We start from the raw sequence: 54860 nt of genomic DNA on the forward strand, positions 1-54860 counted from the left end.
AAGCGCCACCCCGGCCGCATCGAGAGCGCGCCTGAGCTTGCTGGTTTCCTGCAAGAACGGGCGGTCGGGAAGTGCCGTTTCACGGTTCGCGGACCCAGGGCGTTTCGTGGGTCGAGGCCGCGGTTCAAGGGGATAGCCACCTGGCGTCGGCATATCGGGAATCTCCTGGGCTGGCTGCCACTATAGGATCGGCTCACTAGCCCTTCTTGATCACCGTCAACGCTGATGGGTATGGTGGCGTCCGGCGCATGCGTCGGATCAGCGCAGCGCCCGCATGGCGTTGAGGATCACGGCAACATCGATCGCTTCCTGTACCAGCGCGCCCTGGACAGGAGGCAAAAAGCCGAAGGCAGCGGCAGTCATCGCCAGCACCGAAAGGCTAAGCCCGACCGTAACGCTTTGCAGGGCAATGACCCGCGAGCGCTGGGCAATGCCGATGGCTTCGGCCAGGGGGGCGAGCTGGTCCACCAGCACCACGACCCCCGCCGCTTCCGAGGACGCGGCCGCACCCCGCGCGCCCATGGCAACGCCCACATCGGCGGCGGCGAGCGCTGGGGCATCATTGACCCCGTCCCCCACCATCATCGTATAGCCCGCCCCATGTTCGGAGCGGACGGCTGCCACCTTGTCGCCCGGCTTCAGATCCCCCCGCACAGCGTCAACGCCGAGGCGGTCGCCCACTGCCTGGGCAACCGCAGTCCGGTCGCCTGAAGCCAGTACGATCCGGTCCACTCCGGCGGCACGGAGTGCCCGCAGGACCTGGCCGGCGTCCTCGCGCAGCCGATCGGCAAGGACGATGAACCCCGCAAGCTCGTCGTTGATGGCGACGGCCACGGCCATGGCCTCTTCGGGGGTGGCAAGCTGGGCTGGCGGCACGGTCGGCGGAGGTATTTGCGCCAGCACCCAATCGGGTGCGCCAACCACGACGCGCTGCCCTTCCACCGTGCCGACAAGGCCGGTGCCCGGCGTTTCCGTGACGTGGCTGGGGGCGGAAAGTTGCAGCTTGCGCTCGGCGGCGGCATCAATCAGCGCTTCGGCCACAACATGGTTGGAAGCTTGTTCGAGGCTGGCAGCGGGTCCGAGCACATCGGTTTCGGTGTGGCCCGCCATGGTGGTGATCTGCGTTACCGCGGCGCGCCCATAGGTGAGCGTACCCGTCTTGTCGAGGATCACCACCTTGATCCGTGCCATGGTTTCGAACACGCCGCCATTCTTGATCATCACGCCGATCCTGGCGGCGCGCGACATGCCCGAAATCAGGGCCACCGGCACGGCCAGAATCAGCGGGCAGGGGGTTGCCGCCACCAGCACGGCCAGGGCGCGCACCGGTTCGTGGCTCAGGCCCCAGGCGAGGCCGGCCATTGCGAGCGTCAGCACCAGAAACCAGATCGCGTATCGATCGGCCATGCGCACCATGGGCGGCTTGCTGCGCTGGGCCGCTTCCACCATCCGGACAATGCCGGCATAGGTGCTGTTTCGCGCGAGGTTAGTGGCAAGCAGGGTGAAGGCCGGGCCCAGCGAGGTCGAGCCGCTCATCACCTCGCCGCCGGCGGCCACGCGGGCGGGATTGGCTTCTCCCGTCAGCGCCGAGACATCGAGCACCGCATCGCCATCAAGCGGGCTGCCGTCCACCGGCACCACCTCGCCCTGCCGGATCAGCAGGTGGTCGCCCGGAGCGACCTCATCGATCGGCACTTCCACGAGGTGCTCGCCCTCGAACCGCATGGCGGTGCGGGCAACCCGGCCCAGCAGGGCGGTCATCTCCTGTTGCGCACGGCCCTGGGCGTAGCTTTCCAGCAGTTGCCCGCCGGCATACATCAGGGCGACCACATTGCCGGCCAGCGGTTCCCCGAAACCAAGGGCGGCCGACATGGACAGCGCCGCCACCACGTCGAGCCCCACATCCCCGCGCCGCAGCGAGGTCCAGATCTGGACCAGCAGGGCACCCAGCACCGGCAGGGTTGCCGCGGTCCAGATGGCGTGGGCCCAGTTTGCCGGCCCTTGCCACATGACCAAAAGGCCGGCGAGGAGCCCGACCAGGGCCAGCGCCAGCAGCAGGTAGGTGGTCCGCTGCTTCATCTTGGCTTGGCCCCCGTGGATCTTGGTGGCTGTTGTATCCCGCCGGCGCCGCCCCGACTTGATGCCTGTCAAGTTGCGACCATCCGCGCCAGCTGGCCGGCTGGCGCGCAAATGACGGCCCGGCGCTCTCGGTCAAACGGCGGTGTAGCCGCCGTCCACCAGGTGGTAGCTGCCAGTGATGAAGCTGGCAGCGGGGGACAACAGGAACACGGTGAGCGCCGCAACTTCCTGCGGGGTGCCCAACCGGCCGATCGGATGCAGATTGCGCAAGCCGGCCAGGGTTTGCGCGTCAAGCGTGTCCGAAATCAGCGGGGTGTCGATGAACCCAGGGCCAACCGCATTGATGCGGATATTGTGCTCGGCATATTCGGCTGCGGCCGCCTTGGTCAGCCCTACCACGCCATGCTTGGCCGCCACATAGGCCGGTGAATTGGCAAAGCCGACCGTGCCCAGAATGGATGCCATGTTGACGATCGCCCCGCCACCCGAGGCCTGGATCGCCGGCAATTGGTAGCGCAGGCCGTAGAACACGCTGTTGAGATTGACGTCGATGACCCTCGCCCAGCCGTTCAGCGGGTATTCCCCGGTGCGGGCCGCCGGGCCGCTGATCCCGGCATTGTTGACGGCGTAATGCAGCGCGCCAAAGCTGCGTTTGACATTGTCGACCAGCGCCTCCACTTCGAGGGCCGAGCCCACATCCAGCGCGTAAGCCTGGGCGGTTCCACCCGCAGCGCGGATGGCCAGGACGACGTCGTCGGCACCCTCCTGGTTGAGATCGGCAACCATCACCGAAGCGCCACGGGCGGCAAGTTCATGGGCAATGGCTGCCCCGATCCCCGACGCCGCCCCGGTCACCAATGCGGCCTTGCCTTTGAAATCCTGGTCCATGCGTTCCTCACTGCGTTGAGTCAGAACGAAACTAGGGCGCTGTCGCCGCGCTGGCCTTGACCGAAATCAAGCCAGTGAATGCCGCGGGTAAATTGCACAGCGGCGCGGGCGGCGAAATGGTGATCCCGGCGGGATTCGAACCCACGACCCCAGGATTAGGAATCCTGTGCTCTATCCTGCTGAGCTACGAGACCACACGGTCTGGGTTATACAGAACCTGGCGGGCGGGTGCAAACGCGCGAAACGACCGTGCTTTTCGCTTCAGGAGCAGCTAGGGGAAAACCCGCAGCGTGCGGTGTTGCGCCAAAGCCTCACTGGTGCGCTTCGTGGGGCCGCGAGCTGGCTCGGTAAGGTTTTGTTGCAGGCTTTGCCGTTATGGTGAACCGAATCTTACCGAGGTCGGCCCCGTGTTCAAGACCAGCTTTGTTCGGCTCGCCACGCTTGCAGCGCTGTCCAGCGTTTCGGCCGCGGCGATGGCGTGCGAAGCCCTGCGCATGGTGCCCGGCGGCACGGTTGTCCAGGTCACCGATGGCGACACGGTGGTGCTTGATTCGGGGCTCGTTGTGCGCCTGATCGGCACCCAGGCGCCCAAGCTGCCCTTGGGGCGCGAGGGTTTTCCCACCTGGCCGCTGGCGCCGCAAGCCAAGGCGGCGCTTGAGGCCCTTTCGCTCGGTCAGACCGTGCGGCTCGGCTATGGCGGGGAAGAAGTGGATCGCTATGAGCGCGCCCTGGCCCACCTCTTTGTCGAGGGGCCAGAGGGAGAACAATGGGCCCAGCAGGCGATGATCGCCCAAGGTCTGGCGCGGGTATATTCCTTTCCCGACAACCGGGCGTGCCTTGATTTATTGCTCGCCGCGGAAGGGCGGGCGCGGGCGGCCGGGCTTGGCATCTGGTCCGATCCCTATTACAGCGTGCGGGCGGCAGATCGGCCTGAAGAATTGCTCGCGCGCGCCGGCCACTATGAACTGGTGGAAGGGCGGGTGTTGCTGGCCGATCGCAGCGGCGGGCGGGTCTATCTCAATTTCGGCCGGTTTTGGAAGCAAGACTTCACCGCCGTTATCGAGGCATCCGCATTGCGGCTGTTTGCCGAAGATGGCTTTGATCCAATGGCGCTGGAAGGCGCCCTGGTCCGGATCAGAGGATGGGTGGATGATCGGGATGGTCCACGCATCGAAGTAACCCATCCCGAGCAGATCGAGGTTTTAGCCACACAATGACGGGGTATCTGCGTAAGGCTCGGCCGGTCCGGCTCGCATTGCTCGCGAGCGCGTTGCTGGTGGTTTCGGCCTGCACCACAATGAGCGGCACCCATATTGCGGTGACCCAGACGGGCGATAATCCCGCTCCCCTGGTCGTGCCCGAAGGCACCGATCCAGAGGATGTGGTGATCGGCCGGCGCGAGCATCCGCGCATCATCGCCGCCTATGGTGGGGTGTATTCCGATCGCCCCGCCGAAATCATGGTGGCGCGCATTGTCGGCCGGCTGCTGGCCGCGGCCAACCAGCCCAATGCCCAGTTCCAGGTCACCATTCTCGATAGTGCGGAGGTCAATGCCTTTGCCCTGCCGGGTGGCTATATCTATGTCACGAGAGGCATTCTCGCGCTGGCGTCCGATACCAGCGAACTCGCTGCGGTCCTCGCGCACGAAATCGCTCACGTGACGCTGCGCCATGCGCGCGCCCGGACCGATCGCACCCGCACCACGGCCATTGTCGACCGGGTGATCACGGGCGTATTCGGCGGCGACAGCTCGACCGATCAATTGTCCAACCGTTCGCGCGAATCCATGGCCGCTTTCGGCCAAAGCCAGGAGCTGGAAGCGGATCGCGAAGGCATCAAATTTGCCGGCAAGGCCGGCTATGACCCCTCCGCCGCTGCGCGGTTCCTGGGCGTGATGAGCCGGTTCGCCAGCTTCTCGGCCGGCGAAAATGCCGGCGAGGGGTTCCTGTCCTCCCACCCATCGACCCCCGCCCGCATCCAGAAGGCGATGGATACGGCAACCACCATGTTCGGCCAGGCCGGCATTGGCGAGGTCGGGCGCGAGGAATATCTGGCCAGCATCACGGGCCTGACCTTCGGCGACAGCCCGGCGCAAGGCTCGATCATCGGCCGGCGCTTCGTGCATCCGGCCAGCAAGTTCACCTTCACCGTGCCGCAGGGCTATACGCTGCAGAACTCGCAAAGCGCGGTGGTGGGCGTTGCCGGCGATGGCGAGGCGGTGCGCTTCGACAGTGCCGAGGTCAATGCCAGCATGCCCTTGGCCGATTATCTCAAGTCCGGCTGGATCGCCGGGCTCAAGGGCGAAACCGTGAGCACGCAGAGCTTCAACGGCATCGAAATGGCCTCGGGCCTGGCGCAAACCGATCAGTGGTTCTTCCGCGTGTCGGTGATGCGGCTTGATGGCCAGGTTTACCGCTTCATCTTTGCGGCCAAGTCCGACAGTGCCCGCTTTGCGGCTGGCGCTGAAGCCACGCTCAAGAGCTTCCGGCGCACGACGACCGCCGACCTTGCCGATATACGGCGCGTCGCGGTGCGGATCGTCACGGCCAAACCGGGCGATACCAGTGAATCGCTGGCGCGCCAGATGGCCGGGCTCAATCGCGGTACCGAGCTGTTTTACATCATCAATGATCTGTTCCCCGGCGATCCGATCCGGGTCGGGGAAAAATACAAGGTGGTCGCGCTGCACTAGCGCGGCCCCGTCGGGGCTGATGCCGCGCCGTTGGCGTCAGCGCGTCCTCTCCATGGCGTCCTCGATCGCGCGGGACGCCCCGCCGACCCCGTCGCCGAACAAGACAGTGACATTGTCGCCCAGCGCCACGAGGCTCGTGATCAGGGCCACTGCAATCAGGGCGGCAATGAGGCCATATTCGATGGCGGTGGCGCCGCGCTCTTCGGCGAAAAACCGATGAACTATCCGGGTCGGCATCGGCGCTGCGCCTCCTTGCTCCCTAGAGCAGATCGCACAGGGCGGCGATCAATGGCTCGTCGGCCGGGGGCATGGGATAATCGCGCAGGGCCTGCGGGCGCACCCATTTAAGAGCGGCATGTTCCTTGGCCTGCGGCTGGCCCTGCCATTTCCGGCACACATAAAGTGGCATCAACAGGTGAAAAGTTTCGTAAGGGTGGCTGGCAAAGCTCAGCGGCGCGAGACAGGCGGTTTTGGTGGATACGCCAAGCTCCTCTTCCAGCTCGCGGATCAGGGCGGCTTCGGGTGATTCGCCCGGCTCGACCTTGCCGCCCGGAAACTCCCACAGCCCCGCCAGCGACTTGCCCTCGGGCCGCTGGGCGATCAGCACCCGCCGGTCCGCATCCACCAGCGCACAGGCAACAACAAGCAGTGTGGGATATGCGCTCATGGGTTGGGAACAATCCGGTAGGTGTAATCATATTGGCGCGCAAAGCCGAGCCGCGCGTATAGCGCTTTGGCGGCCAGGTTGTCGCCCGCAACATTGAGCGCCGCGATCGTGGCGCCGGCATGTTGGGCCCAATAAAGCCCGCTTTGCATCGCCGCCTGGCCAAAGCCCTGCCGCCGCTGCCCGGGGTCGGTGACGACATTGCCCGCAACAACAATATCGCCGGCCAGCGCGAACAAGGCCGAAGCTGCAGGCTCGCCATTGCCGGCATAAACCACGACGCCCCGGGCGGGCACGCGCATCGCCTTGAGCAGGGCGATGAACTTGTCGGTTGTGGTCCCATCATAGGGTTGCAGCCGGGCCTGGGCTGCGAGAAAGGCCGGGTCGAGCGGGTCGGTCGCTTGCGCCCGCGTGTCAGGCGCCACCGCGCCGAGTCTTGCCGCATAAACATGGGACAGCTCAATGCTGCGCCACCCACCGGCATCGAGCGCGGCAATAAGCTCAGGGCTCGCCAGCGGCGTCAGCCGGAACACGGGGGGCAGGCCCCGTTGTTCAAGCCAGGCGCGGCTCGCCGCAACCCGCGCCACGGCGTTTGTCCCATCGGCGGGGTCAAGGCATTGCACCGAATTGGCGCGCTTGGTGAAGCCATTTGCGGCACGCCGGATCCAGCCGCCGTCATATTCGGTTTCCACACCCGGCCAGGCCTGCAGCCCGGCCTCTTCCAGTTCGAGGACGCCGGGCAGCACCATTTCAGCTCCGATAGCTGCCATTGATGTCGATATAGCCATGGGTCAGGTCGCAGGTATAGACCGTCGCGCGTCCCTGGCCGAGCCCGATATCGACGGTCACTTCCAGCTCGGTCCCCTTCATGTAAGCGGAGGTCGCGGCTTCGTCGTAGACCGCCGCGCGTTCCCCGGCCTGGGCGACCACCAGGTCGCCAAAGCGGATCGACAGCTTGTCGCGGTCAGCCGGCTCGCCGGCCTTGCCCACCGCCATCACGACGCGACCCCAATTGGCGTCCTCGCCGGCTATCGCCGTCTTGACGAGGGGGCTATCGGCAATGGACTTGGCGATCCGGAATGCGCTCTCGTCGCTGGTAGCGCCTTGCACATGCACGCTCACCTGCTTGGTAGCCCCTTCGCCGTCGCGGACCACCTGGATGGCCAGGTCGAACAGCACGTCATGGAGGGCGGTGCCGAAGATCTCGGCGCGCGGGTCCTCGAGGCTGGTGATCGGCTCGACGCCGGGTACCTGTCCCGTTGCGAATACCAGCAGCGTGTCGGAAGTGGAGGTATCGCTGTCGACCGTTACGGCATTGAAGGTGGTGCGCACATGCTGGCTCAGCAGCGCCTGCAGCACATCGGCGGCGATCGGCGCGTCGGTGAACACAAAGCTCAGCATCGTCGCCATGTCAGGCGCGATCATGCCCGAGCCCTTGGCAATGCCGTTGATGGTGATCGCACTGCCGTCGAGGTCGAGCGTTGCACCCGCTAGCTTGGGGAAGGTGTCGGTCGTCATGATGGCCTTGGCCGGCTCCATCCAGGGCGTGTCGCCCAGCCGGGTGGCCGCATCCTTGAGCACCCCAGCAAACTTGCTGGGATCGAGCGGCTCGCCGATAACGCCCGTGGACGCCAGGAAGACCTCGCTTGGGGCGCAGCCCAATGCCTTGGCGGCAAAATCGGCAGTCGCTGCCACGCTGTCGCGCCCCTTGGCGCCGGTGAAGGCATTGGCATTGCCTGAATTGACCACAAGCCCGCGCGCCACACCCGCCGGCAGATTGGCCTTGCACCAATCCACCGCCGCCGACGAGCACAGCGAACGCGTGACGACGCCGGCAACGGTCGTCCCCTCGGCAAGGCTCACCAGCAGCACGTCGGTGCGGTTCTTGTATTTGATGCCGGCTTCGGCGGTGGCAAAGCGCACTCCGGCGACGGCCGGCAGTTCCGGATAGGATTGAGGGGCAAGCGGGGAAACCGGATGGGCCATGCCTAAACGCCTTTGAACAAGGAAAGCTGGCTCCGGGTGTGCCTCAAACATGGCCCATTCGCAAGACGGCCGGGGCGGGGTGGCCCGCCGTCCTGGCCGGTTTTCCCGCCTTAGCTGGCGGCCCGCTTCCTGCCGGCAATAAAACCGCCGAAATGCCGGCCGATCAAAGGCACGACTACAAGCACGATCGTGCTGGCCATGAATGGCACGAGCACGAGGCTGCGCTGCCAGATGTCCCAGCCAACGGTGAGGGGCGTCAGCAGGTAAAGATAAAGCGTGACGATGGGATAAACCGCCAGCGTCATGACCAGCGCCATGCGCAGGCGCGAAGCGAGGGAAGAAGGCATTTGTCTGCTCCAACAGAACGGTACGTTTCGTTCTATAATGAAACGCACCGTTTCGATCAAGTCTTTTCTTTATGGTTGGGCTGGCTCATATTAGCGCCATGAGCATTTCCCCAGCAGACGAGGCCGATGATCGACGCCGCTCCATCGGTGCCCGGCGCAATCCGGAAACCGAACAAGCAATCCTTGAGGCGGCCGAAGCCATCATGGCTGAAGATGGGATTGCCGGCTTTTCCATCGAAGCGGTGGCCAAGCGCGCCCGGGCCGGCAAGCCCACGATCTACAAATGGTGGCCGGGCAAAACCGCGCTGCTGCTTGATGTCTATCATCGCCACAAGCCGGCGGCGGTGCATACCGATACCGGCAGCACCGAAGGGGATGTGCTGGCATTTCTCACTGGTATCTTCACCCATTGGGGGGAAACCGGCGCGGGCAATGTGTTTCGCTTTGTGATCGCGGAAGCCCAGCGCGACGAACAGGCCGCGCAGTCGCTGCGCGCTTATGCGGCGCAGCGGCGGATCCAGACTGGGGCAATTTTCGAGCGGGGCGTGGCGCGGGGCGAACTAGCGGCCGATACCGATGTCGGTCTTGCCGCCGATGCGCTGGCCGGCTTTGTGTGGCACCGGCTGCTGACGGGGCGGGTCGAATGCGACCCCGAGCAATTGGCCAAACTGGCCCGGCAGATGGTCCGGGGGCTGCTCGCCCCCGGCGTCTGATTGGTTGCTTACTGTGCGGGGGCAGCTTCTGGTGCGGCTTCCGGAGCAGCTTCCTCTTCGCCCGCTTCGGCAGCTTCTGCAGCTTCCGCCGGCTCGGTCTGGGCTTCAACGGCTGCCGCCAGCGCGGGATCGGGGATCTCGATCTCGACGCCTTCCATCAGCTTGGCGACTTCGGCATCAAACGCGTTCATCAGCAGCTGCTGCTGCAACTGGCCGGCGACCTGCTCGATGGGCGCGGGGCTCGACTTGCGCTTTTCCTCGAGCCGGATGACGTGCCAGCCGAACTGGGACTGCACGGGATCGCTGATCTGGCCGGGCTCGGTCAGGGCAAAGGCCGCCTCTTCGAACTGCGGCACCATCATGCCAGCGCTGAAAAAGCCGAGATCGCCGCCATTGGCCGCACCGGGGTCGATGGACTTTTCCTTGGCCACTTCAGCAAAATCGGCGCCGCCATCGAGCTCGGCCTTGACCGCCTTGGCCTCGTCTTCGGTCTGCACCAGGATGTGGCTGGCATGGATTTCGTCGGCTGGCTCGAACTCGGCGACATATTTGTCGTATTCGGCCCGCACAGCTTCTTCGGTCACGGCCGCCGCGATCACATCGGCAAAATAAGCGCGGCGCAGGGCGCGCTCTTCCAGGTAATCCAGCCGCTGCTGGAACAGGGGCGTGGCGTCCATGCCCGCTTCCTTGGCGGCGCCAGCCATCACTTTCATGTCAATCAGCACGCGCAGCAGGAAGGCCTTGCGCTGTTCGGGAGGCATCTGGCTCAGTTCCTGGGTCAGGTCCTCGGCCGCAAAGCTGAGGTCAGCCTCGGTGATGGGCTCGCCACCCACTGTTGCGACAACCGCGTCAGGGGCCGGGGTAGCCGGCTCGGCAGCGGGGGCAGTCTCGGTTGCAGGAGCCGCGGGAGCCGCGTCCTGGGCCAGGGCGGGCAGCCCCGCGGCCAGAACCAGCGCCAAGGCACTTACGGTGCGCCCAAGGCGCTTGGATGAAAACAGCATAGCGTGGTTCTCCTTGACGGGCGCATGCCATGGGCATGGCCGCTGGTGGTCGGCAATGGGCGCGCCCCGATCAGGCGCGCGCCTGCCTGTCATGGCTTAGCGGCCAAAATGTGCCGCCCAAGGGGGAAGCGTCGGGGATGGTTAAGGCTCCATGACGGACCCGTTTTTACTGGGCCGGGCGCAGATGTGGCCGATTTCGCCGAAGTTGACAAGGCAAGGGGGCGCTCTTACATCTCAGCCGCATTTTACGGCATGCTTTCGGTGGCCAGAATGGCTGATGACGCATGCGCGAAACCCTCGGGGCCAGCTGGCTCCACATCGTGCTATAGAGGCAAAAGATGATCTTCTTGCCCCTGCGCGGACCGCAAACGGCCCTTCGCGCCACGATGATCAAACAAAGGACGATCTAGATGGCTCTTGCTGCACTTGCCCGGCGGCTTTTCGGTACCGCGTCCGATCGGCATGTGAAGCGGTTTCATCCCAATGTTGCTGCTATCAATGCACTGGAATCCGAACTGGCGGGACTTTCCGATGAGGCGCTGCGCGCCCGCACCGAGCAGTTCAAGACCCAACTCCAGAATGGCGCCGATCTCGATGACCTGATCGTGCCCGCCTTTGCTACCGTGCGCGAAGCCAGTAAGCGCGTGCTCGGCATGCGCCACTTCGATGTGCAGCTGATCGGCGGCATGGTGCTCAATGACCGCTCCATCGCCGAAATGCGCACCGGTGAAGGCAAGACGCTGGTGGCAACGCTTCCCGTCTACCTCAATGCGCTGACCGGCCGGGGCGTGCATGTGGTCACGGTCAACGACTACCTTGCCCGCCGCGACGCCGCCTGGATGGGCCAGATCTACAATTTCCTTGGTCTCTCCTACGGCATTATCGTGCATGGCCTGACCGATGCCGAGCGCAAGGCCGCTTATGCCGCCGACATCACCTACGGCACCAACAACGAATTTGGCTTCGATTACCTGCGCGACAACATGAAATACACGCGCGCCCAGATGGTGCAGCGCGGCCATGCCTATGGGATCGTCGACGAAGTGGACTCCATCCTGATCGATGAGGCGCGCACCCCGCTCATCATCTCGGGTCCCTCCGAAGACCGCTCCAATCTCTACGTCCAGATCGACGAGATGATGGAGCTGATCGGGGAGGACGATTTCGAGCTCGACGAAAAGCAGCGCTCCGCCACCTTCACCGATGCCGGCATCGAAAAGCTCGAAGCCCGGTTGGCTGAAGTCGGACTGCTGAAATCTGAATCTCTTTATGACGTGGAAAACGTCGCCCTGGTGCACCACGCCAACTCGGCCCTGCGCGCGCACAAGCTCTTCCGCAAGGACAAGGACTACATCGTTCGCAATGATGAAGTCGTCATTATTGACGAGTTCTCGGGCCGCATGATGCCTGGCCGCCGTTATTCCGAAGGCCTGCACCAGGCGCTCGAAGCCAAGGAACACGTTAAGATCCAGCCGGAAAACCAGACCCTCGCCTCGATCACCTTCCAGAACTATTTCCGCCTGTACGAAAAGCTCGCCGGCATGACCGGTACGGCCGCCACCGAAGCGGAAGAATTTGCTGACATCTACAAGCTCGATGTGGTGACCGTCCCCACCAATTTGCCGGTGCAGCGCCAGGACGACGAAGACGCCATTTATCGCACCGCGGCCGAAAAGTTCGATGCCATTGCCGACATGATCAAGCAGTGCCAGGAGCGCGGCCAGCCCGTTCTCGTGGGCACGACCTCGATTGAAAAATCGGAAATGCTGGCCGAACTGCTGCGCCAGAAAAATGTCGGCGCCATGAACGTGCTCAATGCGCGCCACCACGAGCAGGAAGCCCAGATCGTGGCCGATGCCGGCATGCCGGGCGCCATCACCATTGCCACCAATATGGCGGGTCGCGGCACCGATATCCAGCTCGGCGGCAACCTGGAAATGCGCATCGAAAAGGAAGCCGAGGGTCTCGAAGGGGCCGAGCGCGAAGCCAAGATCGCCGAGATCAAGGCCAAGATCGCCGAAGACAAGGCCAAGGCCATTGCCGCGGGCGGGCTCATGGTGATCGGCACCGAGCGCCACGAGTCGCGCCGCATCGACAACCAGCTGCGCGGCCGTTCGGGCCGTCAGGGCGACCCCGGCCATTCCGCCTTCTTCCTGTCGCTGCAGGACGATCTGATGCGCATCTTCCCGGTGGATTCCATGGATTCCATGCTGGGCAAGCTCGGGCTCGAACAGGGCGAAAGCATCACCCATCCCTGGGTCACCAAGGCCATCGAGCGTGCCCAGGGCAAGGTCGAAGCGCGCAACTTCGACATCCGCAAGAACATCCTCAAATATGACGACGTGATGAATGATCAGCGCAAGGTGATCTTCGAGCAGCGTCTCGAGATGATGGATGCCGAGGATGTCAGCGACACCGTGCGCGACATGCGCCACGATGTGGTGGAAGCCATTGTCGCCAAGGCCATTCCCCCGCGCTCCTATCCCGAGCAGTGGAATGTCGAGCAGCTGACCGCCGCGGCCAAGACCTATCTCAACATCGATGCACCGATCGCCCAGTGGGCCGAGGAAGAAGGCATCGACGCCGAAACGGTCACCGAGCGCCTGATCAAGGCCGCGGACGATTTCTTTGACGCCAAGGAGCAGCGCACGCTCGAAGCCATGGAAGCGGCCGGCACGCCCAACCCGACCGTGATGCGGCAGGTCGAAAAGTCCATTCTGCTGCAGTCCATCGACGGGCTCTGGCGCGAGCACCTCGTCACCCTCGATCACCTCTCCAAGGTCGTGGGCTGGCGCGGCATGGCCCAGCGCGATCCGCTCAACGAATACAAGCAGGAAGCCTATGAGCTGTTCCAGGCGCTGCTGACCAATCTGCGCGAACTGGTGACCACCCAGCTTTCCCATGTCGAGCTGCAGATCCGCCCGCCCGTCTCGGCGCCTGATCTGAGTGGCTTGCGCGAAACCCATATCGATCCGCTGACCGGCGAGAACGATGCCGATGGCGACGACACCTTTGATGATTCCCTGGGTGCCACCGGCGAGGATCCCTCGCTCAAGCCCCTCGACCCCGCCCTCATGGTCGGCGTCTCCCGCAATGCCCCTTGCCCCTGCGGTTCGGGCAAGAAATTCAAACACTGCCACGGCGCTTTCTAAGCCAAAGGCCCGGACGCAAGTCCGGGCCTTTTTCGTTGGCGCAAGGAGCTCAAAGCCTAGTGCGTGTGGCCGAGGGTACATCCTATCCCAACCCTATCGGCTCCTGCCCTCCCTCCCCCCTTGAGGGGAGGGCCGGGGAGGGGGTCGTCGGGAAATCCAGCAAAAGGGTCGCTTCACCTCTCGCACCGGCTCCCCAGTCGACACCCTCCCCCTTGAGGGGAGGGATCAAGGGTGGGGGTTCAGGCCGCTCCGCCAGCGCATGGCCCGGCTAGTCCACGACACAGTCCCCGGAACCCCAGCCACACCAAGGCGTTTGCGCGCCTATCAGCCCGAGGAGTGTTTGCCATGCTCGACCATTCCGGCTTTGTTGTTGCCGACCTTGCCCGCAGCAGGCGCTTTTATGATGCGATCGCCCGGGCGCTTGAGCTGGGCACGATCGACAACGGCCCCAATGCGTTCCTGCTCGGCAAGAGCGCGCAGGAGCCCATCCCCTATCTCTGGATCGGCACCAGCCGGCCGTCATACTGGGCCGAGGGCTCGCGCCCCGGGCTAAACCAGATGCATTTTGCCTTCCGCGCGCGCAGCCCCGCCATGGTGGATGCGTTTTATCGCGCAGCCCTTGCCGCCGGCGGTACCGACCACGGCCCGCCTGGTCCACGCCAGGGCGCAGGGGACTATTACGGCGCCTTTGTGCTCGATCCCGATGGCAACAATATCGAAGCCTGCTTTCGCGGCGTCGACTTTACCCGTGCCGAGCCTGAGTTCAGCAGTTGACGCGCAGTTCGGCGTAGCCGGTCATGCCACCGGCGCCCGAGGACACCACCGCGACGGTGCAGGTGGTGCCGCGCAACAGGGCATTGCCGCCATTGGGAATGGTGGTGCCGTCCGCCAGCGCCACATAGCCCGCTTCCACGGCGGCAACATTGACCTCGGCGCCATTGCCGCAAATGGGGTAGTTGTCCCCACCCGTGACCAAAAAGCGCGTGCCCGCGGGCATGCAATCCCCCCCTGAGGCAGCAGTGGCGGCGGCGGGCGCGGCGTCGGGCAGCGGCGGCAGGGCGCCAGCCGGGGCCGTGTTTGGGCTTTGGCTGCGCCAGTCTTCTTCCAGGATCGCCAGGCGGTTGGACAGTTCCACCAGGGGGTCTTCCCCCGAGGCTGCTGCAGCCGCCGGCGCACTGGCCAGTTGCTGGTTGAACAGCTCAAGGCTTACCCGGATCTGGGCGATGTCGCTCGACATGCGCCGGATGTCGCGCTGGGTATCGGTGTAAACCCAGGCGCAGGCGGCGATCGCGCCCACGGCCACAAGGCCCGCCACAAAGCTCAGCAGGCGCTCCCCGCCAAATCGTTGGCGCGCAGGGGCCGGCGGCAGGGGCCGCTCGGCGGGCTCGGGGGTGGCAACATCGTCGTGCAAGTAACTATCCTTCGTGGCCCATCGCTTCGGGGCATGCGCCAAGAGCGTGCCCAAAACATGACGGGAGCGTCACGCTCCCGCCGGGGCCTAGACGCCGGCGGGCTTGGTCAGCGGAGCTGGTGCCGCAGCGCCCGAAATCGCCGGCTGGGCCGGTGCCGCACCGCCGCCCAGGGCACTGCCGACCCCGCCGAAAAAGCCGGTCACGGCGCCGCCAATGGCCTCGCCACGCGCCGCAATGGCGGCTTTTTCGGCCGCCTGCTTGTCGATCAGCGCCAGCGCATCATTGATCTTGGCGTCAGCCGCCTGCTGTTCGGCCACGAGGGTGGGGTGGGTGGTGAGCACCGGGCAGGGGCCGAGCGGATCGAGCGGGCCGCTGGTCATGGCATTGAACACATAGCGCTGTTCGCACACATCCCAGGATGGGGGCGTCTTGTTGAACTCAAAGAAGTCATAGCCTTCCTTGATGTTCTTCCAGAAGGGCAGGTGCTGGTTGGTGGCCTGCTTGGCCAGGTTGGCCGCCGTCATCTTGAACGGGAAGATCTGCACCTGGAAGGCGGGATTGCCGCCCTTGAAGCTTTCGCGCGCCAGGGCATAGATCTCGGCCATGTTGCCATCGGTCATGGCGTAGCAGCCCACCGACTTGCAATCGCCATGCACCATCAGATTGGAGCCGCTACGCCCAAGCGCGCGGTCGAACTTGTTGGGAAAGCCGGTATTGAACGCGAGGTAATAGGCCGATTTCGGGTTCATCTGCCCGGGCGTGACCGTATAGAAGCCTTCGGGGCTTTGGCGGTCGCCTTCCTTGAACTTGGGCCCCAGATCGCCCGAATAGGTGCAGATCTCGTAGCTTTTGAACAAGGCGAACTGGCCGGTATTGGTGCGTTTCCACACCTCGAGCGTACGTTCCTGCTTGAAGATGCGCACCACCATGGCTTCGCCGGGCGAGGAGCCTATGGCGCGCAGCGCGGTGACGGTGGCTGCAGCGAGGGGCTGGTTGTGGCGGTTGTCGCCCTTGATGAAGCCGCAGCCGGCGAGCGCGAGACCCACCCAGAGCAGCACCACGACGGAGCAGAATTTGCGCAGAAAATTGGCGGTCACAGCAGGCAGCCCATACAGCGGAACACGGGGCTAGCCTTAGGCCTGCTTGGTTACCGCGTGGTAAGAGATCATAGTTAACCCGTTCTTACCACGCCCGCAAAGGGCCCGAACAGGGGCCCCCTGCGGTCAAGTCCGCGTGATCGCCCCCTTACAGGGCGGTGCCGATGGCAAGGAACTTTTCACGCCGGTGTTCGCGCACTTCCAAACGGCTGCGGCCGCTGAAATCATTGAGGAAAGTGCTGATGGCGGTGCGGGTCGCATCCATCACTGCCGCCGGGTTGCGGTGCGCGCCGCCCGCCGGTTCAGGAACGATGGCGTCGATCACGCCAAAGCCCAACAGATCCGTCGCGGTGATCTTCATATTGGTGGCCGCGTCCTGCGCCTTGGCGGCATCGCGCCACAGGATGGAAGCGCCCCCTTCGGGCGAGATCACCGAATAGATTGAATGCTCGAGCATCAGCACCCGGTTGGCCGTCGCGATGGCAATTGCGCCGCCCGAGCCGCCTTCACCGATGATGATGGCGAGGTTGGGCACGCCCAGTTCGAGCGATTTTTCGGTGGAGCGGGCAATGGCCTCGGCCTGGCCACGTTCTTCGGCCCCGATGCCGGGGTAAGCGCCGGCCGTATCCACGAACGAGATCAGCGGAATGTTGAACCGGTCAGCCATTTCCATGATGCGCACGGCCTTGCGATAGCCTTCAGGGCGCGCCATGCCGAAATTGTGCTTGATGCGGCTATCGGTGGAGTTGCCCTTTTCCTGGCCCATGACCGCAACGGGCTGGCCGCTGAAGCGCCCGAACCCGGCCTGGATCGCGGGATCCTCGGCGAACTTGCGGTCGCCCGCCAGCGGGGTCCATTCGGTGATGAGGCTGCGGGTGTAATCGGAAAAATGCGGGCGCTGCGGGTGGCGCGCGATCTGCGTTTTTTGCCAGGGCGTCAGGCGCTTGTAGATGTCGAGCAGCGCTTCTTCGGCGCGAGCCGACAGGCGCGACACTTCCTCGTCGATGGAAACGGCCTGATCGCCCGCTGCCAAATTCTTGAGTTCGGCAATCTTTGCCTCGAGGTCGGCGACCGGCTTTTCAAAATCGAGATAAGTCTGCATCCAACCTGCCCGTTAGGGGTCAATCTTTGACCCATGCCAATGGGCCGCTGCTGTTGCGCCCCAAAGTGGCCGGAAAGTGGCGAGGGCGTCTGTCTGAGTCAAGCGCCTTCGCAGCAGGGGGCCGCTCGGAACGCCGTGAAAGGTTTACGATCCGTCTGCCATTGGGTGGTGGGTTTCCACCAGATGGCGCAGTTTTTCGTCCAGCACATGGGTATAGATCTGGGTGGTTGAAATATCGGCATGGCCCAGCAGCATCTGCACCACGCGCAGATCGGCGCCACCCGCCAGCAGATGGCTGGCAAAGGCGTGCCGCAGCACATGGGGCGCTACCCGGCTGGCGCTGATCCCGGCCCGCGCTGCCAGCCCCTTGAGATCGCGCGCAAACACCTGGCGCGACAAATATCCCTCGGCGCCGCTCGCGGGAAACAGGAACACGCCCGGCTCAATGGTCTTGAGATAAGCCTTGATGGCATCGCGTGCGCGATCATTGAGCGGCACGACGCGCTCCTTGTTGCCCTTGCCGCGCACGGTCAAAAAGCTGGCGTCGCGCATCACCGCCGCGCGCTTCAAACTCACCAGCTCGCTCACGCGCATGCCGGTGGCGTAAAGCAGCTCCAGCAGCACATAAAGCCGCAGGGCCGCGGCCTGCTTGGGCGCGGACGCCTCGGTGTTGGCTTCCGCTTCAGCCAAGGTCAGAAGCTTGTCGATCTCGGCGATCGACAGCACTTTGGGCAGGGCGCGCCGGCTTTTGGGGCTGGCGATAATGCGGGTGGGGTCGTCGGCCCGCAGATTGTCGGCGCACAAGAAGCGGTGGAACTGGCGAATGGCCGATAGGCGCCGTGCGCTCGAGGACGCCGACAGCCCACTTTGCTTGAGATGATCGAGATAAGCGGCGACTTCTTCGCGCTCCCCCGTCAGCAGCGTCTTGCCCTTGCCGGCCAGAAAGCCGGCATAGTCGGACAGGTCGCGCCGATAGGCATCGATCGTGTTTGGTGCCGCGCCCCGCTCGGCGCTCATCATTTCGAGAAACGCGCCGATCAGATGGGTGCCGCTCATGGGCTGGCCGGGGCCTCGGCCGGTGCAGCCTCGGCCGGTGCAGCATCCGCCGGTGCAGCAGGGGCGGGCTCGGCGGCTGGGGCGGGAGCTGGTGCGCGGGTTTGCCCCGGCAGGCCGGGCGCGCTTTCGCCCAGCAGCTCATTGGTGGGAATGCGGATCGTGGTTTCCTTGGGTGCCGGCTTGACGCTGAGGACCAGCGCGAACATGCCTGCATAAGCAAGGCCAACCAGGATGAGCAGGGTAACAAGGAGGCGGATCAGGGTGGGCATGGTTGTCCGGAATCTGTTCTGGGCGCGGGCACAGTACATGAAAATACCGGCAAATGCTTTCGATCTGGTTGGGAGCGTTGCTCGCTTCTTGACAGCGGCCGTCTCGCCCGCTTGATAGCGACCACCACATGGGGAGCCCCTTTTGTCCCGATCCACTGCGGCCAACCGGCAGGCCCAAGCCCAACTTCTTGTCGAGCTGCTGGATGGCAGGCCCCTGGCTCTCGTAGGCATGATGGGCGCAGGCAAGACCACTGTCGGCCGGCGCCTCGCCAATCGCATGGGCCGCCAGTTCCTCGATAGCGACGAGGAAATCGAAAAAGCCGCGCAAATGAGCATCCCCGAGATTTTTGCCCAACGCGGGGAAGCCGAATTTCGCGCCGGGGAAACCAGGGTGATTTCCCGGGTGCTCAAGCATCCCGACCTGGTGCTGGCCACGGGCGGTGGGGCTTTTGTGCATCCCGAAACCCGGGCCGTGCTCAAAAGCGAAGCGGTTTCGGTCTGGATCAAGGCCGATACGGACCTGTTGTTCCAGCGCGTGTCGCGCCGCTCCAACCGCCCGCTGCTGCAAACCGCCAATCCACGTGAAACATTGGAGCGGCTCGTCGAGGAGCGCTACCCCATCTATGCCGAGGCCGATGTGACCGTGGTATCGCGCGATGTGCCCCAGGAAACCGTAGCCAGCGACCTCGTGGAAGCCGTGCTCGCCTATCTGCAGGAAAAGCCATAGCCATGCCCGCCATCGCCCATACCGTTCATGTCGCCCTGGGCGAGCGTGCCTATGATATCCTGATCGGGGATCGCCTGCTCGAGGATGCCGGCGCCATTCTCGCCGAGCGTTTTGCCGGGCGCCGCTTTGGTATCGTCACCGACGCCACGGTCGCCCAGGCGCAGCTGCCGCGCCTGCAGCGCAGCCTTGATGCAGCGGGTCTCCTTCACACCCCCATCATCGTGCCGGCGGGCGAGGGCAGCAAATCCTGGACTCAGCTCCAATATGTCACCGAAGCCATTCTTGCCGCCCGGCTCGAGCGGGGCGATGCGGTGATCGCCCTTGGCGGCGGGGTGATCGGGGATCTCGCGGGCTTTGCCGCCTCCATCGCCCGACGCGGCATGGACTTGATCCAGATGCCCACTTCGCTCCTCGCCCAGGTCGATAGCTCGGTCGGGGGCAAGACCGGGATCAATTCGCCCCACGGCAAGAACCTGATCGGCGCCTTTCATCAGCCTCGCCTGGTGCTCGCCGATCTCTCCACCCTCGATACCCTCGCGCCCCGGCAATTTGCCGCCGGTTATGCGGAAGTCGTCAAATACGGGCTGATCGACGACGAAGACTTCTTTTTCTGGCTCGAAGCCAACCGCGCCGAAATTTTCGCCGGCGGAGCGGCCCGGGGTGAAGCTATCGCGCGCTGCTGCCGGCACAAGGCCCGCGTCGTCATCGAGGACGAGCGCGAGCAGGGCGTTCGGGCGCTGCTCAATCTGGGGCACACGTTCGGCCATGCGCTGGAAAAGGACACCGGCTTTGGCGATCGGCTGCTGCATGGCGAAGGGGTCGCCATCGGCATGGTGTTGGCGCACGCCTTTTCTGCCCGTTTGGGCCTCGCGCCGTCGCAGGACACCGGCCGGGTACAGGCCCAATTGCAAGCAGCGGGCCTGCCCACCACATTACGTGACATTGCCGGGGGTGTCGGCTCCACCCAAACCCTGATGGCCGCCATCGCCCAAGACAAGAAAGTCTCGCGTGGCGCCCTGACCTTTATCCTGACCCGCGGCATCGGCCAGGCCTTCATTGAACGAAATGTTGATCCAACTGCCGTGGCGCAGTTTTTGGACGATATGCGGGGCTGAGGCGTCCCGTTGTTTGGCTCCGGTTGCGGCGGAACGCCGGGCGTTCCGGTGCCAAGCGCACTGGCCCTCACCCTCCCCCTTGTGGGGAGGGACGGGGAGGGGACTTCCAAGCTAAAAGCTGCGCTTTTGCCCCAAAGCGCTCTTTCAAAACGCAAGAACCCTTTCCATATGGAGGGTCCTCCCGCTAGAATGCTAGCCCTTGTGATTTCCATCACTGGGCAGCACTTCGATGGCCAGCGCATGGACCCGGCTCTTGAGCTCGGCATCCAGCGCTTCCATAACGGCGCGGTGTTGCGCCACGCGAGGCTTCCCGTCAAACTGCCGGGTCGCGATTCTGACACGAAAATGGGTTTCACCCCCCTCCAGCCAACCGGCATGACCGCGATGCTTGTTGGATTCGTCGATCACTTCGAGGAATTCGGGTGAAAAGCGGTCGGTAAGCTTGGCTGTTATGGTGTCTTTAAAGGACATCGGGCTGAGGTTTCCATTGGTTTGAAGCAAAGTAACTAGGCGCAATGAAATCGCAATCCAAGCTCTTCGACCCCATCCGCATCCGGCCGCGTCGCGAAGCCAAGCCCGAACCCGTGGCCCAGCTCTGCGATTGGGAAGGCTGCGAGGAACCCGGCACCCACAAGGCCCCCAAGGGCCATGGTGCTGAAGGGCAGTACCACCATTTCTGCCTGCAGCATGTCCGTCACTACAACACGGCCTTCAACTTTTTTGCCGGCATGGAAAAGGACGCGCTGGAAGAAGCGCTCCATACCCCGCCCAAGGCGGAAAGCCGCTCAAGCTTTGCCACCGGCCAGCCCGGCATGCGCGGATCGCGCGCTGCCAGCGCGGCCGGCATCCGGCCCGGCGATAAATATGGCGACCCCTTTGGCGTCTTTGCCCGTTATCGCCACCGCCAGGCCCAAACCCCGGCGGCCGAACGCGTCAAGCCCACCAACGAGCTCGACAAGCGCGCCCTTGAAACCCTCGGGATCATCGGGCCGCCGAAATCGGACGAGATCAAGCGGGCCTACAAGACCCTGGTCAAGATCCACCACCCCGATGCCAATGGCGGCGACAAGTCCTCCGAAGAGCGGCTGCGCACCATTATCGCGGCCTATTCCCATCTCAAGAAATCGGGGTTCGTCGCCAAGTAGTTCGCCATGGCTCGGGCTACCGCCTCGGGCACAATGCTGCTATAGAGCCGCCGCATCCTTCCTTTGCCGTTCCATCTGCCCAAGAGCCCGCCATGAGTGAATTCACCAACCTGCCGGACACCCAATACCAGGCCCGGGATCTTTTCGGCATCGACACCGACCTGACGGTGCCCGGTTACGCGCAGCGCACCGAGCATGTTCCACCGGTTGATCCCGATTACCTGTTTGACCGCAACACCACGCTCGCGATCCTGGCCGGCTTTGCCTTTAATCGCCGCGTCATGGTGCAGGGCTATCACGGCACGGGCAAATCCACCCATATCGAGCAGGTCGCTGCCCGCCTCAACTGGCCGCTGGTGCGCGTCAATCTCGACAGCCACGTTTCGCGTATCGATCTCGTCGGCAAGGACGCGATCGTGCTCAAGGACGGCAAGCAGATCACCGAGTTCCGCGACGGCATCCTCCCCTGGGCGGTGCAGAACAATGTCGCTCTCGTATTCGACGAATACGACGCGGGCCGCCCCGACGTGATGTTCGTGATCCAGCGCGTGCTGGAAGTCGCGGGCCGCCTCACGCTGCTCGATCAGAACCGCGTGATCGTGCCCCATCCGGCATTCCGCTTGTTTGCGACCACCAACACCATTGGTCTGGGCGACACGTCGGGCCTTTACCACGGCACCCAGCAGATCAATCAGGGTCAGATGGACCGCTGGAGCCTTGTGACGACGCTCAACTACCTGCCCCATGACAAGGAAGTCGGCATTGTTCTGGCCAAGAACAAAACCTATGCCGAAAACGATCGCGGCAAAAAGCTCGTGAGCAACATGGTGCGGCTGGCCGACCTGACCCGCCAGGCCTTCATCAATGGCGATCTGTCCACCGTGATGTCGCCACGTACCGTCATCACCTGGGCCGAAAACACCCAGATCTTTGGCGGCGATGTCGGCTTTGCCTTCCGCCTCACCTTCCTCAACAAATGCGACGAGCTCGAACGCCCCGTGGTCGCCGAGTTCTACCAGCGCGTGTTTGGCGAAGACCTGCCCGAAAGCTCCGCGAACCTGGCCGTCACGGCCTGATCGCGCTGCACGGCCTCACCCCTGGACAGGCTCAGGGTGAGGCCTTTCGAGACTTCTGCGTTTCCCGTAGACCTCATGGCGAGCCTGTCGAACCACGAGGTCGCCGCACCTTGGGCGCAAGCCCGGACCGGATGAGCATGGCACAATCGCCCCGCAGCAAAGCCAACAAGCCCGATCAAACCCTGGCCTTCAAGACGGCCATGGGCGCCACCGTGCGCGCCATCGGGGGCAAGAGCGATCTTGAGGTCACCTTCACCGCCGACCGCCCGCTGCTGACGGCCGACAAGGCGCGCCTCGCCAATCTGCCCCGCCTGCCGACCCGGCGCGACATTGCCATTGCCCGCGGGCAGGGCGATGCCATGGCGATGCGGCTCGCGAGCCACGATCCCGAAGCGCACCGCAAGCGCTCCCCCATGGACCCGCAGGCCCGCGCCGCCTTTGATGCGCTCGAGCAGGCGCGCGTCGAGGCGCTGGGCTGCGTGCGCATGCCCGGCATGGTCGGCAATATCGGGGAAATGCTCGAGGATCGCCTGTTCCGCGCCAATTTCGCCGAAGTCACCGCCCGCGACGATGCGCCCATCGCCGAGGCCCTTGGCCTGCTGCTGCGCGAAAAGCTCGCCGGCGTGCCGGTGCCGCCATCGGGCCATGCGCTGGTCGATCTGTGGCGCAGCGAAATCGAAAGCAAGGCCGGCACTTCGCTCGCCACGCTCCTCACCCGCTTCGAGAACCAGAACGAGTTCGGCAAGGCCGCCAAGGCGCTGCTGCGCGACCTCAATCTCGTGCCCGAAAGCGAAGTGGAAGACCCCAGCGACGCCGACGAGAGCGGCGAGGACGAGGGTCAGCCCGACCAGGCCCAGGGTTCCGATGAATCCCCCGAACAGGGCGAAGGCGAAAACGAGCAGACCGACAGCCAGCAGGAAGAGGCCGCCGGGGAATCGGAAGAAACCGGCGATGTCGAGGGCCTTGAATCGGATATGGCCGATGTCGACGAGGACGCCGCCGCGCAAGCCGGCGAGGACGCCCCCATGCCGCCCCCCGGCAGGGATGCCGGCACCCAGCTGACCAACCAGTTCAACTACAAGGTCTTCACCACCAAATATGATGAGATCGTCAAGGCGGCCGAACTGTGCCCGCCCGACGAGCTCGACCAGCTGCGCGCCCTCCTCGACAAGCAGCTCGAAAACCTCGCCGGTGCCGTTGCGCGCCTTGCCAACAAGCTGCAGCGCCGCCTCATGGCCAAGCAGAATCGCTCCTGGCAGTTCGACCTCGAGGAAGGCGTGCTCGATACCGCCCGCCTCACCCGCGTCGTCACCGATCCGATGCAGGCGCTGAGCTTCAAGGTCGAGAACGACACCGATTTCCGCGACACGGTGGTCACCCTCCTCATCGATAATTCCGGCTCCATGCGCGGCCGCCCGATCACCATCGCTGCCATCTGCGGCGACATTCTCGCACGCACGCTCGAGCGCTGCGGCGTCAAGGTCGAAATCCTGGGGTTCACCACCCGCGCCTGGAAGGGCGGCAAGTCGCGCGAAGCCTGGCTGGAAGCAGGGCGGCCCGCCAATCCGGGCCGCGTCAACGACATCAGGCACATCATCTACAAGGCCGCCGACGAGCCGTGGCGCCATGCCCGGCGCAATCTCGGGCTGATGATGCGCGAAGGCCTGCTCAAGGAAAACATCGATGGCGAGGCGCTCGAATGGGCGCGCAAGCGCCTGATGGCCCGCCCCGAAGCGCGGCGCATCCTCATGGTCATTTCCGATGGCGCGCCGGTCGATGACAGCACCCAATCGGTCAATGCCGGCAACTATCTCGAAGCCCATCTGCGCCAGGTGATCGAGGATATCGAAACGCGCTCGCCCATCCAGCTTGTTGCCGTGGGCATCGGCCATGACGTGACCCGCTATTATCGCCGGGCCGTCACCCTGCTCGATGCCGAAGAGCTCGCCGGCGCGCTCACCGATGAGCTCGCGGCGCTGTTTGACGAGGAACTGCCCACGCAAACCCGCCGCCGGGGCCGGGGTTGAGGGCAGGCCTGGCACTGCTGCTTGGCCCGCTGCTGCTGGCCTGCTCACCGGGCCAGGCCGCGGAGTCCACCACTGTAGGGGCGGTGCAGATCGCCCAGTTCGGCAATTCCGCACTCGACCAGCCTGCTGGCAAGCTGATCTGGCGGGGCGGCATTGCCCTTGTTAGCCAGCACGACGATTTCGGTGGCCTGTCTGGCGTCACCTTTACCAGTCCCGATCACCGTGTGGTGTTTGTGTCCGATCGCGGCCAGTTCGTTTCGGGCCAGCTCGCCTATGATGACCATAACCGCCTGCTCGGCCTGCTCGGTGTGCAGGTTGCGCCGATGCAAAATTCCAGCGGCGCGCCGCTGCCCCGCCAATATGCCCGGGATTCGGAATCGGTCGAAACCGTGCATCGCGACGGCGTGCCCGTGGCGGTGCGCGTCAGTTTTGAACACCTGACCCGCGTCGCCGATTTCGCCCTCACCGATGGCGTTCCCGATGGGCCGGCGCGGGAAGTCGCCATTCCCCAGTGGCTCAGCGATAATCGCTCCAATGAAACGCTGGAATCGGTGTGCATCGCGCCCACATCGTCACCCGTGGCCGGCTCGACGCTCCTCATCACCGAAGCCATCATGGATGAGGCGGGCAATCACCGCGCCGAGCTTTTGGGGCAAACCGACAAGGGTTCGCTTTCGCTGGTGCCCAGCCCCGGCCGCGTGCCCACCGATTGTGCCTTTCTGCCTAATGGCGACCTTCTGGTGCTCGAGCGCGGCATCGCCTTTATCGCCTTCACCATGGGCCTGCGCCGCATCCCGGCCGAGCTGGTGCGCCCGGGCAGCGTCATGCAGGGTGAGCTGATCCTCGAAGCGAGCGGCGGCACCATCGACAACATGGAAGCCCTTGCTGTCCACACTGCCCCAGACGGGGAAACCCGCATCCTCATCGGCTCGGACAACAATTTCAACGACTGGCAGCGCACCCTGCTGCTGGAATTCGGCGTGCCCGAATAGGCGGGCCTTCGCCCGGCCGTTCGCCCAAATGGGGCACCAACGCCACCCCACCCCCGGTGTCACCCCGGCCTTGAGCCAGGGCCCATCTCGAGATTTCTCCCCCGCCGCCAGCTGGTAGTGCCTATGCCCACCACGTCAGGATGGATCCCGGCTCAAGGCCGGGATGACAGCTGTGGGGAGGATGTCTTGATGCCCTGCTCGTCGGCGGGTGCGTATCTTAAGCCAGCGCCGTGCTCCGCCCGGCCAGCCAGCCGCGCAGCGTCTTGTAGGGCGCGAGCAGCAGCAGCGCGAGGATGAGCTTGACCAAAAAGTCGCCGAGGCCCAGCGACACCCAGAGCGGCACTTCGGTCCCGACGCCGAGCAGCGGTGCCCCGAAGCCCAGCGAGCCGTCTTCGCGGCCAAACATCGTGTCGAGCACGGCAAAGGCCGGGCTCATCGCCAGGGTGAAAAAGATCATCGTGTCGAGTGCCGAACTCACCAGCGAGGAGAAAATGGGCGCCTGCCACCAGGCGCCATTGCGCAGGCGATCGAAAATGGAAATGTCGAGAAACTGCGCCAGCAGGAACGCCGTGCCCGAAGCAATGGCGATGCGTGGCGTGGCAAGATAGATCGAGAGGATCACCGCCACTGCAAAGCCGGCGACCACCGCAACCCGCGCCCTGGCCGGGCCAAAGGCGCGGTTGGTGAGGTCGGTGACCAGAAACGCCACTGGATAGGTGAAGGCGCCCCAGGTCAGGATATCGCCCAGATTGACCGAGCCGATCTCGAACCCGACGGGATATTGCACAAGGATATTGGACGCGGCGACAACCGCCACCATGGCGGCCACAGCCGCCAAGAAACGAGCACGCATGGAATGCACCTCAAAAAACCGCTGACCGGCAACAGACCGGGGCAGGGCGCTGTCTACCTGCTCCAGGCCCGCCGTGCCACCCCGAAAAACAGTCGAACTTGATTTCCCCGGCTCTCGCAGTCGACACCCTCCCCCTCGCCGGGAGGGATCAAGGGAGGGGGGCGGTTGGCCCCGGTACGCTGCCTCTTGCACCCCCACCCATCCTCCCCCGTCAAGGGGGAGGTGCGCATCGGGCACTTGGCCAGTCTGTGCCAGCCTCGATCCTTGCGGAGGCGCACCAAAAGCCAAAACAACAACAAAAAACCGCGCCGGGGTTTACCCGACGCGGTTCAAAAATTCAGTTCGGCTCGAAAGCTCAGGCGGCCGCGAGGCTCGCGCGAATTTCCTTCTTGATGCCCAGCGCCAGCGGCGACAGATCGGCATCGGCCTGCTTGAGCAGGAATGCATCAAGCCCACCGCGGTGCTCTACGGTGCGCAGGGCTGCAGCGCAGATGCGCAGCTTGACCGGGCGACCCAGTGCTTCGGACAGCAACGTCACATTGAGCAGATTGGGGAGAAAGCGGCGGCGGGTACGGTTAAGGGCGTGGGAAACATTGTTTCCGGTCATTACGCCCTTGCCGGTCAGTTCACAGCGACGTGCCATTTGATATATCCTGTTTGTGTAAAGGTCCTGCGTGGCGGAACAGTCCGCAACGGGCCTCGATTGTCGGGAAATCTGCGGGTTCTTTAGAGAAAAGGGCCCCCGGCGTCAAGGCAAGCGCGGCTCAACCCGGCGCGAGCGCCTTGCACCTCATCCCCGGGCACGGCAGTTTGCACTCCTGTGTTGATTCGCTGCGCTGCTGGCGCAATGCCTGCTTGGAGAGTTAATCAGCGTGTTTCTGTCTCGCTTCACTCGTGGCCTTGTTGTTGCTGGCCTGTCTGCTGTCCTTTCTATGCCCGCCCTGGCGCAGTCGCAGTCCGTGGATGCCCGCGCCAGCTATGTGCTGACGCTGGGAGGCATCAATATCGCCGCGATGGATGTCGACCTGCTCGATGATGGTGCCCGCTACAGCCTTGATCTCAAGGCCAATGTCGCCGGCCTGGGCTCGCTCGTCGCCAGCGGGACCGCCACCGCCAGTTCAGCCGGCCGCTCGACAAGCCCGCAATTGAGCTCGGACAAGTTCGCGCTGGAGACCCGGGCCAATGGCGAGTTGTTTAATGTCGATGTCTCCTTTGCGCGGGGCGCTGTCGCCGCGTTCAAGGTCAACCCGGCCATCGTCGACAACTATGACCGTATCCCGATCGAGCGCAGCCATCTCGGCGGTGTGGGCGATTTCCTCTCCGCCTTTGTGATCAAGGGCGGCACACTCGACAAAAGCCTGTGCCAGCGACGTACCGGCATCTTCACGGGCGTCGAGCGCTTCGATATTGCGATGACCCCGGCTGGCACCGACGAAGCAACCTCCCCGCGTACCGGCTATCAAGGGCCGGTCGTGCTCTGCAGCGTGCGCTATATTCCCATCTCGGGCCATTTCACCACCTCCGAGATCACCAATTATCTCGCCGAAAACGGCCGCATCGTCATCTGGTACGCCCCCTTGGGCGCCACCGGCTATTTCATTCCTTATCGCGTGCTGCTCGGCACCAATATGGGCGACCTCTCCATGGTCCTCACCGGCATGCGCTTCTAAGCCAAGGCAACGGCACCGCTGCCACTAACCCGGGCCAGCCAGCATCTGGCGCTGGCATGGCTGCACCAACCCTCCCGCACCCCCCCCCCCACTCACCCCGGCCTTGAGCCGGGGCCCATCCCGAAATGCCTCACTGCGCCGCTAGATCGTGGATTGCAGCCACAGCAACCGTGCACAAACCACCACCTCAAGCTGGATCCCGGCTCAAGAGCGGGAGCGACACCGTCTGGTGAGGCGGGACTGGGGGCATGTGCACCGGCTAGTCGCGCAAGCCGCGGCTCCCACCCCTGCAGCTCCACCGCTCACACCCTGCACGGTCCAGTCCCTAGTCCCCTCCCGCTTGCACCGCTGCCCCTGGTAGGCCCCAGCGCTCCCCCACCCCCAGATTGTAAACCCCGGCCTTGAGCCGGGGTCCATCCACGAGATCCTAGACCCCGGGGGAGGTGGTGGAACCCTCACCAAGCCTCTCACCCTGCCGCCCAGTCCCGCCCTGGCACGGTCAACGGTTTTTTCCTTAACAGCTGCTCCCCGCCGGCCTGTCCTAACTGGGCGCAAAGGTAAACAACACTACCCCTCCGCGAAAAACTGCAGCAAGGATCGCGCAACACTCCCCGATTCCCACAGCCGATTAACCGCTCAGCAACACTCGTGAACCGCTTTTCGGTCGTTCAGCATCCTTTTCGCCGGTACCAACGCACTCTTGTGCCCCGCCATCCCCGAGCGTCTATCCCTTGGGGTGAACAAACCGGGATTCGCGCCATTGCTGCGATTCTCCCCCTGTTCGTTCACGCTATGGTTCACACCTTGCGCCGCCAGTCCAAACCCGCCCGAAACGTCCCAGATCGGGACAGCGCCGATTTTCCACCCAATTGTTCTCCAACATTCCATCTCACCAGGCACTTTGCCCCACGTTGTCCCGATCTGGGACAGTCAATGGCGCCAAGGCTTAACGCCGGCTTTCACACGGCCCAGAATGCGCCTGTCCAATAGTTACGGGGATAAGTTTTTCCGCCCGGTCGAGCTTAACGAGCAGGTCACTTCCGCCCCGGTTCAGGACACGTTCATAATCCGTTCATCTTTGTGTACGCTTTGTGGCAACTTGGGCGCCGCCGCCGATCTCACTTGTGGGTCCCGATAAGTTATCCCCACCAGCCCTGGTGTGGAACAAACCCGCATTCCCCCATTCGCGCCGATTCGGGCCCCGTTCGTTCCCGCACTGTTCGAAAGCCGAAAACTAGGCTAGAACCGCGCCCGATCCTGTCCCCGATTGGGACACGCGCCCACCCCTCGCAACCGCCGATGCGAGACCCTACATAGCAGGGCAATGAGCTTTTCATCCTCCTCCTCGCTCAAAGCGATTCTCGGCCCCACCAATACGGGCAAGACCTATTTCGCCATCGAACGCATGCTGGCCCATCCCACCGGGATGATCGGCCTGCCCCTGCGTTTGCTGGCGCGCGAGGTCTATACGCGCGTGGTCGAACGGGTTGGCGTTCAGTCCGTCGCGTTGGTCACGGGGGAGGAGCGCATCGTTCCCGCCAAGCCGCGCTTCTGGGTTTGCACCGTCGAGGCCATGCCCACCGATATCCGGGTGGATTGTGTTGCCATCGACGAAATCCAGACCGCGATCGACTTCGACCGCGGCCATGTGTTCACCGATCGCATCCTCAATGCCCGGGGCACCCATGAAACGCTGCTGCTGGGTGCCGCCACCATGGCGCCAGTGATCCGCAAGCTCTTGCCCAATGCCGAGATCATCGACCGCCCACGCTTTTCCCAGCTGACCTATGCCGGCTCCAAGAAGATCTCGCGCCAACCGACGCGCTCCGCCATTGTCGCCTTCTCGGCCCGACAGGTTTACGCCATCGCCGAATTGATCCGGCGCGAGCGCGGTGGCGCCGCGGTGGTGATGGGTGCGCTGTCCCCGCGCACCCGCAACGCCCAGGTCGACATGTACCAGAATGGCGATGTGGATTTCCTCGTCGCCACCGATGCCATCGGCATGGGCCTCAATCTCGATATCCACCATGTCGCCTTTGCCGACGACACCAAATTCGATGGTCACCAGAGCCGCCCGCTGACCGCCGCCGAGCTCGGTCAGATCGCCGGCCGGGCCGGTCGCCACGCCCGCAATGGCACCTTCGGCGTCACCGGCGGCACCGAGCCATTTGAGGAAGAAATGATCGTTGCGCTCGAAACGCACGACTTCGACCCCATCAAAGTGCTGCAATGGCGCAACAATCGGCTGGATTTCTCATCGATCGCCGCGCTCCGGGATAGCCTCGAAATGGCCCCCGAGCACCGCAGCCTCACCCGGGTACCGGTCGCGACCGACCAGCATGCGCTTGAGTTCGTCGCCCGCAACGAGGCGGGGCAGTTGGCGCGAGGGCTCGATGGGGCCCGGCTGCTGTGGGAGTGCTGCCAAATCCCGGATTACCAAGGGATTTCTCCGGCGGCGCATGGGGAAATCGTCACGCGGATCTATTCGGACCTGATGCGCCGCGGCGCCGTCAACGCCGATTGGCTGGCCGAACAGGTCCGGTTTTGCGACAATGCCAGCGGCGATATCGACACGCTTTCCAACCGCATCAAGCAGATCCGGACCTGGACCTTTGTCGCGAACCGCAAAAACTGGCTTGCAGACCCGGCTCATTGGCGCGAAAAGACCCGTGATATCGAAGATCGGCTGAGCGACGCTCTCCATGAGCGTTTGACCCAGCGGTTCGTCGACCGCCGCACTAGCGTGCTGCTCCGCCATCTGAAAGACAAACGCATGGTATCTCCCGAGATCAATGACCGAGGCGAAGTGCGCCTTGAAGGCCACCTGATCGGCACCCTGGAAGGCTTCCGCTTTACCCTGGCGCGCAATGACGGGGATGTTGACGCCAAGGGCCTGCGGGCCGCGGCGGATCACGCCGTGGCGCCCGAAATTCGTAATCGTGCCGATCGGCTTGCGGGCGCGCCAAACGAGGAAATCGTGCTGGCCACGGATGGCCGGCTGCGCTGGAAGGGCGATCTAGTCGCCGAATTGCTCGAAGGCGACAGCCTGCTGCGCCCCCGCATCTTGCTGCTGGCCGATGAAACATTGACCGGCCCCGATCTCGAGCGTGTGCAGGATCGGCTCAACCTTTGGCTGCGTCACCACATCAATACCGTGCTTGAAGGCGTAATGGCGCTTGAAGCGCCCCCCGATCTTGAAGGCGCCGCCCGCGGCATTGCCTTCCAGCTGTTCGAAAATCTCGGCATCCTGCCCCGCTCCGCCGTAAGCGACGAGGTCAAGGGGCTGGACCAGGACGTGCGCGGCAAGCTGCGCAAGCTGGGCATCAAGTTTGGTGCTTATCACCTTTACCTGCCGCTTTCGCTAAAGCCTGCTCCACGGGAGCTGGCGCTGATCCTTTATGCGCTCAAGCATGGCGGCGTTAGGCAGCCGGGCGTTTCGGACATCCCGCATATCGTGCTGTCGGGACGCACCTCGTTCCTGGTGGATCCGGAAGTCGATACGCGCCTGTACGAGGTTGCGGGTTTCAAGGTCGCGGGCAAGCGCGCAGTTCGTATCGACATCCTCGAGCGGCTTGCCGACATCATCCGCCCGTTGATCGCGATCGACCCCGGCCATTACCAGGGTGAAGTTCCTGTCGGCGCGGCGGAAGGCAATGGCTTCCGCGTGACCGTCGAAATGACCTCGCTGCTGGGTTGTTCGGGCGAGGACTTTGCCTCGATCCTGCAGTCGCTTGGTTATCGCCTGCGCCGGACGCTCAAGCCGGTCGCGGCTCCAGAAGCAGCGGCTACGGAAAGCGCAACGCCAGCCGAGGCCAGCGCGGAAGCGCCGGCCCTCGAGCAGACACTGGCCGACAATCCCAGCGAAGTGGAACCTAGCGGGGAGTCGTCCGAACCTGCCGTTGAGCTCGTGCCCGAGCCCCTGGCGCTCGACATTCCTGATACCACCATCATCGAGGCCACGGCACCGGTGGGCGACGAAATTGCCGCCCCCATCGCTGAAGCGGCAAACACCGAAAATGCCGCTCCTGCCGAGCCTGAATGGGATGAAGTCTGGTTCCCCGGCGGCAAGCGCCCCGATAACCGCCGCCAGCAAGGTGGCCGCCGCGGTGGTGCCGAAGGTGGGGAAGCGGAGAGCCGGCCACGTCAGGATCGTCAGCGTCAACCGTCCCGACGCCGCCCCGAAGGGGAAGTCCAGGATCTGTCCAAGCGTCGTCCAGTGGGCGAAGTGCAGGACTTGTCCAAGGCCCAGCATCTCAAGCCAAAACCCGAAGGCAGGCGCTTTGACAAGCCGCGCAGCGATGCGCCACGCGTTGACAAGCCCGTGCGCGAAAAGCGCGAGGTTGCCTTTGATCCCGACAGTCCCTTCGCAGCGCTGGCGGCGTTGCGCAACAAGAAGGACTAGCGCTTGGCCGGGCCGATCGAGCCAGCCGTCCGCAAGGAGCGGCTCGATAAGTTCCTGTTTTTTGCGCGCGCCCTCAAGTCGCGCACCCTCGCGCAGAAAACCATCGAGGCGGGCGCCGTCCGGGTCAATTCCGAGCGCACCTTGAGCAGTGATCACCGGGTGGGCGCGGGTGACGTTTTGACCATGACCCTGCATGGCCGCATCGTGATCTGGAAGATTCTTGATGTGGGTGAGCGGCGGGGGCCGGCCAGCGAAGCTGCCGGGCTTTACCAAGACCTGTCGCCTCCCCCGTTGCCGCAGGAGGCACTATCGCCCTTCGAGCGGGCGGTGGGGGAGCGAGTGGCGGGCTCGGGGCGACCCACCAAGAAAGAACGTCGCGACACCGATCGGCTGATCGAGGACCCCGACGAGTAAAAGGAACAGCTTTGCGCGCTGACCTTGGAAGCGGCAATCGGCTGCTCTCCTCCAACCTTGCGGTGTGGGGAAAAAGCGTTTAGCACCGGCGCAACGCCTGCCGGCGATCTCCGTTGACCCTTGTGTCCGCTCCGAAAAGCCCGCCTCCATGACCTATATCGTCACTGACAACTGCATTAAGTGCAAATATACCGACTGCGTCGAAGTGTGTCCGGTGGACTGCTTCTATGAGGGCGAGAACATGCTCGTCATCCATCCCGACGAGTGCATTGATTGCGGCGTGTGCGAGCCGGAATGTCCCGCAGAAGCCATCAAGCCGGACACTGAAAGTGGTTTGGACGCCTGGCTCGAGATCAACACCAAATTCTCTGCAATCTGGCCGAACCTCTCGGAACGCCGCGATCCGCCTGCGGATGCCAAGCAGCACGACGGTGAAGCTGGCAAGTTCGAGAAGTACTTCTCCGAAGCGCCCGGCGAAGGCGACTGACGGTCCCCAACCCTCGGCCACATGGTAATCGGCAAAGCAATGCGGCTTAGTTGCCGCACTGATTCGTTCTTTTTGATTTTGCCGAATTTTTGTGCTAGGGTGTTGCTTGTCTGCAGTTGAGCTCATCTTCAACCGTGCCCGCGGGCACGACTTCTGGCTACATCGCTAGAGGCATGGCGTTCCGGCAAAGCGGACCGGAACGATCGTGGAGCTCGACTGCTGCAGCGCCTGCGCCGCGGGCAAGCAGAGTTAATGTGGACGGTCCTTCCCGCCGGGAACTGTCCACTGGGGCGTCAACAAGGAGTTCCACCATATGGTAGCCAAGAAGTCACAGCAGCGGCTGGGGTTCAAGACCGGCGAGTATGTCGTTTATCCCGCACATGGCGTCGGCATGATCGTGTCGATCGAAGAACAAGAAGTTGCTGGTCTCACTCTCGAGTTGTTCGTCATCAGCTTCGAGCAGGACAAGCTTACCTTGCGCGTTCCCGTAGCCAAGATCAAGTCCGTCGGCATGCGCAAGCTGGCCGAAGAGGACATGGTCAATCAGGCCCTTCATACCGTAACCGGCCGGGCCCGTGTCAAGCGCACCATGTGGTCGCGTCGCGCCCAGGAATATGAAGCCAAGATCAATTCGGGTGATCTGATCGCCATTTCCGAAGTGGTACGCGACCTTTATCGCTCCGAAGAACAGCCCGAGCAGAGCTATTCGGAACGCCAGCTGTTTGAACAGGCCATGGATCGCATGAGCCGTGAAATCAGTGCCGTGAACCGCCTGACACTGACCGAAGCGGTGCAGCTGATCGAAAAGAATCTTGCCAAGTCGCCCAAGCGCACTAAGGCCGACGCTGCTGATGCAGGCGACGCGGCCGACGCGAGCGACGAGGAAGCTGCCGCGTAATCCGCCGCAGCGTTGGAGTTGAAAGGGTCGGCGCCAGCGCCGGCCCTTTTTGTTTAGGCAGCTATTTTCCTCCGGCGAGGACGTCGCGGAGCTTGGTCGTCGCACTGCCGGGTTTGAGCGGCTGTTGCTGGGACGCGTGCGGAGCCCAACCGGAAAGCCAGATGATTTCAAGCGTCGCCCGGATCCGGCCGTCCGGGTCGGCATCACGGCTGGCATAAGCTTCGGCCGCTGCAGCCAAAAGGGTTCTGGTGGCGGGCAGGCGGGAGCGATCGGCAAGGGGGTTGCTGGCACCAAGGCTCTTGAGCTCGGCCATCAGGGCCAAGGCATGGGGGTAGCGCACAATGTGGGTTTCCACATCGGCGACGGGCAAGGCCAGCCCGGCCCGCTGCAACAATGCTCCGGCATCACGCACCTGGACGAACGGCGCTACTCGGGCAGAGGCGCCGCCCTGCACGCTGGCGTCAGCCGACAAAAAGGCTTCGCGCAACTCGGTCAGGGTTTCCCCGCCCAGCGCGGCAGCCAGCAGCAAGCCATCGGGCGCCAGCTTGGCCCGCAGGCGCGCAAGATAGCCAGGCACGTCGTTGACGCATTGCAGATGCAGCAGTGAAACGATCAGGTCGTAGTTGTCCCCCTCTATTTCGGGCAACTCTCCGGCTGATGTGAAAGCAGGCAAGCGCTGGAAGGAAAAACTGCCTTGCCCGCTTTGCCCGAACGCCGGGAGCTTGTCAGGATCTGGACCGATGATGAGGGCCCGGCTGAACGGGCGCAGCAGTGTCGCCAGGCGATCCTCCAGGTCACCCAGAACCAAGGTGGTGACGAAGTCCGGTTCGGTGCTGTTCCGGCGATCCAGATGCAGACGGATCAGCCCTGGGTCAAAAATCTGCGGAGGCGCTTGCATGGAGGGTCTTGCAGCCGGAGCGGGAAGGGGCACTACTAGCCTATATGGAGAGCCAGGAGCCCAGTGTCAAAAGCCAATGGCTGGCGCGAGGTGCCGTTGCCGGCATGCGTTGGCTCGGCCTTGCCGTGCTGGATCAGCTCTACCCGCCCGTTTGCCTGCGATGCGAGGCGCCAACGGCGCACAGCGATGGCCTTTGTGCAGGATGCTTTGCCCAACTGCGCCCGATCAGCGCGCCGCTTTGCCCGCGGCTCGGAATTCCGTTTGAGTTTTCCCTCGGCGCCGACGCAGTTTCAGCCGAAGCGCTCGCCGACCCCCCACCCTTTGAGCGAGCCCGTGCAGCGGTAGTCTATAACGAGGTGGCGCGCACGCTGGTATCGCGCCTCAAATATGGTGACCGGCCGGAGTTGGCAAAATTCTGCGCGCGGCTGATGGCCAGTGCCGGGCACGAACTCTGGGCGGGGAAGCCAGCAGTGCTGGTGCCGGTGCCGCTGCATCGGCGGCGCCAGCGCGAGCGGCGCTATAATCAATCCGCAGAGCTGGCGCTGCACTTGTCGCGGCTCACCGGCGTTGTAGCTGATCTCAGCCTTGTCAGCCGCATCAAGCCGACGCGCCAACAGGTGGGCCTATCCAGCACTGGGCGGCTGCGCAACGTCCAGGGGGCATTTGCCGTTCATCCAGACCTGCCGGTCCGGCTCGCGGGACGCCGTGTGGTGCTGGTGGACGATGTTTATACCACCGGAGCCACGACCAAAGCGGTAACGCGGGTCTTGCTGCGCGCCGGGGTCGAGCAGGCGGATGTGATCACCTTCGCACGCGTTGTTGTTGGCGAGGAAGAGCCCATATAAGGGTGACAGAAACTATTCTAGGAGCCAGAGCCCATGGCCAAGATTGAAATTTATACCACCCCGACCTGCCCGTATTGCCACGCTGCCAAGTCGCTGCTGCGTGAAAAGGGCGCCGAGTTCACCGAGATCACGGTGCTCGATCCCGACCTGCGCGCCAAGATGACCGAGCGGGCGCATGGCCGCCGGACCGTGCCGCAGATCTTTATCGGGGAAACCCATGTGGGCGGCTATGACGATATGGCCGCGCTCGATCGTCAAGGCGGCCTCGATCCTCTGCTGGCCCAGTGATCATGAAAATTGCCGCCATTCAGATGCAGTCCGGGCTTGACCCGGATGCCAATCTTGCTGCGCTCGAACCGCTTCTGTCCGAGGCGGTTCAGGCCGGTGCGCAATATGCACTGACACCGGAAGTCACGCTGATCTTTCCCGAAAGCCGGGATCAACTGCGTTCAGTGGCTGCGCCCTATGAGGGCCACCCGCAACTGGCACGCGTGGGCGAATTGGCGCGCAAGCACGCCATTCATGTTCATATCGGCTCGCTGCCCATTCCGCTTGAGGATGGACGCTTTGCCAATCGCTCAGTGCTGTTCAGCCCGGATGGCAAGGTGGTGGCGCAATACGACAAGATCCATCTCTTTGACGCCGACATCGCGGGGCTCAATGCCTATCGCGAAAGCGCTACCTACAAGGGGGGCGAGCAGGCGGTGACGGCGCCGCTGGGCGAGTTTACGCTCGGCTTTTCGATCTGCTACGATATGCGCTTTCCCCGGCTCTACAATACGCTGGCCAATGCCGGGGCCAATCTGCTCGCCGTGCCGGCAGCCTTTACGGTGCCAACCGGGCAAGCCCACTGGGAAGTGCTGCTGCGGGCTCGCGCCATCGAAACCGGCTCCTATGTTATTGCCGCCGCGCAAGGTGGACAGCACGAGAATGGACGCGCCACTTACGGGCACTCGATGATCATCGATCCATGGGGCAAGATCCTCGTAGAACTGGCGCATGACCAGCCGGGCGTCGCAGTAGCCGAGATCGCGCTTGAGCAGGTCGAGGACGCGCGCCGCCGCGTTCCGGCGCTGCAGAACGTCCGAGACTTTGTTGTCGGCAGCGGATTGCCCGCGGCCGCTGCTAACCTATATCCTTGAACGAAAGGGCCGCATTTCTGCGGGCCAGGAACCAGCATTGATCCAGTATTCTCTTCAGTGTGAACAGGGCCATCAGTTTGAGGCCTGGTTCAAGAGCGCGGCTGCCTTTGATGAGCAGCAGGAGCGCGGCATTGTCGGCTGCGCCGTTTGTGGATCCACCCAAGTTGCCAAAGCGCTGATGGCGCCCGCGGTGTCCCGTGCGGGCAGCGACAAAGTCGCGGTGTCGAGCATGCACCCCGATATTGTGCGCTTCAGGGAGATGCTGCGCCAGTTCCGGCAAAAGGTGACGAGCGAAGCCGACTATGTGGGCGATCGCTTTGCCGAGGAAGCGCGCAAGATTCACTTCGAGGAAGTCGAGCCGCGCGGGATCTATGGCGAGGCGACGCGCGAGGAAGTCATCAGCCTGCATGAAGAGGGTATCGAGTTCATGCCGTTGCCCGAGTTGCCCGAAAAACAGAACTAGGTCACGCCTCGCTGCGTTGTCGATCAGCCGCAAGAATTCCGGCGCCATTCCGGCGCAGCGACAACGGAGATCACAACATGACTACACTCGACGCAGCCCAATCGGGCAGCTTTGCCATTGGCGGAGACCTCGAGGTCAATCGCTTGGGCTTTGGCGCCATGCGCATCACCGGCAAGGGGATCTGGGGCCCGCCCGAGGATCCGCAGGAGGCAAAGGCAACCTTGCGGCGACTGCCCGAGATCGGCGTCAACTTCATCGATACGGCCGAAAGCTACGGACCCTATATCAGCGAAGAGCTGATCGGAGAGGTGCTGGCGCCCTATGACAAGGGTACGATCGTAGCGACCAAGAGCGGCTTGACCCGCACCGGCCCAGATGTCTGGCCGCCACTCGGCCGGCCTGAGTTCTTGCGACAGGGCGCGATTTTGAGCCTGCGCCGCCTGAAGATTGAGGTCATCGATCTGTGGCAGTTGCACCGCATTGACGCCAAGGTCCCCAGCGCCGACCAATTCGGCGAGATCGCCAAGCTGCAACAGGAAGGCATCATCCGGCATGCCGGCTTGAGCGAAGTCAGCGTGGCGCAGATCAAGGAAGCCCAGCAGTACTTCAACGTCGCGACAGTCCAGAACCACTACAACTTCGCCAACCGGCAGAGTGAGGAGGTACTGGAATATTGCGAAGCCAACGGCATCGGCTTTATCCCTTGGTACCCCCTGGCGGGCGGCAAGCTTGTTGAGGGCAATCCGCAGACCCGCGCGATCATTGAAAAGCATGGCGCCTCCGCCAGCCAGATTGCTTTGGCCTGGCTGTTGAAGCGCTCGCCGGTGATGCTGCCCATTCCGGGCACCGGCAAGGTCAAGCATCTCGAGGATAATGTAGCCGCCGCGTCGATCCAGCTCAGCGACGAGGATTACGCCACCCTCGACGCGGTGGGCCAAGGCAAGTAGCGCTCGCGCCGCTGTCGCATTCAAGCCTTCGCTCCCACAAGGGGCGGGGGCTTTTTGCTGTCGATGTGGGGGAATTAAGCGGTTCGATGGGGAGGGTGGAATCCCCGCCATCGAACCTGACCAAACAGCCCTCTTGGCAGAAGACTGGATGGCTGAGGGGGTGTTAGCACCGGGGGCGCAGCCTTGTCACCCTAAATTCATGATCCCGGCGGCGCTGGGTCGAAATCCACGGGCGCGATAGAAGGCCTTGAGGTGGGGCTCGAAATCGACATGAAGCCATTCGGCCCCACGATCTTTGGCGAGGGCGATTGCCTGCCGCATCAATTCGCTGCCGATGCCGAGGCGTTGAACATCAGGATCGGTACAAAGATCGAGGATAAACGCGTGAATGCCGCCATCCCAGGCGATGTTGACAAAGCCGATGAGCCGATCTTGCTCGAAAGCGCCGAGATGGCCGAGGCTGCGTTGCAGGATCGGCGCGAAAGGCCGTGTGGGCGGCGCGGACCAGGCGCGCCGCCAGAGCTGATCAAATTCTGCCTCGTTCGGAAAGGGATCGATCCGGTACTGCGGCAAGGCAGGGCGCCTTAGTCCATCAGCTTGTTGATGGCGTCTACGTCCCGGACGGCACCCTTTGAGGCGGAAGTCACGAAGGCCGCATAGGCCTTGAGGGCGGTGGACACTTTACGCTTGCGCGGCTGGGCCGGCCTCCAGCCGAGCTTATCCTGCTCGACGCGGCGGGCCGCCAGTTCGGCATCGCTCACCAGCACATTGACCGTGCGGTTTGGGATGTCGATTTCGATCATGTCGCCTTCGCGAACCAGCCCGATCGCGCCGCCTTCGGCAGCTTCAGGCGAGGCGTGGCCGATGGAGAGCCCCGACGTGCCACCCGAGAAGCGCCCATCGGTCAAGAGGGCGCAGGCTTTGCCGAGCCCCTTGGACTTGAGATAGCTCGTTGGGTAGAGCATTTCCTGCATGCCCGGGCCGCCACGGGGACCTTCGTAGCGGATGACGATGACGTCACCCTCGCGGATCTCGTTGGACAGGATCGCCTTGACGGTCATGTCCTGGGACTCAAACACCCGGGCCGGACCGGTGAATTTGAGGATGGACTCGTCCACGCCAGCGGTTTTGACGATGCAGCCATCAAGGGCGATATTGCCCTTGAGCACGGCCAGGCCGCCATCCTTGGAGAAGGCGTTTTCTGCCGAGCGGATCACGCCGTTCTGGCGATCAAGATCGAGTTCAGTCCAGCGATTGGCCTGCGAGAAAGCCTGGGTGGTGCGCACGCCGCCCGGTGCGGCCAGGAAGAAGTTGCGCACGGCATCGGAATTGGTGCGCGAGATATCCCATTTGTCGAGCGCATCGCCCATGGTCGCAGCATGCACCGTGGGTTCGCTGCGGTTGATGAGGCCGGCGCGGTCGAGCTGGCCCAGAATGGCGAAGATCCCACCGGCGCGGTGCACGTCTTCCATGTGCACATCGCTCTTGGCCGGCGCCACCTTGGACAGCACCGGCACCTTGCGCGACAAGTTGTCGATGTCGTCCATGGTGAAATCCACGCCTCCCTCATGAGCGGCGGCTAGGATGTGGAGCACGGTATTGGTGGAGCCGCCCATGGCGATGTCGAGCGACATGGCGTTGGCGAAGGCTTCCTTGGTCGCGATCGAGCGGGGCAGCACCGTTTCGTCGTCTTGCTCGTAATAGCGGCGGGCGAGATCGACAATGAGATGGCCCGCTTCCTGGAAGAGGCGCTTGCGGTCCGCATGGGTGGCGAGCGTCGAGCCGTTACCTGGGAGGGACAGACCCAGCGCTTCGGTCAGGCAGTTCATGGAATTGGCCGTGAACATGCCCGAGCAGGAGCCGCAGGTGGGGCAGGCGGCTTCTTCGACGGCCTGTACTTCCTCGTCGCTATAGTGATCGTCGGCAGCCATCACCATGGCGTCGACCAGGTCAAGCGCCTGCAGCTTCCCCTTGAGCATGGCCTTGCCCGCTTCCATCGGCCCGCCCGACACAAAGACCACGGGGATGTTGAGGCGCATGGCGGCATTGAGCATGCCGGGCGTGATCTTGTCGCAATTGGAGATGCAGACCATGGCGTCCGCGCAGTGGGCGTTGACCATGTATTCGACGGAGTCGGCGATGATGTCGCGGCTGGGCAGGGAATACAGCATGCCGTCATGGCCCATGGCGATGCCGTCATCCACCGCGATGGTGTTGAATTCCTTGGCGACGCCGCCGGCTGCCTCGATCTCACGAGCCACCAATTGGCCGAGGTCCTTGAGGTGGACGTGACCGGGCACGAACTGGGTGAAGCTGTTGACAACGGCAATGATGGGCTTGCCGAAGTCGCCATCCTTCATGCCCGTCGCGCGCCAAAGGCCGCGGGCGCCGGCCATGTTGCGGCCATGGGTAGTCGTGCGTGAGCGGTAAGCGGGCATGATCACGGTCCTCGGAAAGCTGCGCCGGCGCGTCTAATCCCGGCGGTTTTCCGCTTCATAGACCCATTCCAAGGCGGGATCAAGGTGAACCGTACCGTACGGTACGCCCCTTGCTGTGGCTGTTGGAGGCGGTGGAGACGCAGCCATGGGCTAGTTGTTGATGCGGGTGATCGCCCAGTAGGTCTCGTCGCAGGACTCGTCAGTGCAGATGTTGGCCATCCACAGCACGCCATCGCCGAACCCGACGCCCTCGCTGGTGACGATCAGATCGGCGTAATCCTGACTGGCGAGAGCGCCGCGGGTATCTTCACTGATCAGCGTATCGAAGTTGTCCACCAGGTCCTCGGGCGCAAAGATGTCGTAGAGTTCGCCATTGGCAGCGATCTCGAACGGGTAGTTAGCCAATTCGGCAAGGGTTTGCGCCGGATCCCCCATCAGAAATGCTTCCTGTAGCGTGGCGAATGCCTCGCCAAAACCTTCTGCATCGCCCTGAATCGTTTCGATCCTCTCGAACACGGCTTTCTCGCTTTGGGCGAAAGCCGGTACGGCCAACAGCAAGGTCAGTGCCAAAGCAGAGAAGGCTGTAGTGGAGCGCATATGAAGCCTTTAGGTGAATTCAGACGATCATCGACCTGCATCTGGCTGCAATGCTAGGCCAGACGCTCGGCAAGGATCATGTAGTTGATGCCCATGTCCCGCGAGCGGCGCCATTCATCGCCGATCGGATGGTAAACCACGCCGGTTTCAGCGGTGACGCGAAGGCCGTTGCGGACCAGCAGGATGCGGATCTCCTCGGGCGTCAGGAATTTCTTCCAGTCATGGGTGCCCCGCGGCAGCCAGCCCAGCACATATTCGGCGCCGAATACGGCAAGCGCAAAAGCGCGCGCGGTGCGATTGATGGTGGCCGTCAGCATCATGCCACCGGGGCGGACCAGGTCGGCGCAGCTCTTCATGTAGAGCGGCACATTGTCGACATGCTCGACCACTTCCATGTTGAGCACCATGTCAAAGCTCTCGCCTTGCGCGGCGAGAGCTTCGCTGGTGGCGGCACGATAATCGATGTCGAGGCCGGATTGCTCGGCATGCAGCCGGGCAATGGCAATGTTGCGCTCGGCAGCATCAATTCCTGTCACCGCGGCGCCCAGCCGCGCTAGGGGCTCGCAAAGAAGACCGCCGCCACAGCCGACATCGAGAATGCGCAGCCCCTCGAAGGGGCGAACAGAGGTGCCATCCCGGCCGAAATGGGAGAGCACGTGCTCGCGGATAAAGCCCAATCGTACCGGATTGAACTTGTGGATGGGCTTGAACTTGCCAGCCGGGTTCCACCATTCCTCGGCCATCGCGGTAAACTTGGCGACCTCGGCATTGTTGATGGTGGTGTCGGTCATGGCTGGCTCCGCTTTGGCGCGCCCATATGGCCTCGGGAAGATGGCGGAGGCAAGACCGGACGCTTCTTGGCGCGTGAGAGACCCGCCTCAGCTTGCCCCCGTTCCAAGGCCTCAGGCGGCCGGGCGGGATGTGCGTAGTTGATTGCTTCGCCCCTTTGTGGCATGTCGGCCCCCGATCAGAAGCGTACCGCCGGGTTCGGCACAGTCTCGGGGATCTCATTGGCCCGCATCGTCGTAAAGTTCGGTGGCACATCAGTTGCCAATGTGGAGCGCATTCGCCAGGCCGCTCGCCACGTCAAGCGTGAGGTGGAAGCCGGCAACCAGGTTTGCGTTGTCGTATCGGCTATGTCGGGCAAGACCAATGAACTGGTGGGCTGGGTCAGCGAGGCCTCGAAACTCCACGATGCGCGTGAATATGATGCCGTCGTGGCCTCGGGCGAGCAGGTGACCGCAGGGTTGATGGCCATCGTGCTCGCGGAAATGGGCATTCCCTCACGCTCATTTGCTGGCTGGCAGGTGCCGATCCAGACTGATGACGCGCATGGCGCTGCCCGCATTGTAGGTATCGACCCAACGCGCCTCGAGTCCTATCTGGCCGACGGGGTCGTGCCGGTGATCACCGGCTTCCAGGGTATTTCCCCGCGCGGCCGGATTACGACACTTGGGCGGGGTGGCTCGGATACGAGTGCGGTTGCCGTAGCTGCTGCGGTGAAAGCCGATCGCTGTGATATCTATACCGATGTGGACGGTGTTTACACGACCGATCCACGCATCGTGCCCAAAGCGCAGCGCCTGTCCAAGATCTCGTTTGAAGAGATGCTGGAGATGGCCTCGCTCGGCGCCAAGGTGTTGATGATCCGCTCGGTCGAGATGGCCATGGCGCACAAGGTGCCGCTCCTGGTCCGCTCCACTTTCGATGACCCCGATGCGCCCCAGCTGGCGCCCGATGGCACGCCGGGGGTGCCAGGCACGCTTGTTTGCGATGAGGATGAGATAGTGGAAAAGCAGATCGTTTCGGGCGTGACGCTCGCCAAGGCCGAAGCCAAGATTACCCTGCGCGATGTCAAGGATCATCCGGGCGTGGCCGCGGCCATTTTCGGCGCCCTGGCCGATGCGGGGATTGTCGTCGACATGATCGTCCAAAATATCTCGGATGATGGCGCGACCACCGACATCACCTTCACCGTTCCTGACAGCGAATATGACAAGGCGCTCAAGACTCTGGAAAACGCCGGCGAGCGGATCGCCTATGCCAAGGTTTCTGGCTCCAAGGGCAGCGCCAAGATCTCGGTGATCGGAGTTGGCATGCGTTCCCATGCGGGGGTGGCTTCGTCGATGTTCAAGGCCCTGGCTGACAAGGGCATCAACATCCAGCTGATCACCACATCGGAAATCAAGACCTCGGTGTTGATCGACGAGCAATATGCCGAGCTTGCGGTTCGGGCGCTCCATACGTATTACGGATTGGATAAGAAGGACGCCTGAGGCCACGGAGGAGGCCTTGGCCGCTCCTGCACAAGAGGGGCGGCTTGGGCCGTCGGGCTGATATGGGCAATTCGATTGGCGGGCCACGCGTGCTGCTGCGGCAACTGCGCGCCTGCATGGCCGAGCCGCTCGGCAGCCAGGAGCGCCTCGACAAGATTGTTTCCCTGATCGCCGAAAACATGCGGGCCGATGTGTGCTCGTTCTATGTTTTGCGCGACGACGGCGCGCTCGAGCTGTTTGCCACCAAGGGACTGGCACCCGAATCGGTCCACATGACCACGCTTCGACTTGGGGAAGGCCTCGTAGGGTTGATTGCGGCCCAGGCCGAGCCGCTTAGCCTCGATGACGCTCCCAGTCACCCCGGCTTTGCTTATCGCCCGGAGACCGGGGAAGATCCCTATTATGCGTTTTTGGGCGTTCCCGTGCTCCGGGCGGGCCAGACCTTGGGGGTGCTGGTCGTTCAGAATGCTGAGCGCCGCCACTACGGCGAAGACGAAACCGAAGCCATGCTCACCACGGCCACGATCCTGGCCGAAATGATTGCTACTTCCGATTTCGACAATCTGATCAAGCCAGGATCGGATATCGATCTGAGGCGGCCGCGCATGTTCACCGGAGTGAGTCTGACCGAAGGGGTGGCCCTAGGAACCGTGGTGTTGCACGACCCACGGGTGGTCGTGACCAACTTCATCGCCGAAGACACCGAGCAGGAGCAGCGGCGCCTCGAGCATGCGCTTGAGCAGATGCGCGTTTCGATCGATGCGATGCTCGATCATGGCGACATGCAGCCGAGTTCGGATCATCGCGAAATTCTCGAAACCTACCGCATGTTCGCCAATGACCGCGGCTGGGTGCATCGTTTGTCCGAAGCCATCGACAATGGCCTGTCGGCCGAGGCGGCGGTGGAGCGGGTGCAGAATGATACCCGCGCGCGGATGATGCGCCAGACCGATCCCTATATCCGCGATCGGCTGCATGACCTCGACGATCTGGCCAACCGCTTGCTGCGGGTGCTGACCGGCGATGGACCCGCGATGGGGGGCAAGGAGTTGCCCGACAATGCCATCCTGGTTGCGCGCAATATGGGTCCGGCCGAGCTGCTGGAATATGACCGCACCAAGTTGCGGGGCCTTGTGCTCGAAGAGGGCGGCGCTACCGCCCATGTGGCAATTGTCGCCCGCTCGCTAGGGATGGTGGCGGTTGGGCAGGCGCAATCGATCGTGTCCATGTGTGAAACGGGCGATGACATCATCATCGATGGCCCAGCTGGCGCTGTGTATCTCCGGCCCACGCCCGATATCGAGCAGGCCTATATCGACAAGGTTCGGGTGTCGGCTCGCCGACGCGCCCATTATGCCGCGCTACGCGACAAGCCCTCGATTACGAAGGATGGCGTTGAGATCACCCTTTTGCACAATTCGGGGCTGGTGGCTGACCTGCCGATGCTCGATGAGACCGGCGCTGCCGGGGTAGGGCTGTTCCGGACCGAGCTGCAATTCATGATCGCGTCCAAGCTGCCGCGATTGCACGAGCAGGTGGAGCTTTATTCGCAGGCCATGGCGATTGCCGGCGAGCGGCCGGTGGTGTTCCGGCTCCTCGATATCGGGGGCGACAAGGTCATTCCCTATATGCGCTCCATGGCCGAGGAAAACCCGGCCATGGGCTATCGCTCGATCCGATTGGGATTGGACCGGCCCGGCTTGCTGCGCACCCAGGTTCGGGCGCTGCTGTTGGCAGCGGATGGGCGGCCGCTCAAGATCTTGGTGCCGATGGTGACCGAGACCTTCGAGTTTCGGCAGGTGCGGCTCGTCGTTCATCGCGAGATTGATCGGCTGCGTCGCGCGGGAAAGCCAACGCCGTCGCGCCTTGAGCTCGGGGCCATGGTTGAGGTGCCCTCCCTGTTGTTCGAACTGGACCAATTGCTCCCCGAGGCCGACTTCGTCTCGATCGGCTCCAATGACCTGGTACAATTTCTGACTGCTTCCGACCGGGGGAATCCCCGTGTCGCCAAGAACTATGATCCTGTCGGGCTGCCGCGGCTGCGGGCGATCCGCACGGTGGTGGACGCGGCCCGTCGGCACAATATTCCGGTGACCATGTGTGGCGAGCTGGCCGGAAAACCGGTGGAAGCGCTGGCTCTTATGGCGATCGGCATGACGCGGCTGTCCATGGGCCCGGCCTCGATCGGGCCGATCAAGGAACTGGTGCTCAATCTTGATCTCAAGCCAATCCGCATGTCGGTTGCGGCAGCCCTAAGTGACGGTGCAGAAGGGATTGTGATCCGCGACCTTATCAAGGAGTGGATCGACAAGCAGAACCTGCCGGTGTAACGGGCAGGTTCTCGCCACTAGCCGCGGATTACCATGCCTTCTCTTCCCCAGGACAAGCTCGACGCGCTCGAAACGCGGTTCCAGTATGTGGAAGCGGCCCTTTCGGGCGGCGCGGGACCGGACGAGTTCGTCAAGTTCTCCAAAGAGCATGCGGAACTCGCGCCCATCGTGGGCGAGATCACCGCCTACAAGAAAGCCCTCAAGGACTTGGCGGAAGCGCGCGAGCTTGCCCAGTCCGGCGACAAGGACATGGCCGAAATGGCCGAGGCCGAGATCGGCCCGCTCGAAGAGCGGATCGAAGAGTTGTTTCAAGCCATCCGAGTTTTGCTGCTGCCCAAGGACGAGGCCGACGAAAAATCCGTCATCCTCGAAATTCGCGGTGGCACCGGGGGCGACGAAGCGGCGCTGTTCGCTGGCGATCTGTTCCGCATGTATGAGCGCTATGCAGCCGGCCACGGGTGGAAGGTGACCATCATGGAAGAAAGCCCGGGGGAAGCGGGCGGCTTCAAGGAAATCATCGCCAATGTCAGTGGCAAGGGCGTTTATGCGCGCATGAAATTCGAAAGCGGCGTGCACCGCGTCCAGCGCGTGCCGGCCACGGAAGGCTCAGGACGCATCCATACGTCGGCCGCTACGGTTGCAGTTCTGCCGGAAGTCGAGGACATCGATATCGATATTCGCGCCGAGGACATCCGCATCGACACGATGCGCGCTTCAGGCGCTGGCGGCCAGCACGTCAACACCACGGACTCGGCGGTTCGCATCACCCATCTGCCCACCGGGCTGGTGGTGACATCGGCCATGAAGAGCCAGCACCAGAACCGGGCGCAGGCCATGATCGTGCTGCGCTCGCGGCTCTACGAAATGCAGCGCGAAGAGCGCGACAGCGCCCGTTCCGCTGAGCGCAAAGGGCAGGTGGGGTCGGGTGACCGCTCCGAGCGCATCCGCACTTATAACTTCCCGCAGGGTCGCGTAACCGATCACCGGATCAACCTGACACTTTACAAGCTAGACAAGATCCTGGCCGGCGAAGCCTTGGACGAGCTGATCGAAGCCTTGATCACCGAGAACCAGGCCGGACAATTGGCAGCGCTCGAGGACAACAGCTGAGCGCCTCCCCGACAGTCGGCACGCTTTGGCGCCAGTGGCGTGACCTCCTGGCTGCTGCAGGGATGGACAACGCGCAAATCGATGCCAAGCTGCTGGTGGGATGGGTACTAAACCTTTCCGCCCTCAACCTCGCGACACGCGAGCGAGAGCCTGTGGCGCCGGAGGATGTTGCGCGCGTTGGGGCTGTGATGGAGCGGCGACTTGCCGGAGAGCCTGTTGGCCGGATCATGGGCGAACGCGAGTTCTATGGCCTCGTTTTCCGTCTCAACCGCGCGACCCTTGAGCCACGGGCCGACACTGAGTTGCTGGTGGATCTGGCGCTTGGGCTTTTGCCCGGGAACGGCACCATATTGGACCTTGGCACCGGAACCGGCTGCATCCCCATTGCCGTACTGCATACCCGGCCTGATGCGAGAGGCACGGCGATTGACCTTAGCCCCGAGGCGCTCGAGGCCGCCCGCAGCAATGCAGAACGACATGGAATGGCTGAGCGGCTTGATCTGCTGCAGGGCTCATGGTTCGAGCCACTGGCGGCAGCCAATCAAAACGGCAGGGGCAAGTTTGACCTCGTTGTATCCAACCCGCCCTATATTGAAACAGCTGAATTAGCCAAGCTCTCGCGCGAAGTACGTGAGCATGACCCTGTTCTGGCATTGGACGGAGGGCATGTCGGCCTGACACCGTACCCGATCCTTGCGGGGGGGGCGCAGGACTGGCTGAACCCGGGCGGTAATTTGCTGCTGGAAATCGGCTCCACTCAGGGAGAAGCCGTCGCTCAAATATTGCGCAGTGCCGGCTATGTTCACGTGGCAGTTCACAAGGATCTGGCCGGGCTTGATCGTGTGGTAAGCGGGCACCATCTAGGTGATGAGGCCAGCACGGCTGTGTGACGGCGCAAATTAGCGCTGGCAAATATGGGGCAAACAGGCTAGCTTATTGGTGTTGTCAGTGGCGCATCATGGGCGCCGCGGCGATAGCCACCTGATCATTGTAGCTGCAGGGCGCAGCGCGGTTCCAGCGGATTGCTGGAGCGACGCATGGTGATCCAGGGCCAAATGGCGCCGCCGCTTGACGGCTTTCGGTTTTCATGAAGCCAGATGAACCCCCATAGACGAAGCTTGGGCTTCAACGGGGACTTGGCCTGACCTGGCGCAGCCGGTCCGCCATGAATGTGACGCTTAACTTTTAGAGTTAGAACAGCGACCAATGAGACCCAACAACAATCAGAATAACAACAAGAACCGTCCGCGCGGCCGCAATGGTGGACGCAAGCATGTGAATCCCCTCTCTCGTAACTTCGAGAGCACGGGACCGGACGTAAAGGTGCGCGGCAACGCGGCCCATATCGCGGAAAAATACATGCAGCTAGCTCGTGACGCGCAGTCGTCTGGCGACTCGGTCATGGCGGAAAACTATCTCCAGCATGCCGAGCATTACTTCCGCATCGTAGCGGCGGCACAGCAGCAGAGCAGCTTCCGCCCCGACCAGCAGGGCCAGGAAAGCGACGATTACGACGACGATATGCCCGAGATCAACTCGCGCTTTTCCTCGCCCCAGCCGGCACAGCCTCAGCAGGTCGAGAACGAAGACGCACCCGAAACCGGTGAACGCCAAGACCGGCCCGAACGCCAGGAACGGGCAGAGCGACAGGAGCGGGGGGAACGCCAGGAACGAGGTGATCGTCCTGATCGTCAGCAGCGCCAGCGCCGGCCTGAGAATGTGGAGCGGACTGAGCCGGCAATTGAGCCAGCCGCGACGGTTGCGAGCGAGACCCCTACCGAAGAGCCGGCAGCGCCCGTTGTGGCTCAAGAAAACGAAGGCGAGGCGCGTAAGCCGCGTGAACGCCGGCCGCGCCGCCGCCGGCCAGTCGGTGGAGATGCGGGAGCTGAGGCCTCGGGCGGCGCCGAAGAAGGCAGCGTCGGGGAACTCCCCGCGTTTCTGACCGGCGGAACGCCAACGCCTGCTGAGTAAGGCGCATTAAGATCAAAAGGCCGGGTTTTTACCCGGCCTTTTTATTTGACCGTGATGAAGTGCATTAAGGCTCACTGATCCAAAGCCGCTCCCAAGCTTGCGCCTGCCCCTTTTTCCGGCCGCGGGCCTTCCTATATCCCTTGGTGAAATGGCGCTGCCCTCAGGGAGCCGGCGCACACTGACGTACGACGCTTCTTCTGGGCCAGGCTCCACCAGAGGAATGTCGGACGTTTAAGAGGAGAGTTGCATGAACATCGAGAAATATACCGAGCGGACACGTGGCTTTATCCAGAGCGCGCAGACCCTCGCGCTAGGCAGAGGCCACCAGCAGTTTACCCCCTTGCACTTGCTCAAGGTCTTGCTGGATGACGAAGAGGGAATGGCCACAGGTCTCATTGAGCGCGCCGGTGGCAACCCAAAATCGGCACGGGCAGGCGTTGAAGCAGCCCTGGCCAAAATCCCACAGGTTTCCGGTGATGCCGGACAGCTATATCTCAGCCGCGAGCTTGCTCGCGTTTTTGATACCGCAGAAAGCGCTGCCCAAAAGGCTGGCGACTCCTATGTGACCGTCGAGCGCCTGCTGCTCGCCTTGGTGGTGGAAAAAGACAATGAGGCGGGCAAGATCCTGTCCTCGGCCGGCGTCACGCCGCAGACCCTGAATGCCGCCATCGAGGAAATCCGCAAGGGCCGCACCGCTGACTCCGCCTCAGCGGAGAATGCCTATGAGGCGCTGAAGAAATATGCCCGTGATGTGACAGCGGATGTGCGCGAAGGCCGGCTCGATCCGGTGATCGGCCGTGACGAGGAGATCCGTCGCACGATCCAGGTCCTGAGCCGCCGGACCAAGAACAACCCGGTGCTGATTGGCGAACCCGGCGTGGGCAAGACCGCGATCGTGGAAGGCCTCGCCATTCGAATCGTCAATGGGGACGTGCCGGAGTCGCTAAAGAACAAATCGTTGATGTCGCTCGACATGGGTGCGCTGATTGCCGGCGCCAAATATCGCGGCGAGTTCGAGGAGCGCCTCAAGGGAGTGCTCAGTGAGGTAACCGCTGCGGAAGGCCAGATCGTCCTGTTCATCGACGAAATGCACACCCTGGTGGGCGCGGGCAAGGCCGATGGCGCGATGGACGCCTCCAACCTGCTCAAGCCCGCCTTGGCGCGTGGTGAACTGCACTGCATTGGCGCGACGACGCTCGATGAATACCGCAAGCATGTGGAAAAAGACGCCGCCCTCGCTCGCCGCTTCCAGCCCGTATTTGTGGACGAGCCCACCGTGGAGGACACGATCTCCATTCTGCGCGGGCTCAAGGAGAAATACGAGCTGCACCACGGCATTCGCATTTCGGACTCTGCCTTGGTGAGCGCGGCAACCTTGTCGAACCGCTATATAACCGATCGGTTCTTGCCTGATAAAGCCATCGACCTGATGGACGAGGCCGCCGCGCGCCTGCGCATGGCGGTGGATTCCAAGCCTGAGGCCCTCGACGAGCTGGATCGGCGCATCATGCAGCTCAAGATCGAGCGCGAAGCGCTGCGCAAGGAAACGGATGATGCTTCCAAGCTGCGGCTTGAACGCCTCGAGCAGGAGCTGAGTGGGCTGGAGGAACAGGCCCAAACGCTTTCGGCCAAGTGGCTGAGCGAGAAGGATCGGCTCCAGGTCTCCCAAAAGCTCAAGGAGGAGCTCGATAGCGCCCGCAGCCAACTCGAGATTGCCCAGCGTCAGGGTGACCTCGCCCGAGCAGGCGAGCTGGCCTATGGCGTTATTCCGGACCTGGAAAAGCGCATCAAGCTTGCCGAGGACAGCAATGGGGATGGCCAACCCGACGCCGTGATGGCTCAGGAGGTGGTGACCCCCAACCATATCGCGCAGGTCGTCTCCCGCTGGACCGGCATTCCGGTGGACAGGATGCTGGAAGGTGAACGCGAAAAGCTGCTGCATATGGAAGAAGCCCTGGGTGCTCGAGTGATCGGGCAGGCTGAAGCGGTGGCAGCCGTATCGCGGGCGGTACGGCGGGCTCGCGCTGGATTGCAGGATGCCAACCGGCCGATCGGCTCGTTCATGTTCCTCGGGCCGACCGGCGTGGGCAAAACCGAGCTGACCAAATCCCTGGCCCAGTTCCTGTTCGATGACGAAACCGCAATGGTTCGTCTCGACATGAGCGAGTTCATGGAAAAGCACTCGGTGGCGCGGTTGATTGGCGCTCCTCCGGGCTATGTCGGCTATGATGAAGGCGGGGTGCTAACCGAAGCCGTACGGCGCCGGCCATATCAGGTGATCCTGTTCGATGAGATCGAAAAGGCTCATGGCGATGTGTTCAACGTGCTGCTGCAGGTGCTCGATGACGGGCGCCTGACAGACGGGCAGGGCCGTACCGTGGATTTCCGCAACACGGTAATCATTCTCACCTCCAATATCGGAGCCGATATCCTGGTCAACGATCTGGAGGATGGCGATCCCGTCGACCTGGTTCGCGGACGCGTCCTTGATCGGGTCAAGGATACGTTCAAGCCCGAGTTCCTCAACCGGCTGGACGAGATCCTGCTGTTCCATCGGCTGGGGCGCGAGCATATGGGCGCCATTGTCGATATCCAGTTCGCGCGGCTTAAGAAGCTGGTTAAGGACCGTGACATCGATCTTGAGCTTACGCCGCGTGCTCGTGATTGGCTTGCTTGGGAGGGCTACGAGCCCGCCTATGGGGCGCGCCCATTGAAGCGGGTGATCCAGCGTGCCGTGCAAGATCCGTTAGCCGACGAAATTCTGGCTGGCCGGATCAATGATGGCGACCGGGTAGTGGTGGATGCGGATGATGAGGGTATTCACTTGCTGCCGGGCGGTGAGCCCGCAACCGAAGCGGCCGCGTGAGCAACCTAAAGGCGGTAAAGGCCGGTCGAGAGACCGGCCTTTGCGTTTGTCCCGGCTGCGACCATAATGGAAACTGAACGGGGGCCGCACGATGACCGACCACATCGACTACATCGAGTTTCCGACTTCCAATCGCGCCGCCACTACCGCCTTTTTTCAGGCGGCATTTGGGTGGGGCAGCCTGGCCTTTGGTTCCGACTATGCCGCGCTGCAAGATGCGGGGATCGAGGGTGGAGTGGATCAATCTCCCGAGCGCTCTGCCGCAAACAATGGCGATTGTTCGCACCGATGATCTCGATGCTGCCGAAGCCCGAGTGCGGGCTGCGGGCGGAACCATCACCCGCGATCCTTTCGACTTTCCTGGCGGACGGCGCTTTCACTTCCGTGAACCGGGAGGCAATGAAATGGCCGTCTGGGTCGTACGGCCGGAGTGAGGCGCCGCGTCGGCGGGATCAGTTCGCCGCTGCGACCGTCACCGGTGCCGGTTCACGCGCCATTAGATCGTTGATCTGGGCAATGGTCTGCTGGAACTCCGCTTCAAACTGGCTTGGCAGCGTATTCTCCCGGGGGAGCTTGACGCTGAGAGGGTCCACCAGATTGCCGTTGATCAGGATCTCGAAGTGCAAATGCGGCCCAGTGGAATTGCCGGTCGATCCGACATAGCCGATGACCTGTCCCTGGCGCACCCTCACGCCCGGCTTCATGCCATCCGCAAAGCGCGACATGTGGCCATAGGCGGTTTCATAGCCATTCACATGCTTGATCTCGACCTTGTTGCCATAGCCCGATTGCCATTTGGCATACTCGATAACGCCATCCCCCGCCGCATAGATCGGGGTGCCGGAGCGGGCGGCAAGATCGACGCCGGTGTGCAGACGGCGGCTCTTGAAGATGGGGTGAACGCGATAACCAAAGCGCGACCGCAAGGTGCCGCCGCCTTCAAGCGGCCGGCGGGACAAGAAGCGCTTGCCGGTTTCTCCAGTGGGGTCATAAAAATCCACAACACCGTCGCCCGTCATGAACCGGTAGAGCTGGCGCGTCGTGCTGCCGAGAGTGAGGCCGACATAAAGCAGTTCAGTGCGCCCTTCGGCGTCCGGCGCGCTCTTGAGGATTTCGATCCCGTCTCCTGCACTGATCTTCTTGTTCATGTCGACGTCATAGGCGAACATGCCGATGATGCGAGCAATCGTGGGGTCGTCCAGATCGTGCTTGCGGCCGGTTTCCCAGATCGAGCGGTAAACGCTGGGCAGGTTGGCGACGTTGATCTCTTCGGCGTCTTCCTCGGGAAACTCGACAAAATCGGGCTCGAGACCCACGACATATTGGCCGGTATCGGTCAGCGCCACGGTGGCAATATGAGGGCTGACGCCTTCCTTGCCGCCGACGGGGCGATAAATGCTCATGCGATAGGGCACAAGGCTTTTAGACTCGCGCGTCAGCGGACCGTAAAGAATACGCAAGCGGATACCCGCCGGCATGCCCGAAGCGGGCACGAGGTTCTGCAGCGTGTTTTCAACCATGGCGATCTGCGTCGCCGTGAAGCCGTTCTTGGCCAGGGTTTCGCCGAGTGGGCCTTTTTCCCGGATGGTCAGGAAACGTTCAGTGCGACCGAGCCCGCCTTCCGATAACAAGACTGTCTTGGGCACGAGGGTGACGTTCTCGGCCACCCCGCTCAGCGTGCCGGGATCACTGGCGGCGCCGAGATCGCGCACCGAAGCGCTTAGATTGGCATAAGCAAGGGTCGGGGAGCCTTCGTCAAAGAAGTTGGAACTGGCCACGGCGCGCACGAACTCGGCTGCTGCCTGATCATTGATGGCGCGTGGCGGTACGAAGGTAATGGGCATGGCTGCCAGCCTGACGGCCACTTCCCCCTCGACCTCGGCCCCATAGACATCGGTGTTTATTTCGGGAGCGTCGGTATCGGCAGTGATGGGCTGGGTGGCCTCGAGGATCGCGACTGGATCGTAATCGGGAACATCGGAAGACAGTGCGGTGGCTGCGGTGGCAAGCGTCGCGCGGATCCGGACGAAAGGCTGATTGCGGATGATGTCGCGCCCATCCACGCTTTGGCGGATCGAGGCTTCGATCACTTCAAGATCGGAACGGGTGGCTGCCACTGGCCGGACACGGGCTGACTTGGCTGAGGTGTCGGTGGGGGTAACATCGTCGCGCTTGGAGGGGGCGAGTTGTAGTGCCTCATAGGCGGTGGAAAAGGTGTCTTGCCCTTGGAAGGAGACATATAGCGCAGCGCCCATCAGCAGCACGCTGGTCAACCCGGTCATCACCGTCCCAGTTAGCCAGGCAAAGCTCAGCTCACGGCCGTGCGGAATTTCGCCCTCGGTTGACTGCACCGTGAGGGCCGGGCTGTCTTCAAACCCGGTGGCCTTGAGCAGTGCCGCATGCCGGCTGTTATGTGTGGCGTTCAACGCCCCATCCCTTGGTGCTTGATCATCTAAAGCCCTACGCAAAGCAGCCAATGCCAAATCGGCCTTTCCTGAAGCTATAGCAGGCACCATCTCCAGTCGGCAAAAATTGCGGCGAAACTAGGAGAGCGGGTGGGCATAGCAAGGAATGGCACCGGCAAGCAGCCTGGCGAGCCACTGGGCCGCTACCTGCACTAGAGTTTTCCACAGCGGGGAACCAGAAGTCAGTTTTGTCATTTAGCGTGTTGACGGTGGCGATGGGGTCGCTTATATCCCCGATCACCGCTGCA

52 protein-coding genes and 1 tRNA gene (1 of these 53 only partly in view) are annotated in these 54860 nt (G+C 63.2%); 29 read left to right on the forward strand and 24 right to left on the reverse strand.

Annotated features, from left to right (window positions below):
- The 4 genes from AC3YOG_RS06555 to AC3YOG_RS06570 form a co-directional block, all read right to left on the reverse strand.
- Window positions 1-153 carry the start of a sensor histidine kinase gene (locus tag AC3YOG_RS06555; RefSeq protein ID WP_172125665.1) on the reverse strand. It extends 915 nt beyond the left edge of the window, so 153 of the gene's 1068 nt are visible here — the first part of the coding sequence; it begins with the start codon at window positions 151-153; the stop codon falls past the left edge of the window.
- Between the two features lie 105 nt (window positions 154-258).
- A complete protein-coding gene (locus AC3YOG_RS06560; protein WP_127754603.1) occupies window positions 259-2079 on the reverse strand; it encodes a heavy metal translocating P-type ATPase in 1821 nt (606 codons plus the stop codon).
- Between the two features lie 132 nt (window positions 2080-2211).
- Window positions 2212-2967 (reverse strand): SDR family NAD(P)-dependent oxidoreductase, encoded by a 756-nt coding sequence (locus AC3YOG_RS06565; RefSeq protein WP_172125669.1) that lies wholly within the window; start codon window positions 2965-2967, stop codon window positions 2212-2214.
- Window positions 2968-3084: 117 nt separating this feature from the next.
- Window positions 3085-3161: transfer RNA gene (locus AC3YOG_RS06570), tRNA-Arg, on the reverse strand.
- Between the two features lie 213 nt (window positions 3162-3374).
- On the opposite strand from AC3YOG_RS06570, the gene AC3YOG_RS06575 reads away from it, so the two are divergent.
- Both AC3YOG_RS06575 and AC3YOG_RS06580 read left to right on the forward strand, forming a co-directional pair.
- Window positions 3375-4184 carry a thermonuclease family protein gene (locus AC3YOG_RS06575; RefSeq protein ID WP_489934505.1) on the forward strand — a complete coding sequence of 270 codons (810 nt, stop codon included), beginning with the start codon at window positions 3375-3377 and terminating at the stop codon, window positions 4182-4184.
- A complete protein-coding gene (locus tag AC3YOG_RS06580; protein ID WP_127754601.1) occupies window positions 4181-5659 on the forward strand; it encodes a M48 family metalloprotease in 1479 nt (492 codons plus the stop codon). Before AC3YOG_RS06575 ends, AC3YOG_RS06580 begins: the two co-directional genes overlap by 4 nt.
- A 36-nt stretch (window positions 5660-5695) precedes the next feature.
- Here the strand turns inward: AC3YOG_RS06580 and AC3YOG_RS06585 are convergent, their stop codons facing one another.
- From AC3YOG_RS06585 to AC3YOG_RS06605, 5 genes are all read right to left on the reverse strand, one after another.
- Window positions 5696-5896, reverse strand: a complete 201-nt coding sequence (locus tag AC3YOG_RS06585; RefSeq protein WP_172125671.1) for a Flp family type IVb pilin — start codon at window positions 5894-5896, stop codon at window positions 5696-5698.
- Window positions 5897-5918: 22 nt separating this feature from the next.
- Window positions 5919-6326 carry a (deoxy)nucleoside triphosphate pyrophosphohydrolase gene (locus tag AC3YOG_RS06590; RefSeq protein ID WP_127754599.1) on the reverse strand — a complete coding sequence of 136 codons (408 nt, stop codon included), beginning with the start codon at window positions 6324-6326 and terminating at the stop codon, window positions 5919-5921.
- The gene (locus AC3YOG_RS06595; protein ID WP_489934506.1) at window positions 6323-7093 is read right to left on the reverse strand and encodes a GNAT family N-acetyltransferase; all 771 of its coding nucleotides are present in this window, start codon (window positions 7091-7093) and stop codon (window positions 6323-6325) included. The genes AC3YOG_RS06590 and AC3YOG_RS06595 overlap by 4 nt, the downstream gene beginning before the upstream one ends.
- On the reverse strand, window positions 7074-8309 hold the full coding sequence (gene argJ, locus AC3YOG_RS06600; RefSeq protein ID WP_489934507.1) for a bifunctional glutamate N-acetyltransferase/amino-acid acetyltransferase ArgJ: 1236 nt from the start codon (window positions 8307-8309) through the stop codon (window positions 7074-7076). The genes AC3YOG_RS06595 and argJ overlap by 20 nt, the downstream gene beginning before the upstream one ends.
- Before the next feature lie 110 nt (window positions 8310-8419).
- Window positions 8420-8656 (reverse strand): hypothetical protein, encoded by a 237-nt coding sequence (locus AC3YOG_RS06605; RefSeq protein WP_489889768.1) that lies wholly within the window; start codon window positions 8654-8656, stop codon window positions 8420-8422.
- Window positions 8657-8754: 98 nt separating this feature from the next.
- On the opposite strand from AC3YOG_RS06605, the gene AC3YOG_RS06610 reads away from it, so the two are divergent.
- On the forward strand, window positions 8755-9369 hold the full coding sequence (locus AC3YOG_RS06610) for a TetR/AcrR family transcriptional regulator (protein ID WP_489934508.1): 615 nt from the start codon (window positions 8755-8757) through the stop codon (window positions 9367-9369).
- A gap of 8 nt (window positions 9370-9377) precedes the next feature.
- Here AC3YOG_RS06610 and AC3YOG_RS06615 read toward each other — a convergent pair whose 3' ends face one another.
- Complete coding sequence (locus tag AC3YOG_RS06615; RefSeq protein ID WP_489934509.1) at window positions 9378-10370, reverse strand: peptidylprolyl isomerase; 993 nt, start codon at window positions 10368-10370, stop codon at window positions 9378-9380.
- A gap of 410 nt (window positions 10371-10780) precedes the next feature.
- Between AC3YOG_RS06615 and secA the strand changes: the two genes are divergently transcribed.
- Both secA and AC3YOG_RS06625 read left to right on the forward strand, forming a co-directional pair.
- The gene (secA, locus tag AC3YOG_RS06620) at window positions 10781-13522 is read left to right on the forward strand and encodes a preprotein translocase subunit SecA (RefSeq protein WP_127754593.1); all 2742 of its coding nucleotides are present in this window, start codon (window positions 10781-10783) and stop codon (window positions 13520-13522) included.
- A gap of 345 nt (window positions 13523-13867) precedes the next feature.
- Window positions 13868-14296, forward strand: a complete 429-nt coding sequence (locus tag AC3YOG_RS06625; RefSeq protein WP_489934510.1) for a VOC family protein — start codon at window positions 13868-13870, stop codon at window positions 14294-14296.
- Here AC3YOG_RS06625 and AC3YOG_RS06630 read toward each other — a convergent pair.
- The 5 genes from AC3YOG_RS06630 to AC3YOG_RS06650 form a co-directional block, all read right to left on the reverse strand.
- Complete coding sequence (locus tag AC3YOG_RS06630) at window positions 14286-14933, reverse strand: hypothetical protein (RefSeq protein WP_489934511.1); 648 nt, start codon at window positions 14931-14933, stop codon at window positions 14286-14288. The two genes, AC3YOG_RS06625 and AC3YOG_RS06630, sit on opposite strands and share 11 nt — an antisense overlap.
- A gap of 87 nt (window positions 14934-15020) precedes the next feature.
- Window positions 15021-16031 (reverse strand): L,D-transpeptidase family protein, encoded by a 1011-nt coding sequence (locus AC3YOG_RS06635; protein WP_489934512.1) that lies wholly within the window; start codon window positions 16029-16031, stop codon window positions 15021-15023.
- A gap of 148 nt (window positions 16032-16179) precedes the next feature.
- Window positions 16180-17133, reverse strand: coding sequence for an acetyl-CoA carboxylase carboxyltransferase subunit alpha (locus AC3YOG_RS06640; RefSeq protein WP_489934513.1), 954 nt, complete (start codon window positions 17131-17133; stop codon window positions 16180-16182).
- Between the two features lie 144 nt (window positions 17134-17277).
- On the reverse strand, window positions 17278-18189 hold the full coding sequence (gene xerD, locus AC3YOG_RS06645) for a site-specific tyrosine recombinase XerD (protein WP_127754589.1): 912 nt from the start codon (window positions 18187-18189) through the stop codon (window positions 17278-17280).
- On the reverse strand, window positions 18186-18458 hold the full coding sequence (locus AC3YOG_RS06650; protein WP_489889774.1) for a hypothetical protein: 273 nt from the start codon (window positions 18456-18458) through the stop codon (window positions 18186-18188). Before AC3YOG_RS06650 ends, xerD begins: the two co-directional genes overlap by 4 nt.
- Window positions 18459-18600: 142 nt before the next feature.
- Between AC3YOG_RS06650 and AC3YOG_RS06655 the strand changes: the two genes are divergently transcribed.
- Together AC3YOG_RS06655 and aroB are read left to right on the forward strand one after the other, a co-directional pair.
- On the forward strand, window positions 18601-19185 hold the full coding sequence (locus AC3YOG_RS06655; RefSeq protein WP_172125689.1) for a shikimate kinase: 585 nt from the start codon (window positions 18601-18603) through the stop codon (window positions 19183-19185).
- 2 nt (window positions 19186-19187) lie between these two features.
- Window positions 19188-20300 (forward strand): 3-dehydroquinate synthase, encoded by a 1113-nt coding sequence (gene aroB, locus AC3YOG_RS06660; RefSeq protein ID WP_489934514.1) that lies wholly within the window; start codon window positions 19188-19190, stop codon window positions 20298-20300.
- A 192-nt stretch (window positions 20301-20492) separates the two neighbouring features.
- Here aroB and AC3YOG_RS06665 read toward each other — a convergent pair whose 3' ends face one another.
- Window positions 20493-20816 carry a BolA family protein gene (locus tag AC3YOG_RS06665; protein ID WP_489889777.1) on the reverse strand — a complete coding sequence of 108 codons (324 nt, stop codon included), beginning with the start codon at window positions 20814-20816 and terminating at the stop codon, window positions 20493-20495.
- Here AC3YOG_RS06665 and AC3YOG_RS06670 point away from each other — a divergent pair.
- From AC3YOG_RS06670 to AC3YOG_RS06685, 4 genes are all read left to right on the forward strand, one after another.
- On the forward strand, window positions 20816-21445 hold the full coding sequence (locus AC3YOG_RS06670) for a J domain-containing protein (protein WP_489934515.1): 630 nt from the start codon (window positions 20816-20818) through the stop codon (window positions 21443-21445). The two genes, AC3YOG_RS06665 and AC3YOG_RS06670, sit on opposite strands and share 1 nt — an antisense overlap.
- A 92-nt stretch (window positions 21446-21537) precedes the next feature.
- Window positions 21538-22521, forward strand: coding sequence for a cobaltochelatase subunit CobS (cobS, locus tag AC3YOG_RS06675; RefSeq protein ID WP_127754585.1), 984 nt, complete (start codon window positions 21538-21540; stop codon window positions 22519-22521).
- Window positions 22522-22658: 137 nt separating this feature from the next.
- A complete protein-coding gene (gene cobT, locus AC3YOG_RS06680) occupies window positions 22659-24548 on the forward strand; it encodes a cobaltochelatase subunit CobT (protein ID WP_489934516.1) in 1890 nt (629 codons plus the stop codon).
- Entirely contained in the window at window positions 24545-25540 is a 996-nt protein-coding gene (locus tag AC3YOG_RS06685) for an esterase-like activity of phytase family protein (RefSeq protein ID WP_489934517.1), read from the forward strand. Before cobT ends, AC3YOG_RS06685 begins: the two co-directional genes overlap by 4 nt.
- Before the next feature lie 217 nt (window positions 25541-25757).
- Here AC3YOG_RS06685 and AC3YOG_RS06690 read toward each other — a convergent pair whose 3' ends face one another.
- On the reverse strand, window positions 25758-26393 hold the full coding sequence (locus AC3YOG_RS06690; RefSeq protein ID WP_127754582.1) for a VUT family protein: 636 nt from the start codon (window positions 26391-26393) through the stop codon (window positions 25758-25760).
- Window positions 26394-26748: 355 nt separating this feature from the next.
- Window positions 26749-27036, reverse strand: a complete 288-nt coding sequence (rpmB, locus tag AC3YOG_RS06695) for a 50S ribosomal protein L28 (protein WP_127754581.1) — start codon at window positions 27034-27036, stop codon at window positions 26749-26751.
- Window positions 27037-27265: 229 nt separating this feature from the next.
- Here rpmB and AC3YOG_RS06700 point away from each other — a divergent pair, with 229 nt between their 5' ends.
- The 5 genes from AC3YOG_RS06700 to AC3YOG_RS06720 all read left to right on the forward strand — a co-directional run bounded on the left by AC3YOG_RS06700 (window position 27266) and on the right by AC3YOG_RS06720 (window position 34264).
- Window positions 27266-28063, forward strand: a complete 798-nt coding sequence (locus AC3YOG_RS06700) for a DUF3108 domain-containing protein (protein WP_127754580.1) — start codon at window positions 27266-27268, stop codon at window positions 28061-28063.
- A gap of 1324 nt (window positions 28064-29387) precedes the next feature.
- Window positions 29388-32465: a helicase-related protein gene (locus AC3YOG_RS06705; protein ID WP_489934518.1), complete on the forward strand. Its 3078-nt coding sequence runs from the start codon at window positions 29388-29390 to the stop codon at window positions 32463-32465.
- Window positions 32466-32468: 3 nt separating this feature from the next.
- Window positions 32469-32879: an RNA-binding S4 domain-containing protein gene (locus AC3YOG_RS06710; RefSeq protein ID WP_489934519.1), complete on the forward strand. Its 411-nt coding sequence runs from the start codon at window positions 32469-32471 to the stop codon at window positions 32877-32879.
- 148 nt (window positions 32880-33027) lie between these two features.
- On the forward strand, window positions 33028-33366 hold the full coding sequence (gene fdxA / locus AC3YOG_RS06715) for a ferredoxin FdxA (protein WP_172125747.1): 339 nt from the start codon (window positions 33028-33030) through the stop codon (window positions 33364-33366).
- A gap of 313 nt (window positions 33367-33679) precedes the next feature.
- Entirely contained in the window at window positions 33680-34264 is a 585-nt protein-coding gene (locus AC3YOG_RS06720; RefSeq protein ID WP_127754578.1) for a CarD family transcriptional regulator, read from the forward strand.
- A gap of 61 nt (window positions 34265-34325) precedes the next feature.
- On the opposite strand, the gene AC3YOG_RS06725 is transcribed toward AC3YOG_RS06720, so the two are convergent.
- Window positions 34326-35162, reverse strand: coding sequence for an SAM-dependent methyltransferase (locus AC3YOG_RS06725; protein ID WP_489934520.1), 837 nt, complete (start codon window positions 35160-35162; stop codon window positions 34326-34328).
- 104 nt (window positions 35163-35266) lie between these two features.
- Here AC3YOG_RS06725 and AC3YOG_RS06730 point away from each other — a divergent pair, with 104 nt between their 5' ends.
- From AC3YOG_RS06730 to AC3YOG_RS06750, 5 genes are all read left to right on the forward strand, one after another.
- On the forward strand, window positions 35267-36007 hold the full coding sequence (locus AC3YOG_RS06730; protein WP_172125749.1) for a ComF family protein: 741 nt from the start codon (window positions 35267-35269) through the stop codon (window positions 36005-36007).
- 33 nt (window positions 36008-36040) lie between these two features.
- Complete coding sequence (gene grxC / locus AC3YOG_RS06735) at window positions 36041-36295, forward strand: glutaredoxin 3 (protein WP_127754576.1); 255 nt, start codon at window positions 36041-36043, stop codon at window positions 36293-36295.
- Window positions 36296-36297: 2 nt separating this feature from the next.
- Window positions 36298-37149, forward strand: coding sequence for a carbon-nitrogen hydrolase family protein (locus tag AC3YOG_RS06740; protein WP_489934521.1), 852 nt, complete (start codon window positions 36298-36300; stop codon window positions 37147-37149).
- Window positions 37150-37186: 37 nt separating this feature from the next.
- Window positions 37187-37612: a DUF1178 family protein gene (locus tag AC3YOG_RS06745; protein ID WP_489889785.1), complete on the forward strand. Its 426-nt coding sequence runs from the start codon at window positions 37187-37189 to the stop codon at window positions 37610-37612.
- Window positions 37613-37689: 77 nt separating this feature from the next.
- The gene (locus tag AC3YOG_RS06750) at window positions 37690-38559 is read left to right on the forward strand and encodes an aldo/keto reductase (RefSeq protein WP_172125703.1); all 870 of its coding nucleotides are present in this window, start codon (window positions 37690-37692) and stop codon (window positions 38557-38559) included.
- 186 nt (window positions 38560-38745) lie between these two features.
- Here the strand turns inward: AC3YOG_RS06750 and AC3YOG_RS06755 are convergent, their stop codons facing one another.
- The 4 genes from AC3YOG_RS06755 to ubiG form a co-directional block, all read right to left on the reverse strand.
- A complete protein-coding gene (locus AC3YOG_RS06755) occupies window positions 38746-39132 on the reverse strand; it encodes a GNAT family N-acetyltransferase (protein ID WP_489934522.1) in 387 nt (128 codons plus the stop codon).
- An 11-nt stretch (window positions 39133-39143) separates the two neighbouring features.
- Window positions 39144-40997, reverse strand: coding sequence for a dihydroxy-acid dehydratase (ilvD, locus tag AC3YOG_RS06760; RefSeq protein ID WP_127754571.1), 1854 nt, complete (start codon window positions 40995-40997; stop codon window positions 39144-39146).
- 150 nt (window positions 40998-41147) lie between these two features.
- Entirely contained in the window at window positions 41148-41594 is a 447-nt protein-coding gene (locus tag AC3YOG_RS06765; protein WP_489934523.1) for a hypothetical protein, read from the reverse strand.
- 53 nt (window positions 41595-41647) lie between these two features.
- Complete coding sequence (ubiG, locus tag AC3YOG_RS06770; RefSeq protein WP_489934524.1) at window positions 41648-42385, reverse strand: bifunctional 2-polyprenyl-6-hydroxyphenol methylase/3-demethylubiquinol 3-O-methyltransferase UbiG; 738 nt, start codon at window positions 42383-42385, stop codon at window positions 41648-41650.
- 219 nt (window positions 42386-42604) lie between these two features.
- Here ubiG and AC3YOG_RS06775 point away from each other — a divergent pair, with 219 nt between their 5' ends.
- The 8 genes from AC3YOG_RS06775 (at window position 42605) to AC3YOG_RS06810 (ending at window position 52581) form a co-directional block, all read left to right on the forward strand.
- Window positions 42605-43870: an aspartate kinase gene (locus tag AC3YOG_RS06775; RefSeq protein ID WP_127755349.1), complete on the forward strand. Its 1266-nt coding sequence runs from the start codon at window positions 42605-42607 to the stop codon at window positions 43868-43870.
- 62 nt (window positions 43871-43932) lie between these two features.
- Window positions 43933-46200: a phosphoenolpyruvate--protein phosphotransferase gene (gene ptsP / locus AC3YOG_RS06780; protein WP_489934562.1), complete on the forward strand. Its 2268-nt coding sequence runs from the start codon at window positions 43933-43935 to the stop codon at window positions 46198-46200.
- Window positions 46201-46233: 33 nt separating this feature from the next.
- The gene (gene prfA / locus AC3YOG_RS06785; RefSeq protein WP_489934525.1) at window positions 46234-47310 is read left to right on the forward strand and encodes a peptide chain release factor 1; all 1077 of its coding nucleotides are present in this window, start codon (window positions 46234-46236) and stop codon (window positions 47308-47310) included.
- On the forward strand, window positions 47307-48200 hold the full coding sequence (gene prmC / locus AC3YOG_RS06790) for a peptide chain release factor N(5)-glutamine methyltransferase (RefSeq protein WP_489934563.1): 894 nt from the start codon (window positions 47307-47309) through the stop codon (window positions 48198-48200). Before prfA ends, prmC begins: the two co-directional genes overlap by 4 nt.
- Window positions 48201-48516: 316 nt before the next feature.
- On the forward strand, window positions 48517-49281 hold the full coding sequence (locus AC3YOG_RS06795; protein ID WP_489934526.1) for a DUF4167 domain-containing protein: 765 nt from the start codon (window positions 48517-48519) through the stop codon (window positions 49279-49281).
- Window positions 49282-49528: 247 nt separating this feature from the next.
- Window positions 49529-52147: an ATP-dependent chaperone ClpB gene (clpB, locus tag AC3YOG_RS06800; RefSeq protein ID WP_489889792.1), complete on the forward strand. Its 2619-nt coding sequence runs from the start codon at window positions 49529-49531 to the stop codon at window positions 52145-52147.
- Between the two features lie 91 nt (window positions 52148-52238).
- Window positions 52239-52439: a hypothetical protein gene (locus AC3YOG_RS06805; RefSeq protein WP_489934527.1), complete on the forward strand. Its 201-nt coding sequence runs from the start codon at window positions 52239-52241 to the stop codon at window positions 52437-52439.
- A complete protein-coding gene (locus AC3YOG_RS06810) occupies window positions 52417-52581 on the forward strand; it encodes a VOC family protein (protein WP_489934528.1) in 165 nt (54 codons plus the stop codon). The genes AC3YOG_RS06805 and AC3YOG_RS06810 overlap by 23 nt, the downstream gene beginning before the upstream one ends.
- Window positions 52582-52599: 18 nt before the next feature.
- On the opposite strand, the gene AC3YOG_RS06815 is transcribed toward AC3YOG_RS06810, so the two are convergent.
- Window positions 52600-54573 (reverse strand): M23 family metallopeptidase, encoded by a 1974-nt coding sequence (locus AC3YOG_RS06815; RefSeq protein ID WP_489934529.1) that lies wholly within the window; start codon window positions 54571-54573, stop codon window positions 52600-52602.
- Window positions 54574-54860 lie beyond the last annotated feature (287 nt).

The organism is Devosia sp. Z6_126 (assembly GCF_058133495.1).

Coding starts and splice junctions, on each gene's coding strand:
- AC3YOG_RS06560 (WP_127754603.1), bottom strand. CDS start 2,079: ATGAAGCAGCGGACCACCTACCTGCTGCTGGCGCTGGCCCTGGTCGGG.
- AC3YOG_RS06565 (WP_172125669.1), bottom strand. CDS start 2,967: ATGGACCAGGATTTCAAAGGCAAGGCCGCATTGGTGACCGGGGCGGCG.
- AC3YOG_RS06580 (WP_127754601.1), top strand. CDS start 4,181: ATGACGGGGTATCTGCGTAAGGCTCGGCCGGTCCGGCTCGCATTGCTC.
- AC3YOG_RS06585 (WP_172125671.1), bottom strand. CDS start 5,896: ATGCCGACCCGGATAGTTCATCGGTTTTTCGCCGAAGAGCGCGGCGCC.
- AC3YOG_RS06590 (WP_127754599.1), bottom strand. CDS start 6,326: ATGAGCGCATATCCCACACTGCTTGTTGTTGCCTGTGCGCTGGTGGAT.
- AC3YOG_RS06595 (WP_489934506.1), bottom strand. CDS start 7,093: ATGGCAGCTATCGGAGCTGAAATGGTGCTGCCCGGCGTCCTCGAACTG.
- argJ (WP_489934507.1), bottom strand. CDS start 8,309: ATGGCCCATCCGGTTTCCCCGCTTGCCCCTCAATCCTATCCGGAACTG.
- AC3YOG_RS06605 (WP_489889768.1), bottom strand. CDS start 8,656: ATGCCTTCTTCCCTCGCTTCGCGCCTGCGCATGGCGCTGGTCATGACG.
- AC3YOG_RS06610 (WP_489934508.1), top strand. CDS start 8,755: ATGAGCATTTCCCCAGCAGACGAGGCCGATGATCGACGCCGCTCCATC.
- AC3YOG_RS06615 (WP_489934509.1), bottom strand. CDS start 10,370: ATGCTGTTTTCATCCAAGCGCCTTGGGCGCACCGTAAGTGCCTTGGCG.
- secA (WP_127754593.1), top strand. CDS start 10,781: ATGGCTCTTGCTGCACTTGCCCGGCGGCTTTTCGGTACCGCGTCCGAT.
- AC3YOG_RS06625 (WP_489934510.1), top strand. CDS start 13,868: ATGCTCGACCATTCCGGCTTTGTTGTTGCCGACCTTGCCCGCAGCAGG.
- AC3YOG_RS06640 (WP_489934513.1), bottom strand. CDS start 17,133: ATGCAGACTTATCTCGATTTTGAAAAGCCGGTCGCCGACCTCGAGGCA.
- xerD (WP_127754589.1), bottom strand. CDS start 18,189: ATGAGCGGCACCCATCTGATCGGCGCGTTTCTCGAAATGATGAGCGCC.
- AC3YOG_RS06650 (WP_489889774.1), bottom strand. CDS start 18,458: ATGCCCACCCTGATCCGCCTCCTTGTTACCCTGCTCATCCTGGTTGGC.
- aroB (WP_489934514.1), top strand. CDS start 19,188: ATGCCCGCCATCGCCCATACCGTTCATGTCGCCCTGGGCGAGCGTGCC.
- AC3YOG_RS06670 (WP_489934515.1), top strand. CDS start 20,816: ATGAAATCGCAATCCAAGCTCTTCGACCCCATCCGCATCCGGCCGCGT.
- cobS (WP_127754585.1), top strand. CDS start 21,538: ATGAGTGAATTCACCAACCTGCCGGACACCCAATACCAGGCCCGGGAT.
- cobT (WP_489934516.1), top strand. CDS start 22,659: ATGGCACAATCGCCCCGCAGCAAAGCCAACAAGCCCGATCAAACCCTG.
- AC3YOG_RS06690 (WP_127754582.1), bottom strand. CDS start 26,393: ATGCGTGCTCGTTTCTTGGCGGCTGTGGCCGCCATGGTGGCGGTTGTC.
- rpmB (WP_127754581.1), bottom strand. CDS start 27,036: ATGGCACGTCGCTGTGAACTGACCGGCAAGGGCGTAATGACCGGAAAC.
- AC3YOG_RS06705 (WP_489934518.1), top strand. CDS start 29,388: ATGAGCTTTTCATCCTCCTCCTCGCTCAAAGCGATTCTCGGCCCCACC.
- fdxA (WP_172125747.1), top strand. CDS start 33,028: ATGACCTATATCGTCACTGACAACTGCATTAAGTGCAAATATACCGAC.
- AC3YOG_RS06720 (WP_127754578.1), top strand. CDS start 33,680: ATGGTAGCCAAGAAGTCACAGCAGCGGCTGGGGTTCAAGACCGGCGAG.
- AC3YOG_RS06725 (WP_489934520.1), bottom strand. CDS start 35,162: ATGCAAGCGCCTCCGCAGATTTTTGACCCAGGGCTGATCCGTCTGCAT.
- AC3YOG_RS06730 (WP_172125749.1), top strand. CDS start 35,267: ATGCGTTGGCTCGGCCTTGCCGTGCTGGATCAGCTCTACCCGCCCGTT.
- grxC (WP_127754576.1), top strand. CDS start 36,041: ATGGCCAAGATTGAAATTTATACCACCCCGACCTGCCCGTATTGCCAC.
- AC3YOG_RS06740 (WP_489934521.1), top strand. CDS start 36,298: ATGAAAATTGCCGCCATTCAGATGCAGTCCGGGCTTGACCCGGATGCC.
- AC3YOG_RS06750 (WP_172125703.1), top strand. CDS start 37,690: ATGACTACACTCGACGCAGCCCAATCGGGCAGCTTTGCCATTGGCGGA.
- ilvD (WP_127754571.1), bottom strand. CDS start 40,997: ATGCCCGCTTACCGCTCACGCACGACTACCCATGGCCGCAACATGGCC.
- AC3YOG_RS06765 (WP_489934523.1), bottom strand. CDS start 41,594: ATGCGCTCCACTACAGCCTTCTCTGCTTTGGCACTGACCTTGCTGTTG.
- ubiG (WP_489934524.1), bottom strand. CDS start 42,385: ATGACCGACACCACCATCAACAATGCCGAGGTCGCCAAGTTTACCGCG.
- ptsP (WP_489934562.1), top strand. CDS start 43,933: ATGGGCAATTCGATTGGCGGGCCACGCGTGCTGCTGCGGCAACTGCGC.
- prfA (WP_489934525.1), top strand. CDS start 46,234: ATGCCTTCTCTTCCCCAGGACAAGCTCGACGCGCTCGAAACGCGGTTC.
- AC3YOG_RS06795 (WP_489934526.1), top strand. CDS start 48,517: ATGAGACCCAACAACAATCAGAATAACAACAAGAACCGTCCGCGCGGC.
- clpB (WP_489889792.1), top strand. CDS start 49,529: ATGAACATCGAGAAATATACCGAGCGGACACGTGGCTTTATCCAGAGC.
- AC3YOG_RS06805 (WP_489934527.1), top strand. CDS start 52,239: ATGACCGACCACATCGACTACATCGAGTTTCCGACTTCCAATCGCGCC.
- AC3YOG_RS06810 (WP_489934528.1), top strand. CDS start 52,417: ATGGCGATTGTTCGCACCGATGATCTCGATGCTGCCGAAGCCCGAGTG.